Origin of the sequence: Kitasatospora sp. NPDC049258 (genome assembly GCF_040678895.1) — a bacterium.
In the GTDB taxonomy this organism is placed as follows: domain Bacteria; phylum Actinomycetota; class Actinomycetes; order Streptomycetales; family Streptomycetaceae; genus Kitasatospora.
In genome coordinates this window covers 130,561-184,936 of record NZ_JBFAQT010000003.1, presented here as the reverse complement: position 1 = coordinate 184,936, position 54,376 = coordinate 130,561, and the positions used below count along the sequence as shown (strand labels likewise).

The 54,376-nt window shown below is 69.9% G+C and carries 62 protein-coding genes (2 of these 62 running past the window's edge); 9 read left to right on the top strand and 53 right to left on the bottom strand.

The features are described from left to right. From coaA to AB0K43_RS04190, 3 genes are all read left to right on the top strand, one after another. Positions 1–963, top strand: the 3' portion of a protein-coding gene (coaA, locus tag AB0K43_RS04200) for a type I pantothenate kinase (RefSeq protein ID WP_363635542.1). The gene continues 30 nt to the left of window position 1, outside the view; 963 of the gene's 993 nt are visible here — the last part of the coding sequence; its start codon lies beyond the left edge, outside the window; it ends in the stop codon at positions 961–963. A 221-nt stretch (positions 964–1,184) separates the two neighbouring features. Beyond that, positions 1,185–2,504 carry a glycosyltransferase family 2 protein gene (locus AB0K43_RS04195; RefSeq protein ID WP_363635540.1) on the top strand — a complete coding sequence of 440 codons (1,320 nt, stop codon included), beginning with the start codon at positions 1,185–1,187 and terminating at the stop codon, positions 2,502–2,504. Then, positions 2,497–3,672: a glycosyl hydrolase gene (locus AB0K43_RS04190; RefSeq protein WP_363635538.1), complete on the top strand. Its 1,176-nt coding sequence runs from the start codon at positions 2,497–2,499 to the stop codon at positions 3,670–3,672. Before AB0K43_RS04195 ends, AB0K43_RS04190 begins: the two co-directional genes overlap by 8 nt. A 64-nt stretch (positions 3,673–3,736) precedes the next feature. On the opposite strand, the gene AB0K43_RS04185 is transcribed toward AB0K43_RS04190, so the two are convergent. From AB0K43_RS04185 to AB0K43_RS03990, 40 genes are all read right to left on the bottom strand, one after another. Next, positions 3,737–5,335, bottom strand: a complete 1,599-nt coding sequence (locus AB0K43_RS04185; RefSeq protein WP_363635536.1) for a hypothetical protein — start codon at positions 5,333–5,335, stop codon at positions 3,737–3,739. 137 nt (positions 5,336–5,472) lie between these two features. Then, complete coding sequence (locus AB0K43_RS04180; protein ID WP_363635534.1) at positions 5,473–6,585, bottom strand: glycosyl hydrolase; 1,113 nt, start codon at positions 6,583–6,585, stop codon at positions 5,473–5,475. A gap of 7 nt (positions 6,586–6,592) precedes the next feature. Then, on the bottom strand, positions 6,593–7,687 hold the full coding sequence (locus AB0K43_RS04175; RefSeq protein WP_363635532.1) for a hypothetical protein: 1,095 nt from the start codon (positions 7,685–7,687) through the stop codon (positions 6,593–6,595). A 147-nt stretch (positions 7,688–7,834) separates the two neighbouring features. After that, complete coding sequence (gene glmM / locus AB0K43_RS04170) at positions 7,835–9,202, bottom strand: phosphoglucosamine mutase (protein ID WP_363635530.1); 1,368 nt, start codon at positions 9,200–9,202, stop codon at positions 7,835–7,837. 166 nt (positions 9,203–9,368) lie between these two features. After that, complete coding sequence (gene rpsI / locus AB0K43_RS04165) at positions 9,369–9,872, bottom strand: 30S ribosomal protein S9 (protein WP_363635528.1); 504 nt, start codon at positions 9,870–9,872, stop codon at positions 9,369–9,371. Between the two features lie 48 nt (positions 9,873–9,920). After that, a complete protein-coding gene (rplM, locus tag AB0K43_RS04160; protein ID WP_033824211.1) occupies positions 9,921–10,364 on the bottom strand; it encodes a 50S ribosomal protein L13 in 444 nt (147 codons plus the stop codon). A gap of 225 nt (positions 10,365–10,589) precedes the next feature. Beyond that, complete coding sequence (locus AB0K43_RS04155) at positions 10,590–12,254, bottom strand: ATP-binding cassette domain-containing protein (RefSeq protein WP_363635526.1); 1,665 nt, start codon at positions 12,252–12,254, stop codon at positions 10,590–10,592. A gap of 63 nt (positions 12,255–12,317) precedes the next feature. Next, positions 12,318–13,220 (bottom strand): tRNA pseudouridine(38-40) synthase TruA, encoded by a 903-nt coding sequence (gene truA, locus AB0K43_RS04150; protein WP_363635524.1) that lies wholly within the window; start codon positions 13,218–13,220, stop codon positions 12,318–12,320. Positions 13,221–13,334: 114 nt separating this feature from the next. Continuing rightward, a complete protein-coding gene (gene rplQ, locus AB0K43_RS04145) occupies positions 13,335–13,808 on the bottom strand; it encodes a 50S ribosomal protein L17 (protein ID WP_363635522.1) in 474 nt (157 codons plus the stop codon). A gap of 130 nt (positions 13,809–13,938) precedes the next feature. Beyond that, entirely contained in the window at positions 13,939–14,961 is a 1,023-nt protein-coding gene (locus AB0K43_RS04140) for a DNA-directed RNA polymerase subunit alpha (RefSeq protein WP_363635520.1), read from the bottom strand. A gap of 138 nt (positions 14,962–15,099) precedes the next feature. Further along, on the bottom strand, positions 15,100–15,507 hold the full coding sequence (rpsK, locus tag AB0K43_RS04135) for a 30S ribosomal protein S11 (protein WP_073924289.1): 408 nt from the start codon (positions 15,505–15,507) through the stop codon (positions 15,100–15,102). A gap of 72 nt (positions 15,508–15,579) precedes the next feature. Beyond that, on the bottom strand, positions 15,580–15,960 hold the full coding sequence (gene rpsM, locus AB0K43_RS04130; protein ID WP_033824216.1) for a 30S ribosomal protein S13: 381 nt from the start codon (positions 15,958–15,960) through the stop codon (positions 15,580–15,582). A 177-nt stretch (positions 15,961–16,137) separates the two neighbouring features. Further along, the gene (rpmJ, locus tag AB0K43_RS04125) at positions 16,138–16,251 is read right to left on the bottom strand and encodes a 50S ribosomal protein L36 (RefSeq protein WP_003956441.1); all 114 of its coding nucleotides are present in this window, start codon (positions 16,249–16,251) and stop codon (positions 16,138–16,140) included. Between the two features lie 35 nt (positions 16,252–16,286). Continuing rightward, complete coding sequence (gene infA, locus AB0K43_RS04120; RefSeq protein ID WP_003956442.1) at positions 16,287–16,508, bottom strand: translation initiation factor IF-1; 222 nt, start codon at positions 16,506–16,508, stop codon at positions 16,287–16,289. A gap of 190 nt (positions 16,509–16,698) precedes the next feature. Continuing rightward, the gene (mscL, locus tag AB0K43_RS04115) at positions 16,699–17,124 is read right to left on the bottom strand and encodes a large conductance mechanosensitive channel protein MscL (protein ID WP_363635517.1); all 426 of its coding nucleotides are present in this window, start codon (positions 17,122–17,124) and stop codon (positions 16,699–16,701) included. Positions 17,125–17,260: 136 nt separating this feature from the next. Then, a complete protein-coding gene (gene map, locus AB0K43_RS04110; RefSeq protein WP_363635515.1) occupies positions 17,261–18,097 on the bottom strand; it encodes a type I methionyl aminopeptidase in 837 nt (278 codons plus the stop codon). A gap of 135 nt (positions 18,098–18,232) precedes the next feature. Further along, entirely contained in the window at positions 18,233–18,892 is a 660-nt protein-coding gene (locus AB0K43_RS04105) for an adenylate kinase (protein ID WP_363635513.1), read from the bottom strand. After that, the gene (gene secY / locus AB0K43_RS04100) at positions 18,892–20,199 is read right to left on the bottom strand and encodes a preprotein translocase subunit SecY (protein WP_363635511.1); all 1,308 of its coding nucleotides are present in this window, start codon (positions 20,197–20,199) and stop codon (positions 18,892–18,894) included. Before secY ends, AB0K43_RS04105 begins: the two co-directional genes overlap by 1 nt. 280 nt (positions 20,200–20,479) lie before the next feature. Continuing rightward, positions 20,480–20,932: a 50S ribosomal protein L15 gene (gene rplO, locus AB0K43_RS04095; protein ID WP_363635509.1), complete on the bottom strand. Its 453-nt coding sequence runs from the start codon at positions 20,930–20,932 to the stop codon at positions 20,480–20,482. A gap of 1 nt (position 20,933) precedes the next feature. Beyond that, the gene (gene rpmD, locus AB0K43_RS04090; protein ID WP_073924296.1) at positions 20,934–21,116 is read right to left on the bottom strand and encodes a 50S ribosomal protein L30; all 183 of its coding nucleotides are present in this window, start codon (positions 21,114–21,116) and stop codon (positions 20,934–20,936) included. Then, entirely contained in the window at positions 21,116–21,739 is a 624-nt protein-coding gene (rpsE, locus tag AB0K43_RS04085) for a 30S ribosomal protein S5 (protein WP_033824222.1), read from the bottom strand. The genes rpmD and rpsE overlap by 1 nt, the downstream gene beginning before the upstream one ends. A gap of 49 nt (positions 21,740–21,788) precedes the next feature. Continuing rightward, positions 21,789–22,172, bottom strand: a complete 384-nt coding sequence (gene rplR / locus AB0K43_RS04080; RefSeq protein WP_363635506.1) for a 50S ribosomal protein L18 — start codon at positions 22,170–22,172, stop codon at positions 21,789–21,791. Between the two features lie 3 nt (positions 22,173–22,175). Beyond that, positions 22,176–22,715 (bottom strand): 50S ribosomal protein L6, encoded by a 540-nt coding sequence (gene rplF / locus AB0K43_RS04075; RefSeq protein ID WP_363635504.1) that lies wholly within the window; start codon positions 22,713–22,715, stop codon positions 22,176–22,178. 22 nt (positions 22,716–22,737) lie between these two features. Next, a complete protein-coding gene (rpsH, locus tag AB0K43_RS04070; RefSeq protein WP_030055831.1) occupies positions 22,738–23,145 on the bottom strand; it encodes a 30S ribosomal protein S8 in 408 nt (135 codons plus the stop codon). Positions 23,146–23,410: 265 nt separating this feature from the next. Further along, positions 23,411–23,596, bottom strand: coding sequence for a type Z 30S ribosomal protein S14 (locus tag AB0K43_RS04065; RefSeq protein WP_030263476.1), 186 nt, complete (start codon positions 23,594–23,596; stop codon positions 23,411–23,413). 2 nt (positions 23,597–23,598) lie between these two features. Continuing rightward, entirely contained in the window at positions 23,599–24,168 is a 570-nt protein-coding gene (rplE, locus tag AB0K43_RS04060) for a 50S ribosomal protein L5 (protein WP_033824225.1), read from the bottom strand. Beyond that, positions 24,168–24,479, bottom strand: a complete 312-nt coding sequence (gene rplX, locus AB0K43_RS04055; RefSeq protein WP_030055828.1) for a 50S ribosomal protein L24 — start codon at positions 24,477–24,479, stop codon at positions 24,168–24,170. Before rplX ends, rplE begins: the two co-directional genes overlap by 1 nt. Before the next feature lie 15 nt (positions 24,480–24,494). Continuing rightward, a complete protein-coding gene (rplN, locus tag AB0K43_RS04050; protein WP_030263487.1) occupies positions 24,495–24,866 on the bottom strand; it encodes a 50S ribosomal protein L14 in 372 nt (123 codons plus the stop codon). A 99-nt stretch (positions 24,867–24,965) separates the two neighbouring features. Next, entirely contained in the window at positions 24,966–25,238 is a 273-nt protein-coding gene (gene rpsQ / locus AB0K43_RS04045) for a 30S ribosomal protein S17 (RefSeq protein WP_033824226.1), read from the bottom strand. After that, the gene (gene rpmC, locus AB0K43_RS04040) at positions 25,238–25,462 is read right to left on the bottom strand and encodes a 50S ribosomal protein L29 (protein WP_030055825.1); all 225 of its coding nucleotides are present in this window, start codon (positions 25,460–25,462) and stop codon (positions 25,238–25,240) included. Before rpmC ends, rpsQ begins: the two co-directional genes overlap by 1 nt. Further along, positions 25,462–25,881: a 50S ribosomal protein L16 gene (gene rplP / locus AB0K43_RS04035; protein WP_033824227.1), complete on the bottom strand. Its 420-nt coding sequence runs from the start codon at positions 25,879–25,881 to the stop codon at positions 25,462–25,464. The genes rpmC and rplP overlap by 1 nt, the downstream gene beginning before the upstream one ends. A gap of 3 nt (positions 25,882–25,884) precedes the next feature. After that, positions 25,885–26,709: a 30S ribosomal protein S3 gene (gene rpsC, locus AB0K43_RS04030; RefSeq protein ID WP_033824228.1), complete on the bottom strand. Its 825-nt coding sequence runs from the start codon at positions 26,707–26,709 to the stop codon at positions 25,885–25,887. Further along, complete coding sequence (rplV, locus tag AB0K43_RS04025; protein WP_033824229.1) at positions 26,709–27,056, bottom strand: 50S ribosomal protein L22; 348 nt, start codon at positions 27,054–27,056, stop codon at positions 26,709–26,711. The genes rpsC and rplV overlap by 1 nt, the downstream gene beginning before the upstream one ends. A gap of 85 nt (positions 27,057–27,141) precedes the next feature. After that, positions 27,142–27,423, bottom strand: coding sequence for a 30S ribosomal protein S19 (rpsS, locus tag AB0K43_RS04020; RefSeq protein ID WP_363635500.1), 282 nt, complete (start codon positions 27,421–27,423; stop codon positions 27,142–27,144). Positions 27,424–27,434: 11 nt separating this feature from the next. Beyond that, positions 27,435–28,271 (bottom strand): 50S ribosomal protein L2, encoded by an 837-nt coding sequence (gene rplB, locus AB0K43_RS04015; protein WP_350638220.1) that lies wholly within the window; start codon positions 28,269–28,271, stop codon positions 27,435–27,437. A 35-nt stretch (positions 28,272–28,306) separates the two neighbouring features. Continuing rightward, complete coding sequence (gene rplW / locus AB0K43_RS04010; protein WP_149038535.1) at positions 28,307–28,633, bottom strand: 50S ribosomal protein L23; 327 nt, start codon at positions 28,631–28,633, stop codon at positions 28,307–28,309. Then, complete coding sequence (rplD, locus tag AB0K43_RS04005) at positions 28,630–29,307, bottom strand: 50S ribosomal protein L4 (protein ID WP_363635497.1); 678 nt, start codon at positions 29,305–29,307, stop codon at positions 28,630–28,632. The genes rplW and rplD overlap by 4 nt, the downstream gene beginning before the upstream one ends. Positions 29,308–29,311: 4 nt before the next feature. Further along, entirely contained in the window at positions 29,312–29,959 is a 648-nt protein-coding gene (gene rplC / locus AB0K43_RS04000) for a 50S ribosomal protein L3 (protein WP_033824234.1), read from the bottom strand. 14 nt (positions 29,960–29,973) lie between these two features. Continuing rightward, complete coding sequence (rpsJ, locus tag AB0K43_RS03995; protein ID WP_012785157.1) at positions 29,974–30,282, bottom strand: 30S ribosomal protein S10; 309 nt, start codon at positions 30,280–30,282, stop codon at positions 29,974–29,976. A gap of 484 nt (positions 30,283–30,766) precedes the next feature. Further along, positions 30,767–32,599, bottom strand: coding sequence for a hypothetical protein (locus AB0K43_RS03990; RefSeq protein WP_363635495.1), 1,833 nt, complete (start codon positions 32,597–32,599; stop codon positions 30,767–30,769). 249 nt (positions 32,600–32,848) lie between these two features. Between AB0K43_RS03990 and AB0K43_RS03985 the strand changes: the two genes are divergently transcribed. Then, the gene (locus tag AB0K43_RS03985; protein WP_363635493.1) at positions 32,849–34,525 is read left to right on the top strand and encodes a hypothetical protein; all 1,677 of its coding nucleotides are present in this window, start codon (positions 32,849–32,851) and stop codon (positions 34,523–34,525) included. Positions 34,526–34,595: 70 nt separating this feature from the next. Here the strand turns inward: AB0K43_RS03985 and AB0K43_RS03980 are convergent, their stop codons facing one another. The 6 genes from AB0K43_RS03980 to rfbB all read right to left on the bottom strand — a co-directional run bounded on the left by AB0K43_RS03980 (position 34,596) and on the right by rfbB (position 39,898). Then, on the bottom strand, positions 34,596–35,498 hold the full coding sequence (locus AB0K43_RS03980; RefSeq protein WP_363635491.1) for a glycosyltransferase family A protein: 903 nt from the start codon (positions 35,496–35,498) through the stop codon (positions 34,596–34,598). Between the two features lie 3 nt (positions 35,499–35,501). Continuing rightward, positions 35,502–35,900: a DUF2304 domain-containing protein gene (locus AB0K43_RS03975; protein ID WP_363635489.1), complete on the bottom strand. Its 399-nt coding sequence runs from the start codon at positions 35,898–35,900 to the stop codon at positions 35,502–35,504. Then, the gene (locus AB0K43_RS03970; RefSeq protein WP_363635487.1) at positions 35,897–36,586 is read right to left on the bottom strand and encodes a glycosyltransferase family 2 protein; all 690 of its coding nucleotides are present in this window, start codon (positions 36,584–36,586) and stop codon (positions 35,897–35,899) included. The genes AB0K43_RS03975 and AB0K43_RS03970 overlap by 4 nt, the downstream gene beginning before the upstream one ends. Before the next feature lie 71 nt (positions 36,587–36,657). Next, positions 36,658–37,989, bottom strand: a complete 1,332-nt coding sequence (locus AB0K43_RS03965; RefSeq protein ID WP_363635485.1) for a hypothetical protein — start codon at positions 37,987–37,989, stop codon at positions 36,658–36,660. Then, complete coding sequence (gene rfbD, locus AB0K43_RS03960) at positions 37,989–38,924, bottom strand: dTDP-4-dehydrorhamnose reductase (RefSeq protein ID WP_363635483.1); 936 nt, start codon at positions 38,922–38,924, stop codon at positions 37,989–37,991. Before rfbD ends, AB0K43_RS03965 begins: the two co-directional genes overlap by 1 nt. Further along, positions 38,921–39,898, bottom strand: coding sequence for a dTDP-glucose 4,6-dehydratase (gene rfbB / locus AB0K43_RS03955; protein ID WP_363635481.1), 978 nt, complete (start codon positions 39,896–39,898; stop codon positions 38,921–38,923). Before rfbB ends, rfbD begins: the two co-directional genes overlap by 4 nt. An 82-nt stretch (positions 39,899–39,980) precedes the next feature. On the opposite strand from rfbB, the gene rfbA reads away from it, so the two are divergent. Together rfbA and rfbC are read left to right on the top strand one after the other, a co-directional pair. Then, a complete protein-coding gene (gene rfbA / locus AB0K43_RS03950; RefSeq protein WP_363635479.1) occupies positions 39,981–40,856 on the top strand; it encodes a glucose-1-phosphate thymidylyltransferase RfbA in 876 nt (291 codons plus the stop codon). A gap of 2 nt (positions 40,857–40,858) precedes the next feature. After that, positions 40,859–41,455, top strand: a complete 597-nt coding sequence (rfbC, locus tag AB0K43_RS03945; protein ID WP_363635788.1) for a dTDP-4-dehydrorhamnose 3,5-epimerase — start codon at positions 40,859–40,861, stop codon at positions 41,453–41,455. 216 nt (positions 41,456–41,671) lie between these two features. On the opposite strand, the gene tuf is transcribed toward rfbC, so the two are convergent. The 7 genes from tuf to AB0K43_RS03910 form a co-directional block, all read right to left on the bottom strand. Beyond that, positions 41,672–42,865 carry an elongation factor Tu gene (tuf, locus tag AB0K43_RS03940; RefSeq protein WP_363635477.1) on the bottom strand — a complete coding sequence of 398 codons (1,194 nt, stop codon included), beginning with the start codon at positions 42,863–42,865 and terminating at the stop codon, positions 41,672–41,674. A 231-nt stretch (positions 42,866–43,096) separates the two neighbouring features. Continuing rightward, a complete protein-coding gene (fusA, locus tag AB0K43_RS03935; RefSeq protein WP_363635475.1) occupies positions 43,097–45,202 on the bottom strand; it encodes an elongation factor G in 2,106 nt (701 codons plus the stop codon). A gap of 39 nt (positions 45,203–45,241) precedes the next feature. Continuing rightward, a complete protein-coding gene (gene rpsG / locus AB0K43_RS03930; protein WP_033822197.1) occupies positions 45,242–45,712 on the bottom strand; it encodes a 30S ribosomal protein S7 in 471 nt (156 codons plus the stop codon). A gap of 2 nt (positions 45,713–45,714) precedes the next feature. Beyond that, positions 45,715–46,086 carry a 30S ribosomal protein S12 gene (gene rpsL, locus AB0K43_RS03925; protein WP_014144289.1) on the bottom strand — a complete coding sequence of 124 codons (372 nt, stop codon included), beginning with the start codon at positions 46,084–46,086 and terminating at the stop codon, positions 45,715–45,717. Between the two features lie 373 nt (positions 46,087–46,459). Then, entirely contained in the window at positions 46,460–48,043 is a 1,584-nt protein-coding gene (locus AB0K43_RS03920) for a DUF2142 domain-containing protein (protein WP_363635472.1), read from the bottom strand. A 13-nt stretch (positions 48,044–48,056) separates the two neighbouring features. Then, the gene (locus AB0K43_RS03915) at positions 48,057–49,742 is read right to left on the bottom strand and encodes a hypothetical protein (RefSeq protein WP_363635470.1); all 1,686 of its coding nucleotides are present in this window, start codon (positions 49,740–49,742) and stop codon (positions 48,057–48,059) included. A gap of 262 nt (positions 49,743–50,004) precedes the next feature. Further along, on the bottom strand, positions 50,005–50,652 hold the full coding sequence (locus AB0K43_RS03910; RefSeq protein WP_363635468.1) for a DUF1707 and DUF4190 domain-containing protein: 648 nt from the start codon (positions 50,650–50,652) through the stop codon (positions 50,005–50,007). 223 nt (positions 50,653–50,875) lie between these two features. Here AB0K43_RS03910 and AB0K43_RS03905 point away from each other — a divergent pair, with 223 nt between their 5' ends. From AB0K43_RS03905 to AB0K43_RS03895, 3 genes are all read left to right on the top strand, one after another. After that, positions 50,876–51,655 (top strand): ABC transporter ATP-binding protein, encoded by a 780-nt coding sequence (locus AB0K43_RS03905; protein WP_363635466.1) that lies wholly within the window; start codon positions 50,876–50,878, stop codon positions 51,653–51,655. Beyond that, entirely contained in the window at positions 51,652–53,307 is a 1,656-nt protein-coding gene (locus AB0K43_RS03900; RefSeq protein ID WP_363635464.1) for a transporter, read from the top strand. Before AB0K43_RS03905 ends, AB0K43_RS03900 begins: the two co-directional genes overlap by 4 nt. 113 nt (positions 53,308–53,420) lie before the next feature. Beyond that, on the top strand, positions 53,421–54,376 hold the start of the coding sequence (locus AB0K43_RS03895) for a serine/threonine-protein kinase (RefSeq protein WP_363635463.1). 1,045 nt of this gene lie beyond the right edge of the window; the window shows 956 of its 2,001 coding nt (coding positions 1–956); its start codon is at positions 53,421–53,423; its stop codon lies off the right edge, out of view.

Here is a 54,376-nt window from a genome sequence, read left to right as displayed (position 1 = left end):
CGGGGCGCTCCCGCCACGCCCACGCCGTCGCCGTACGTCGACCTGGACCGGGCGGAGTGGAGCGCCCTGCGCGAGCGGACGCCGCTGCCGCTGACCGCCGAGGAGGTCGAGCGGCTCCGCGGTCTGGGCACCGCGCTCGACCTGGACGAGGTCAGGGACGTCTACCTGCCGCTGTCCCGGCTGCTCAACCTCTACATCCACGCCACCCACGAACTGCGCGGCGCGGTCGGCACCTTCCTGGACGTCGCCGACACCGAGCGGGTCAGGACCCCGTTCGTGATCGGCGTGGCCGGCTCGGTGGCGGTCGGCAAGTCCACCACCGCCCGACTGCTGAAGGCCCTGCTGGCCCGCTGGCCCGAGCACCCGCGGGTCGAACTGGTCACCACCGACGGCTTCCTGCTGCCCAACGCGGAGCTGCGCCGGCGCGGCCTGATGGCCCGTAAGGGCTTCCCCGAGTCGTACGACCGGCGCGCGCTGATGCGCTTCGTGGCGGACGTGAAGGCCGGCAAGGAGCGCGTCTCCGCACCGGTCTACTCGCACCTGGTCTACGACATCGTGCCCGACGAGCGCCTCACCGTGGAGCGCCCGGACATCCTGATCGTCGAGGGCCTGAACGTCCTCCAGCCGGCACTGCCCGGCACCGACGGCCGCACCCGCCTGGCGGTCGCCGACTACTTCGACTTCTCGATCTACGTCGACGCCCGCACCGACGACATCGAGAGCTGGTACCTGTCGCGCTTCAAGAAGCTGCGCGACACCGCCTTCCAGGACCCCAACTCCTACTTCCGCCGGTTCACCGAGGTGCCGGAGGAGGAGGCGATGGACTACGGCCGCCAGGTCTGGCGCACCATCAACCGGCCCAACCTGGTGGAGAACGTGCTGCCCACCCGCGGCCGGGCCACCCTGGTGCTCCAGAAGGGCGCCGACCACAAGGTCCGCCGCGCCCTGCTGCGCAAGCTCTGACGACTTCCGGAAACCCGACTTTCGTCCAAGGGGGGGTAAAGGAATGAAAAAGGGGAGTGATTGCCGGATCGGCATCACGACTCGGTTCCGATAGTCGGCGGGGACGGTCGGCATATCCGCTATGCCGGAAATGCCGGACTCGCCACCATCTCAGCAGGCCATATCATCGTCGGGCTTGCGCGCCGCACGCCAGAGATGAAACGGACTACGGACTACCCCAGATGCTCGCCTTCTTGCTGGAAATCAGGCAATGGTGGACGGTCGGTGCCATCTACCCCTTCGCCGCGTTCATGGCCGCCATCTGGGCGCTCTGGTTCGTCCGGCTGGCGCTCGCCCGGCGTTACAAGCCGTGGGTACGCCCGCACGCCGCCACGACCTCCGTCATCATTCCGGTCGTGGACGAGCCGGTCGACCTCTTCCACACCGTGCTTGACCGGATCATCGACCAACAGCCCACCGAAATGGTGGTGGTGATCAACGGCAAGCGCAACGAGGTGCTGGAGTCGGTCTGCGACCAACTCGGCGTCTTCTGGGTGTGGACCGAGACCCCGGGCAAGCGCAACGCCCTGCGGGTCGGCCTCGAGGTCTGCACCGGCGACATCGCCGTGCTGGTCGACTCGGACACCATGTGGACCCCGACCACGCTGTCGGAACTGGTCAAGCCCTTCCGTGACGCCGAGGTCGGCGGGGTGACCACCCGTCAGCGCATCCTCGACCCGGGGCGGTCGATCCTCACCCGGTGGGCCGACTGGCTGGAGAGTGTCCGCTGCCAGTACTCACTGCCCGCGATGAGCGTGCTCGGTACGGTCGGCTGCCTGCCGGGCCGCACCATCGCCTTCCGCCGGCAGATCCTGCTGGACTGCATGGAGGACTTCCTCGGCGAGAAGTTCCTCGGTGTCTTCCTGGAGGTGAGCGACGACCGGACGCTCACCAACTACACCCTCAAGCAGGGCTACAAGACCGTCTACCAGGCCACCTCGCTGGTCTACACCGACGCCCCGCTGGAGCTGCGCAAGCTCGCCAAGCAGCAGTACCGCTGGGCCCGCGGCTCGCAGTACAACACCCTGCGGATGCTCCCCTGGATGCTGCGCCGGGCCAAGATGCTGGCGCTCTTCTACAGCGTCGACATAGCCGTCCCGTTCGTGCTGCTGGGCAGCTTCGCCTCCTGGGGCGTGGCGCTCTGGCACCGCACCGGGCCGAGCCTGTACTCCGACCTGCCGCTGCCGGTCACGCAGTGGAAGGCGGTCGCCCTGGTGCTGGTCCTGGCAGCGGTGATGTCACTGCTGTCGGTCGCGGTCCGGTTCGGGCGTCACTTCGCCTACCGGGCACAGGACTTGATCTATCTGCCGGTCTTCATGGTGATCAACACCTGCATCCTCCTGCCGGTGCGCCTGCTCGGCTTCTTCCGGATGGGCCACAACGCCTCCTGGGGCACCCGTAAGGACAGCTTCGCGGGCGAGCGAGCACGCAGCCCGAAGGTTGTCATCCCCTATCTACTGGGCAGCGCGATGCTGATCGGCGCGGTGATGATGAGTGTCTGACACGATCCAGAAGCAACTGAACGAGGAACGGGCGCAGGACCAGCAGACGGTCGCCCGCCGGCACCGCAAGAAGCTGCACTGGTGGTCGCGCGGCAGCGGCATCCGGCTGCGGATCTGGATGGCGGTCAACATCCTGCTGCTGGGCGCGCTGTCCTACGGGGTGCTCGCCGCGCTCGGCACCGAGGCCCGCGGCCCGCGGTACCTGGGCCTCGGCCGCCCGGCCGGCGTGCCCGGCATCCGTGAACTGCTGGCACCGGCGCCCCCGCAGGTGCCGGACAAGTCGGTCTTCAGTGCTCCCGACGGCAAGTACTTCGGGGTCAGCACGGTGGAGGCGCCCTGGTCCGCCTCGGAGCTGGGCGCGGTCGCCGACCACGCCGGTGTCCGGCCGACCATGGCGGAGTACTTCGTCCGCTGGAACGCCGACTTCGACCCCAAGGCCGTCAGCAAGGCCTACGACCACGGCACGCTGCCGGTGCTCGCCTGGGAGCCCTGGGAGGGCGAGGAGGCCGGTCACACCGACCAGCCCGGGTACAGCCTGGCGAGCATCATCAACGGTTCGCACGACGAGTACCTGGAGCGCTTCGCCAAGGCGGTGGCCGACCAGAAGTGGCCGGTCGCGATCCGGTTCGCGCACGAGATGAACGGCACCTGGTACCCCTGGTCGGAGCAGGAGAACGGCAACAAGAAGGGCGAGTACGTCCAGGCCTGGCGCCACGTGCACGACCTCTTCAGTCAGGCCGGCGCCGACAACGTGATCTGGGTGTGGAGCCCGAACATCCTCCGCCCGGTGCCCAACGTCGACATCGCCCAGCTCTACCCGGGCGACGACTACGTCGACTGGATCGGGATGGTCGGCTACGGCACCAAGACCGAGAGCAAGGCGGAGCAGACCTTCGGGCCGACCATCGCCGTGCTGCGCGGGATCACCAAGAAGCCGATGCTGATCACGGAGACCGGGCGCGAGCCGAGCCCCTCGCTGAAGGCCGACTGGACCACGGACTTCCTGGACTGGCTCGGCCGGCAGCCCGACGTCCTGGGCTTCATCTGGTTCCAGCGCGACACCGACCAGGGCGGCAAGGCCGACTGGCGCTTCGACGAGACCCCCGCGGCCCAGCAGGCCTTCGCCGACGGGATCCGCAAGCTCAAGCTGGCCGACGGCCTGGGCTGAGGGCCGCACCGCACACGACTCGGCCGGGCCCCGCGCCGCGCGAGGGCCCGGCCGAGTCGTCGGGTCAGGGTCGGCTGCCGGCCTGCGCCGCCTCCGGCGACAGGTAGACGTAGTAGGCCCCGTGGGTGGCCGTGTTGTCGGTCGGGATGGTCACCAGCAGCTGGTAGCCCGCGTCCTGGATGGCCGGCTCGACCGCCTTGTCGGTGGCCCGGGTCTGGGCGAAGTCGAGCACGATGATCCGGTACTTGTGGTCCCGGATCGCCGCCTTGAACGCCGGGACACCGTTCAGCTTCTGGCCGGTGCCGGGATCGGTGTACGTGCCCACCACCAGGTCGTGCCACTGCTGCCAGTTGCTCTCGTCCTTGAAGTAGTAGGCCGCGACGTTGTAGTCCTCGATCAGGTAGTCGTCGTCGCCCTTGTGCACGTACGGCCGGATCGCCTCGATCAGCGGCGTCGAGTTGGGCCAGGCACCCATCATGAAGCTCGCCTGGCCGGCGCCGACGAAGCCGATCGGTGCCAGCGCCAGCACGCCGACCAGCGCGGTCACGGCGGCCTTGGGCATCAGCTCGGCCCGGACGACGGTCGCCACCGTCCGGGCCAGCAGGGCACCCGCGACGATGCAGGCGAACCAGGCCCCGAAGTCGACGTGCTTCTGCAGCGACAGCCAGGTGTGGATGCGGATCTGGTTGACCGGCGCCGCGATCCCGCCGAGCAGCAGCACCAGCGCGAGCCACGCCTGGACCCGCGCCGCCGGCCCCCGCCCGCGGGACGCGAGGAACGCCACCACCACGCCGGCCAGAGCCAGCAGGACGAGCGCGCCGACCCACTCCGCCGCCTCCTCGGCCACGTACGCGTACGAGTCCTGGGCGGGCTTGCGCAGCAGCGTGGTCTTCTCGAAGCCGCGGTAGTACAGCTCACCGGCCAGCAGCGCGGGGCCGGCCGCGAGCAGGGCCCAGGCCCCGGTGAACAGGAGCCCGTTCCTCCACCGCGCGCGCCGCCAGGCCGCGTACCCCGGGCCGGCCAGTACCGCCAGAGCGACGACCACCGGATTCCACAGCAGCGAGGCGTACTTGGTGAGGTTGGCCAGCACCAGCAGCCCGGCCCCCAGGACCAGGAAGCGCCGCCCGTCGCCGAACGCGAACCGGACCGCGAACCAGCCCGCCCAGGCCATCAGGGCGAGCGCCATCGCGTCGTAGGTGGCGAAGCCGCCGAGGAACTGGGTCGGGCCCAGCGCGACGAACAGCGCGGACGCGAAGAACGCGGCCAGGCCGTCGTGGATCCGACGGGTCACCAGGTGCACCGCCACCGTGGCCGACAGCATGAAGGCCAGGCTGAGCAGCCGGGCGCCCTCCAGCGAGGCCACCGTGTCCACCATCGCCACCAGCACCGGGTAGAGCACCGGGACGCCGGAGAAGAAGGTCTCGTAGGTGGCGACGCTCTCGCCGTGCACCAGGTGGTCGAACTCCTGGTGGCCGGCGTAGATGTAGGTGCCCTCGTCGATGAAGGCCGTGGTCGAGCCGATCAGCCGGGCGGAGAGCACCACTTGGACCAGCAGCACCAGGCCGAGCGGCAGCCACCGGAGCAGGCTGCGGGCGATGCCCGCCTCGTGCGCGGGACCGTCGGCCGGTCGACCGGTACCGGTGGTTCTCTCCCCCGTCTGCACACCGACACCAGTCAACGGGTCCCTGCCATTCTTCTCCGGACGGAAACGGCCGTACCCGGCCGGGCACCATGCTAGGGCGCACGTTCGACCGCCCGTCAGCTGCCCCCGAGGTCCGGCGGGTGCGAACCAGCGCCGCGTCAGGAGGCGGCGCGCAGCGGCCAGTCGGCCAGCCGCTGGGTGGCCAGGCCCGCGCTGAAGGCCCGCTGCGAGTCCGCGGAGGTGGTGAACCGCCAGTCGTAGCGGCCGCGCCCCTCCTTGTTGTGCTGGAACCAGCAGAAGCCGATGACCTTGGGGTGCGAGCGGAGCCAGGTGAACAGCTCCGAGGTCCAGTCGGTCCGGTGCTGGCCGGGCTTGACCGAGGTCTCCCCGATGAAGATCGGCTTGTCGGCGATCGCGGCCAGCGCGTCGTAGGTGGCCTGGAGGGTCCGCTCGGCGCTCTCCTCACCGGTGCTGTAGGCGTCGGCGCCGATCCAGTCCACGTAGTCGTGGCCCGGGTAGTAGCCGGCCGGATCGGCCTTGCTGTCCCCCACCGCGTCGGGGCACCAGAACCAGACCACGTTGGTCACGCCCTCGTCGCGGAAGAGGTCGTGGACGTGGCGCCAGGCGGCGACGTAGTCACCGGTCCGGTTGCCGTTGCGGCCCTCCGCCCAGGGGTACCAGTCGGCGTTCATCTCGTGCGCGAAGCGCAGCACCACCGGCTGGCCCTGCGCCTTGACGCTCCGGGCGAACCTGGTCAGGTAGCCGTCGTGCGCGCCGCTGGTGATCCGGCGCAGCGCGTACTGGGGCTGGTCGGTGTCCTGGTCGCCACCGGCCCACGGCTCCCAGGTCAGCAGCGGCACGGCGCCGAGCTCGTAGGAGCGCTCGACCGTGTCCGGGTCGAACTCCTCGTTCCACTTGACGAAGTACTCCTGGACCGTGGGGCGTTGACCGGCTGCCGCGGCCACCTCGTCGGTCTCGGCCTGGTTGGGCCCCTTCGGCGTGCTGATGCCGAACAGCAGGCCGTCCGGGTGGACGACCGCCTTCCGGTCCACCTGGGCGACGGCCGTACCGGTCGGCGCGGGCTTCGGCGACAGCGAGGGGAACAGCCCCGGGAACGGGCCGGAGCCGGTCGTCGCGCCGTCCGCCGGGTTGTCCGACCCGGCGGCGACGAACCCCAACGCGCTGACCAGGGCCAGCGCGAGGACGGCCAGGAGGAGGATCTTCAGGCGGGGGCCACGGCTGGAGGGGCCGAAGGGGAAGCGACGTACCACCGGCGGGTCAGCCGGCGCTCTTCATAGCGGCTCGGCCACGCTCCGTCAGGACACCCAGCACGTACTTCTGCACGTCGGCGGCGGCCCGCGCGGCCGGCTTGTCCGCCCCGGCCGGGCTGAGGTCGCGGTTGCCGGAGGTGGTGAACGAGACGTAGCGCCCGATCGCCTTGTGCCCGGTGTCGCACTTGGCGACATCGGGGCAGACCTTGGGCACGGTGTCCTTCACCAGCACCTTGACGTTGCCGGTGGCGGCGCTCTGGACCTTGTCCGCCTGGCCCTTGCTGTCGAAGACGGCGACGCCCACGGTCACCACGGCACCGTCCGAGACATAGGTCGCCAGGTAGACCGCGCGGCACTTCTGCGCGTCGAGGACGGCGCCGAGACCGTTGTTGGTGGCGTTCCCGCACAGGTCGGCGAGCTCGGTGGCGGCCCGCGAGTAGACCCGGCCGTCCACGGTGACCTGCGCCTCCGGGAAGAGCGTGTCCACGCTCATCGGCGCGGTGTCGGTACCGGCCTTGGCCAGCGCCGCCTCGGGGCTGGTCGGCTGGGCGCTGGGCGTCCCGGTCTTGGCGCCGGAGCCGGACGCGCCGGGCGACACCTTGGGCGCGGCCGGGTTGACCGGCTTCTCGTCCTTGCCCGCCAGGTGGATCACCACGGCGGCGATGCCGCCGAGCGCGACGGTCGCCAGCAGCGCGACCGCCACGGCGACGGTGCGCTTCTTCTTGCGGCCCTCGGCCTCGTGGCGCGCGGCCAGCGCCGACCAGTCGGGCTCCTCGGCACCGTGCTGGAAGGTCGCCGGGCCGTACCGGCCCTCGATCGGCGGCTGGCCGCCGGGGTACTGCCCGAACGCGGCCGACTGGTAAGGGCCCTGAGGCGGCGGGGTCTGCGGGGTGCCCGGCTGGCCGGGGAAGCCGGGCTGCTGCGGCGGGTATCCGTAGCCGGCCTGGCCGGAGGCACCCTGCGGCGGCGGGTATCCGTAGCCGGGCTGGCCGGGGGCCCCCTGCGGCGGCGGGTATCCGTACCCCTGGGGCGGCACACCGTGCCCGGGCTGCTGCTGCGGCGGCTGTCCAGCCACCGGCTGCGGCTGCTGCTCCTCGGACATCAGTACCACCCCCACTCTCTGCTCACGCGGAGCATATTATCGGCATTTGGATCAGTCTCCAGAGCCGGTCCACGGTTGCGCCGCGCAGTTGTCATAACGCAACGCAACCGTGCCCGTTCCAGCATGCCCCCGCGGACCGACGCCCATTCAGCCCAGGTGGGTGCGGACCGCCTCGGCCAGGCGCTCGGCGACCGCCTTGGCCTGGACCTCGTCGGCGGCCTCCACCATCACCCGCACCAGCGGCTCGGTGCCGGAGGGGCGCAGCAACACCCGTCCGGTGGCGCCCAGTTCGGTCTCGGCCTCGGAGACTGCGGCCGCCAGCTCGACCGAGTTGGCGACCCGGGTGCGGTCGACGCCCTTGACGTTGATCAGGACCTGCGGCAGCCGGGTCATCACCTCGGCCAGCTCGGCCAGCGACTGCTTGGTCGCGGCCAGCCGGGCGCCCAGCATCAGGCCGGTGAGGGTGCCGTCGCCGGTGGTGGCGTGGTCCAGCAGGATGACGTGGCCGGACTGCTCGCCGCCGAGGGCGAAGCCGTGCTGCTTCATCTCCTCCAGCACGTAGCGGTCACCGACCGCGGTCTGCACCAGGTTGATGCCCTCGCGCTCCATGGCCAGCTTGAAGCCCAGGTTGGACATCACGGTGGCGACCGCGGTGTTGCCGCGCAGGGTGCCGGCCTCGCGCATGGCGACCGCGAGGATCGCGATGATCTGGTCGCCGTCCACCTCGTTGCCGTCCGCGTCGGCGGCCAGGCAGCGGTCGGCGTCGCCGTCCAGGGCGATGCCCAGGTCGGCCTTGTGCTCGCGCATCGCGACGCAGAGCTTGTCCAGGTGGGTGGAGCCGACGCCCTCGTTGATGTTCAGGCCGTTGGGCTCGGCACCCAGGGTGTAGACCACCTCGGCGCCGGCCCGGGCGAAGGCCTCGGGGGCGACCCGGGCGGCCGCGCCGTGCGCACCGTCGATGACGACCTTGACGCCGTCCAGCCGGTTGGGCAGCACCGCGACCAGGTGGGCGACGTACCGGTCGAAGCCCTCGGTGTACTGGCGGACCCGGCCGACGGCGGCGCCGGTGGGGCGCTTCCAGTCCTCGTCGGTGCCCAGGCCGTAGCGGTGGTAGTGCTCCTCGATCGCGTCCTCGATGGCGTCGTCCAGCTTGTGGCCGCCGCGGGCGAGGAACTTGATGCCGTTGTCCGGCATCGCGTTGTGGCTGGCGGAGAGCATCACGCCGAAGTCGGCGCCGAGCGCGCCGGTGAGGTACGCCACGGCCGGCGTCGGCAGCACGCCGACCCGCAGCACGTCCACGCCGGCGCTGGCCAGGCCGGCGATCACGGCGGCTTCCAGGAACTCCCCGGAGGCCCGCGGGTCGCGCCCGACCACGGCGACCGGCCGGTGGCCGTCGAAGGCCCCCGCGTCACCGAGCACATGGGCCGCCGCCACCGACAGGCCCAGGGCCAGTTCGGCGGTCAAGCCCTCGTTGGCCACACCGCGGACCCCGTCCGTACCGAAGAGTCGTCCCATGCTTCCGTCCTTTGTCGCCCCTGCTGGCAAATCATCCGTCCGCTCCCGGCCTCCGTACCAGGGCCAGGGAGCACGACGCCCCGGAGTACACGAGGTACTCCGGGGCGTACGAGGTGCACCCGAGGGCGCGCACCACCAGGGCGGCACGCACCCCCCGGGGGCGCAATTAGCGCTTGCTGTACTGCGGCGCCTTGCGGGCCTTCTTGAGACCGGCCTTCTTGCGCTCGACGGCACGCGCGTCACGCATCAGGAAGCCGGCCTTCTTGAGGGCGGCGCGGTTGTTGTCCACGTCCGCCTCGTTCAGGGCACGGGCCACGCCGAGGCGCAGCGCGTAGGCCTGACCGGAGACGCCGCCACCCGCGATGCGGGCCACGACGTCGTAGCGGCCGTCGAGCTCAAGGAGCTTGAACGGCTCGTTGACGGTCTGCTGGTGCACCTTGTTGGGGAAGTAGTTCTCCAGGGTGCGGCCGTTGATCTTCCACTTGCCGGTGCCGGGGACGATGCGCACGCGGGCGATCGCCTCCTTGCGGCGGCCGAGGCCGGCGCCCGGGGTGGCCTCGCCGAAGCGGCCGGCCAGCGACTCAGTGCTGTACTCGGTCTCGGAGGTGTACTCGTCGACGCTCTCGTCGAACTCGACCTCGAGGGTGTTCTCGATGGCAGTCTCGGCCACGGTGTTCCTCAGCTCCTGCTTTTCAGTGATGGGGTTGGGTGGCCGGAATTACTGCGCGACCTGGGTGATCTCGAACGGCACCGGCTGCTGCGCAGCGTGCGGGTGCTGGTCGCCCGAGTAGACCTTCAGCTTGGAGAGCATCTGGCGGCCCAGGCTGTTCTTGGGGAGCATGCCCTTGATGGCCTTCTCGACGGCCTTCTCGGGGTTCTTGTCGAGCAGCTCGTCGTAGCGGACCGAGCGGAGACCGCCCGGGAAACCGCTGTGACGGTAAGCCAGCTTCTGGGTCTTCTTGTTACCCGACAGGTGCACCTTGTCAGCGTTGATGATGATGACGAAGTCACCGGTGTCAACGTGCGGCGCGTAGATCGCCTTGTGCTTGCCCCGCAGGATGGAGGCGGCCTGGGAGGCCAGGCGGCCGAGCACGACGTCGTTCGCGTCGATGACGTGCCACTGACGCTGGACGTCGCCGGGCTTGGGGCTGTACGTACGCACGGTCGTAGCCTTCGCTTTTCAGTGAGTGTGTCCTTGACAGGAGCACGCTGGACGAGGAGATCAGCCTTGCCCGCTCTGGACGCAATTCAGAGGAGGGCCGCTGAACATCGGCCTGGTGTCTCCGGCGTACCGACCTCTCACGTGAGATGGAGCGAGCCAATACGCACAACAAGGGCCCAGACTACCGGCCCGCGCGGCACCGGTCAAAAACGCTCGACTCCGGCCTCACCGATCACGCACCACCCGGGTCTCGTCCCAGACCGGCTCGGGCGCCTCGTAGACCCGCCCGTCCGAGCCGAACACCAGGAACCGGTCGAAGGTCCGGGCGAACCAGCGGTCGTGGGTGACGCACAACACGGTGCCGTCGAAGGCCTCCAGCCCCTCCTGGAGCGCCTCGGCGCTCTCCAGGTCCAGGTTGTCGGTCGGCTCGTCCAGCAGCAGCGCGGTGACTCCGGAGAGCTCCAGCTTGAGGATCATCAGCCGGGCCTGCTGACCGCCGGAGAGCGACTCGAAGCGCTGCTCCTCCTGCCGGTCCAGCTCGTACCGGCGCAGCGCGCCCATCGCGGCGCCGCGGCTGAGCGCGTGCTCCTCCTCGACGATCGAGCGCACCGTGCGCCCGAACAGCTCCGGGTGGGCGTGGGTCTGCCGGAAGTGGCCGGGCACCACCCGGGCGCCGAGCCGCCAGGTGCCGTTGTGCGCGACCGACTCGTCGCCGGCGAGCAGCCGCAGGAAGTGCGACTTGCCGGAGCCGTTGGAGCCGAGCACCGCGACCCGCTGGCCGTAGAAGACCTCCAGGTCGAAGGGCTTCATCAGACCGGTCAGTTCCAGGCCCTCCAGGGTGAGCGCCCGTACGCCGGTGCGGCCGCCCTTGAGCCGCATGCTGATGTTCTGCTCGCGCGGCGGCTCCTCCGGGCGGCCGGCCTCCTCGAACTTCTTCAGCCGGGTCTGCGCGGCGGCGTAGCGGGTGGCGAGCGCATGGCTGACCGAGGCCGCCTGGCGCAGGTTGACCACCAGCTTCTTGAGCTTGGCGTGCTCCTCGTCCCAGCGCCGGCCGAGCTCCTCGAAGCGCGCGAAGCGCTCCTTGCGGGCCTCGTGGAAGGAGTCGAAGCCGCCGCCGTGCACCCAGACGCTGCTCCCGCCGCCGCCGAAGCCCGACTCGACGCTGATGATCTTGTCGGCGGTCCGGGACAGCAGCTCGCGGTCGTGCGAGATGTACAGCACGGTCTTGGAGGTGGCCTTGATGGCCTCCTCCAGCCAGCGCTTGCCGGGGACGTCCAGGTAGTTGTCCGGCTCGTCGAGCAGCAGCACCTCGTCCGGTCCGCGCAGCAGGCACTCCAGCACCAGACGCTTCTGCTCGCCGCCGGAGAGGGTGTTCAGCCCGCGGAACTGGGCGCGGTCGAAGGGCATCCCGAGGGCCGCGGTGGTGCACACGTCCCAGTCGGTCTCGTAGTCGTAGCCGCCGACGTCCGCCCAGTCGGAGAGCGCCTGGGCGTACGCCATCTGCGTCTTCTCGTCGTCCTGGGCCATCATCGCCAGCTCGGCGGCGTCCACCGCGCGCGCGGCGACGGCGATCCGCGGCGGGGCCACCGACACCAGCAGGTCGCGGACGGAGGCGTCCGGCGGCAGCGCGCCGGGCGTCTCGCGCAGGTCCTCGCGGCCGGTGGTCCCGACGAACTGGCGCATCACGCCGAGCCCGCCGCTGACCGTGACGCCGCCGCCGTGCGGCTGGACATCGCCGGCGATCATGCGGAGCAGGGTGGTCTTGCCGGCACCGTTGGCGCCGACCAGGGCGACCGCCGCGCCCTCGCCGACCCGGAAGGACGCGTCGTCGAACAGCACCCGTCCGTCCGGCAGGTAGTACTCAAGGTGTGAAATCTCGACGTGTCCCATGGCCGCGATTGTGCCTGGGGCGACGGTGGAGGCCAAACCGCTTTTCGGGCGCCGGCCCGGCGGTCAGCCCTCGGTGCCCGGCAGGGTCCGCATCCGGCGGGCCGCCCGGTTCCGCTCGGCCAGCCGGTCGTCGGCCGGGTAGCCGACCTCCTCCAGCGTCAGCCCGTACGGCCGGATCACGTTGACCGCGGAGTTGCGTACCCCGCCGCGCAGCACCTCGCCGGGGAACTCCACCGGCCGGTGCCCGTCGCCGACCAGCAGCATGGCGCCGACCAGCGCCCGCACCATGTTGTGGCAGAAGGCGTCGGCCCGCACGGTGGCCACCGCCAGGCTGCCCTCCTGGGTGGCGTAGCCGTCCACCGGCACCCGGTCCCAGCGCAGCTCCAGCAGGGTGCGGATGGTGGTCGCGCCCTCGCGCTTCTTGCAGTACGCGGCGAAGTCGTGCTCGCCGACCAGCAGCCGGGCCGCCTCGTTCATCCGGTCGATGTCCACCGGCCGGTCGTGCCAGAGCACGTGCCCGCGCAGCAGCGGGTCCACCCCGCCCGGGTGGTCGGCGACCCGGTAGGCGTACCGGCGCCAGATCGCCGCGAACCGGGCGTCGAAGCCGCTCGGCGCCTCGCCCACCCGGTAGATCCGGATGTCCGCGGGCAGCCGGCCGGCCAGCCGCCGCAGCAGCTTCTCGCCGTGCGCGGCCCACAGCTCGCGCGGGAGGTCGACGTGCGCGACCTGGCCGCGGGCGTGCACCCCGGCGTCGGTGCGGCCGGCCACCGTGAGGTCGTAGGTCCGCTCGCTGCGGGTGACGATCCGCAGCGCGTCCTCGATCTCGCCCTGCACCGTCCGCCGCCCCGGCTGCCGGGCCCAGCCGGAGAACTCGCCGCCGTGGTAGGCCAGGTCGAGCCGGATCCGGACCAGGCCCTCGGCCGGGCCGTCCTGCTGCGGCGGCGTCCGATCGCAATCCTTGCGCACTGCTGAACTCTCCCCGGGGTGCCGGAAACGGGTCCGGACCACCGGTCCGGAGACAACGAACGGGCCCGCCCCCCGCCGAAGCGGTGAGCGGGCCCGGACTCACACCTCGCGGTGTCAGGCGTTCTCGACCTCGGTGGTCTCGTCGGCCTTCGCCTCGGCGGCCTGGTCGGCCTCCTTGACGGCGCGCTTGGTGGCGCCCTCGGCCTCGCCGACGGCGGTCTGCGCGACGGTCAGGCCCTCGACCAGCTCGATCACGGCCATCGGGGCGTTGTCGCCACGACGGGGCATGATCTTGGTGATCCGGGTGTAGCCACCGGGACGGTTCTCGTAGCGCGGCGCGATCTCGGTGAAGAGAGTGTGCAGCACGGAGACGTCGGTGATCGTCTTGCGAACCAGGCGACGGTTGTGGATGTCGCCCTTCTTCGCCTTGGTGATCAGCTTCTCCGCCAGCGGGCGCATCCGACGGGCCTTGGCCTCGGTCGTGGTGATGCGGCCGTACTGGAACAGCTCCCGGCACAGACCGGCGAGCAGCAGCGGCTCGTGGTGCGGGCCGCCGCCGAGGCGGGCACCCTTGGTGGGACGCGGCATGGATGACTCCTTGAATCTCCGACCGCGGCCGTATCAGGTACCGCGGCGGGCGGCCGGGCACTGTTGCCCGGACGGCTTTCTTGCAATGAGACGGGGGCGGCCCACCAGGGGTCGCCCCCGCCACAAACTCTTAGTACTGCTCGGTCTCCGCGTAACCCGCGTCGTCCAGGTCGTCGGCGCCGAAGGCGTCGGCGGCGGCGGTCGGGTCGAATCCGGGCGGGCTGTCCTTGAGGGCCAGGCCCATGCCGGCCAGCTTCGCCTTGACCTCGTCGATCGACTTCGCACCGAAGTTGCGGATGTCGAGCAGGTCGGCCTCGGAGCGGGCGACGAGCTCACCCACGGTGTGGATGCCCTCGCGCTTGAGGCAGTTGTACGACCGAACGGTGAGCTCCAGCTCCTCGATCGGCAGCGCCAGATCGGCGGCCAGGGCGGCGTCCGTCGGGGACGGGCCCATGTCGATGCCCTCGGCGTCGACGTTCAGCTCGCGGGCGAGGCCGAACAGCTCGACGAGGGTCTTACCGGCCGAGGCCATGGCGTCCCGGGGGCGCATGGCGGGCTTGGTCTCGACGTCGACGATCAGCTTGTCGAAGTCGGTCCGCTGCTCGACACGGGTGGCCTCGACCTTGTAGGTGACCTTCAGCACGGGGCTGTAGATCGAGTCGACCGGGATCCGGCCGATCTCCTGGCCGGAGGCCTTGTTCTGGACGGCGGAGACGTAGCCGCGACCGCGCTCGACGGTCAGCTCCATCTCCAGCTTGCCCTTGCCGTTGAGCGTGGCCAGGACCAGCTCGGGGTTGTGCACCTCGACACCGGCCGGGGGCGCGATGTCGGCGGCGGTGACCACACCCGGGCCCTGCTTGCGCAGGTACATCACGACCGGCTCGTCGTGCTCCGAGGAGACGACCAGCTGCTTGATGTTGAGGATGAGGTCGGTGACGTCCTCCTTGACGCCCGGCACGGTGGTGAACTCGTGCAGGACACCGTCGACCCGGATGCTGGTGACAGCAGCGCCGGGGATCGAGGAGAGGAGCGTGCGGCGGAGCGAGTTGCCGAGGGTGTAGCCGAAGCCCGGCTCGAGCGGCTCGATCACGAACCGCGAGCGGAACTCGTCGACGACCTCTTCGGTCAGCGAGGGACGCTGAGCGATCAGCATGTTTTCAGATCCTCCAGTTGTCTTCGGCACCCACTATTTGATGCCGAACAGAACCAAGCGTACGGGGTCCCGCGCGGAACGGGACCCCGTACGAGGTTTAAAGCACCCGCGAGCCCGAAGGCGCTGCGTCCGACAGGGTCAGACGCGGCGGCGCTTCGGCGGCCGGCAGCCGTTGTGCGGGGTGGGGGTGACGTCCTGGATCGAGCCGACCTCCAGGCCGGTGGCCTGGAGCGAGCGGATCGCGGTCTCGCGGCCGGAGCCCGGACCCTTGACGAAGACGTCGACCTTGCGCATGCCGTGCTCCTGCGCGCGGCGGGCGGCGGCCTCGGCGGCCATCTGCGCGGCGAACGGGGTCGACTTGCGCGAGCCCTTGAAGCCGACGTGGCCGGCAGAGGCCCAGGAGATCACGTTGCCCGAGGGGTCGGTGATCGAAACGATGGTGTTGTTGAACGTGCTCTTGATGTGGGCGTGCCCGTGAGCGACGTTCTTCTTCTCCTTGCGGCGCACCTTCTTGGCGCCGGCAGCCTGACGACCCTTGGGGGGCATAAGTCTGTTCTCCTACTGAGGTGGTCGGTCCGCTAACCCGCGGGCCGGAGGGATGTCCGGTTACGGGACGGACTACTTCTTGCCCGGCTTCTTCTTACCGGCAATCGCGCGACGCGGGCCCTTGCGGGTACGCGCGTTGGTGTGGGTGCGCTGGCCGCGGACGGGCAGACCGCGGCGGTGACGCAGGCCCTCGTAGCAGCCGATCTCGACCTTGCGGCGGATGTCGGCGGCCACCTCACGGCGGAGGTCACCCTCGACCTTGTAGTTGGCGTCGATGTACTCACGCAGCTTGACGAGGTCGTCCTCGGAGATGTCGCGGACGCGGACGTCCGGGCTCACTCCGGTCTCGGCCAGCGTCTGCTGGGCGCGGGTACGGCCGATGCCGTAGACGTACGTGAGGGCGATCTCGATCCGCTTTTCGCGGGGGAGATCAACGCCGGCGAGGCGTGCCATTCATGGCTCCTGTGGTTCTTCAGAGGTCTTACGGGGTACCTACTCCAACACCTCTCGGCGAGGGAGCCCCGGCCTCTGACCGGGGGTGGCAGTCCGTCCCGGGGGGACGGATCGGGCAGCCCGCGTTATGACGTTGTGCGCGTCGCGCGAAGTACTACGAGAAATGCTGGGAAGAGATCAGCCCTGGCGCTGCTTGTGGCGCAGGTTGTCGCAGATCACCATGACCCGGCCGTGACGGCGGATCACCTTGCACTTGTCGCAGATCTTCTTGACGCTCGGCTTGACCTTCATGGTTCAGGTTCTCCGGGTCTAGATCTGGCAGGTTCTTACTTGTACCGGTAGACGATCCGGCCGCGAGTCAGGTCGTAAGGGCTGAGCTCCACGACAACCCGGTCGTCCGGGAGGATACGGATGTAGTGCATCCGCATCTTGCCGCTGATGTGCGCGAGGACCTTGTGACCGTTCTGCAGCTCGACCTTGAACATGGCGTTCGGAAGAGACTCGATCACGGTGCCCTCGATCTCAATGGCGCCTTGCTTCTTTGCCATGAACTGCGAGATCCACCTTCCGGGGCCGGCTACCGCATGCGGCACGCTCGTGTGCGAGCCTGGGTCCACCCCAACCCTCACGGGAAGAGGGCGTGCCGAAGCACGCTACGAGTGAGCCGACGCATCAGTCTACGTCAGGCAGCAACCCGACGCCAAAACGATGCCGCCCGGTCACACTCCGTACCCGGTCTCAGTAGGTGGTGCCGACCGCGACCGGCTCGACCACCGCGGTGCAGGCCGCGCAGCGGCGGGCCGCCTGCGGGATCTCGGTCAGGCACTCCGGGCAGGGGCGCTTGGGCGCCTTCGGCTTCTTCGGCAGGTAGCGGGCGGTCGCCTTGGTGACCGGCAGCACCACGCAGAAGTACAGCACCGCCGCCGTCATCAGGAAGGCGATCAGCACGTTCAGGAACTGGCCGCACGGGAAGGTGACCCCCGCCACGGTGAACTTGTAGCTGCTGAAGTCGCCGGCCGCGCCGACCACCACGCCGACCAGCGGGGTGAGGAACGCCGACACGAAGCCGGTCACGACACCGGTGAACGCGGCACCGATGACGACGCCGACCGCCATGTCGATCACGTTGCCGCGCATCATGAAGTCGCGGAAGCCCTTGAGCACTGCTCGCCCCTATGTGTAAGTGGTGGCCCGTGGAGTGGTGGCCGTCAAACGCCGGAGCCTAGCGAAAAGTCTGCCAGTGTCAAAATAGGACAAAGGGCCTGGAGGCGAAAGCCTCCAGGCCCTGATCCCGCTCCGATCAGGCCAGCGGGTCCGGAGCTGCGGTGATGCCCAGCTTGGCGAGCTCCGCACGGCCGCCGTCGAAGGCGGTCAGCACCAGCGGACCCTGCTCGGTGACGGCCACCGAGTGCTCCCAGTGCGAGGCCCAGGTGCCGTCGTTGGTGACCACCGTCCAGTCGTCCTCCAGCACCGTGGTGTGCGGGGTGCCGAGCCCGACCATCGGCTCGATCGCCAGCACGGTGCCCGGGATCAGCTTGGGGCCCTTGCCCCGGCCGGCCACGTAGTTCAGCACGTGCGGCTCCATGTGCATCGCGGTGCCGATGCCGTGGCCGCCATACCCCTCGGTGATGCCCCACTTGCCCTTGGGCGGCAGCGGCTGGCGGCGGATGTAGCCCTCGATCGCCCGGGACACGTCGGCCAGCCGGTTGCCCTTCTTCATCTGGGCGATGCCGGCCCACATCGAGCCCTCGGTGACCCGGCTCAGCAGGGTGTGCTCGGGCGCCACCTCGCCGACCGGGACGGTGATCGCGGCGTCGCCGTGCCAGCCGTCCACGATCGCGCCGCAGTCGATCGAGATCAGATCGCCCTCCTGGAGCACCCGCTCGCCCGGGATGCCGTGCACCACCTCGTTGTTCACCGAGGCGCAGATCACCCCCGGGAACCACAGTCCGCCGTGGTCCGCGCGGAAGTTCGAGGTCGCGCCGTGGTCGGCGATCACCTTCGCCGCGATGTCGTTGAGCTCCTGGGTGGTCACCCCCGGGGCGACCGCCTCCCGGCAGGCCTTGAGCGCTTCGGCGACGACCAGCCCGGCCACCCGCATCTTCGCGATCTGCTCGGGGGTCTTGATCTCCACCATCCGGTCACGCCTTCCACTGTTCGTCGCGCGCCCGGTCCTTGCCGGGCGGCCGTGCTGCTACCACCGTACGACGCCGGAAACGGCCGGGACGCCCCGTGCGGGGGCACCCCGGCCGTTTCATGGCACTGCGGACGCTCAGGCGTCCTTGTTCTTCTCCAGCGCGGCGATCGCCCGCGCGGTGACCTCGTCCACCTTGCCCAGGGCCGGGATGGTCACCAGCAGGTCCTGCTGCGCGTAGTAGTCGATGATCGGCTCGGTCTCCGTGTGGTAGACCTCCAGCCGGGTCCGCACCTTGTCCTCGGTGTCGTCCGGACGCTGGTACAGCTCGCCGCCGCACTCGTCGCAGACGTCCTCCTCCTTCGGCGGGTTGTACACCACGTGGTAGACGTGGCCCCCGTCGTTGCGGCAGAGCCGACGTCCGGCGATCCGGTTGACGACCTCGTCCTCGGGGACCTCGAGGTCCAGCACGCCGTCCAGGGCGATGCCCTGCTCGACCAGGAACTCGTCCAGCGCCTTCGCCTGGACGAGGTTCCGCGGGAAGCCGTCGAGCAGGAAGCCGCCGGCGGCGTCCGCCTGGAGCATCCGGTCCTTGGCCATCCCGATGGTGACCTCATCCGGTACCAGGCGACCCTCGTTCATGTACGCCTTGGCCTCGAGCCCCAGCGGGGTGCCCTGGCTGATGTTGGCGCGGAACAGGTCTCCGGTGGAGATGTGCGGGATGGACAGGGTCTTGGCCAGGACGTGCGCCTGAGTACCCTTCCCTGCCCCGGGAGGCCCGACGAGGACGATTCGCATCAGCGGAGGAACCCTTCGTAGTTACGCTGCTGGAGTTGGCTCTCGATCTGCTTGACAGTTTCGAGGCCCACGCCGACGACGATGAGCACGCTGGTGCCGCCGAACGGGAAGTTGGTCTGCTGTCCGAAGGCGACCAGGGCGATCATCGGGATCAACGCGATCAGACCCAGGTAGAGCGATCCCGGCCACGTGATGCGGGTGAGCACGTAGTTCAGGTACTCGGCCGTCGGTCGGCCGGCCCGGATACCCGGGATGAACCCACCATACTTCTTCATATTGTCGGCAACTTCTTCGGGGTTGAAGGAGATGGCCACATAGAAGAAGGCGAAGAAGACGATCAGTACGAAGTACGTGACCATGTAGACCGGGTGGTCGCCGCGGACGAAGTGGTTCTTGACCCAGACCGCCCAGCCCGCCTGGCTGTTGGTGAGCTGCACCACCAGTGCCGGGATGTAGAGGAGCGACGAGGCGAAGATGACCGGGATCACACCGGCCTGGTTCACCTTGAGCGGGATGTAGGTCGAGGTGCCGCCGAACGCCCGCCGGCCGATCATCCGCTTCGCGTACTGCACCGGGATCCGGCGCTGTGCCTGCTCGACGAAGATGACCAGGCCGACCACGACGATGCCGACCGCGATGACGCTGAAGAACTCGACCCAGCCGCCGCCGATGGTGCCGGACTGCTTGATCTGCCACATCGAGCCGGGGAAGCCGGCCGCGATCGAGGTGAAGATCAGGATGGACATGCCGTTGCCGATACCGCGGTCGGTGATCAGCTCACCCAGCCACATGATCACCGTGGTGCCCGCGGTCATCGTGATGACCATGGTGGCGATCCGGAAGACCGACTGGTCCGGCACGACCTGGTTGGCGTAGGCGCAACCACTGAACAGGGCGCCGCTGGAGGCCGTCGCGACGATGCCGGTGCCCTGGAGCACGGCGAGCGCGATGGTCAGGTAGCGGGTGTACTGGGTGATCTTCGCCGTACCGGCCTGCCCCTCCTTCTTCAGCGCCTCGAGCCGCGGGATGACCACGGTGAGGAGCTGGAGGATGATGCTGGCCGTGATGTACGGCATGATGCCGAGCGCGAAGATCGTCAGCTGCAGCAGCGCATTACCGCTGAAGAGGTTCACCAGGGCGAACAGACCACCCGGGGTGTCCTTCAGACACTGGTTGACGGCAACAAAGTTGACGCCCGGTACGGGAATGTGCGCGCCCGCCCTGAACAGCACCATGATGCCCAGCGTGAACAGCAGCTTCTTGCGCAGGTCGGGCGTCTGGAACGCCCGCGCGAACGCACTGAGCACGGTGCCTCCTGCGCCTCCCGCACATCGTCGGCGGGAGGGTCGGTCCTGAATGGGGAGTGGATTGCGCGCCCCCGTACGGGCTGGCACAGGCAAGCCTTGCGCCAGCGTACAAGGGAACTCCACGGACTCTAACAGTGCACGGCCACCGGGCAGAAGCTTGAGCCACCGCTCCCCCACTGACGGGGTACGGCTTGCCCGGTTTTGGCACACAATTCGTCTGCAAATGCAGCGGGCCCCGCACCTCCCTTTCGGGAGCTGCGGGGCCCGGGGGTCAACAGGCTCAGAGGAGCTCGGTGACGGTGCCGCCGGCGGCGGTGATCTTCTCGGCCGCGGAGCCGGAGACGGCGTCGACCGTCACCTGCAGCGCCACCGCGATGTCGCCCTGGCCGAGGACCTTGACGAGCTCGTTCTTGCGAACGGCGCCCTTCTCGATCAGGTCGGCCACGGTGACCTCGCCACCCTGCGGGTAGAGCTCGGCCAGCTTGTCCAGGTTCACGACCTGGAACTGCTTGTGGGCCGGGTTCTTGAAGCCCTTGAGCTTCGGCAGGCGCATGTGGAGGGGCATCTGGCCACCCTCGAAGCGCTGCGGAACCTGGTAGCGAGCCTTGGTGCCCTTGGTACCACGACCTGCGGTCTTACCCTTGGAGCCTTCACCACGACCCACACGGATCTTGGCGGTCTTGGCACCCGGGGCAGGCTTCAGGTTGTGGACCTTCAGCGGATTGTCCGCCATGTCAGTCAACCTCCTCGACCGTGACGAGGTGACGGACAGTCTGGGCCATCCCGCGGATCTCGGGACGGTCCTCCTTCACGACCACGTCGTTCATCCGCTTGAGACCAAGCGAACGAAGGGTGTCACGGTGGTTCTGCTTGCTACCGATGTAGGACTTGGTCTGCGTGATCTTGAGGCGAGCCATCAGGCGCTCACCCCAGCTGCACGCGCCCGCAGCAGAGCGGCGGGAGCCACGTCCTCCAGCGGCAGGCCACGGCGGGCGGCGATCTCCTCGGGGCGCACGAGGCCCTTCAGAGCGGCCACGGTGGCGTGCACGATGTTGATCGCGTTGTCCGAGCCGAGCGACTTCGACAGGATGTCGTGAACGCCGGCGCACTCCAGGACGGCACGCACCGGGCCACCGGCGATAACGCCGGTACCGGGGGACGCCGGCTTCAGGAGCACGACGCCGGCGGCCTTCTCACCCTGGATCGGGTGCGGGATGGTGCCCTGGATACGGGGGACCTTGAAGAAGTTCTTCTTGGCCTCCTCAACGCCCTTGGCGATGGCGGCCGGAACCTCCTTCGCCTTGCCGTATCCGACACCCACGGTGCCGTCACCGTCGCCCACCACGACCAGCGCGGTGAAGCTGAAACGACGACCACCCTTGACAACCTTGGCGACACGGTTGATCGCTACGACGCGCTCAACGTAAGCAGTCTTCTCGACGGCGGGAGCGTTGCCCCGGTCGTCACGCTTACGGTCACGCCGCTCGCCACCGCCGGTGCCGCCGCCGGCGCCGCTACCGCGGCGCTGGGGTCCAGCCATTGGAATTACCTCTCTCGATTACGTCCGTCGACTAGGCCGACGAGCGGGCTTAGAAGTCGAGCCCGGCCTCACGGGCCGCGTCCGCCAGGGCGGCGATGCGGCCGGCGTACCGGTTGCCCGCGCGGTCGAAGACGACCGACTCGATGCCGGCGGCCTTGGCGCGCTCGGCGACCAGGGCTCCGACCTTCTTGGCCAGCTCGGTCTTGTCGCCCTCGTTCCCACGGATGGAAACATCGAGGGTGGACGCCGACGCCAGGGTGTGACCCTTGGCGTCGTCGATGACCTGGGCGACCATGTGACGGTTCGAGCGGGTCACCACGAGGCGCGGACGCACCTCGCTGCCGGTGACGCGCTTGCGAACGCGGATGGCGCGGCGCTTGCGGGCGGCGTTCTTGTAGGCGTTGCCCTTGCCGATCTTGACAGAGACGCTCATCGCTTACTTACCACTCTTTCCGACCTTGCGGCGGATGACCTCGCCCGCGTACTTGACGCCCTTGGCCTTGTACGGGTCAGGCTTGCGCAGCTTGCGGATCTTGGCCGAAACCTCACCCACGAGCTGCTTGTCGATCCCGTCCACGTGGAACTTGGTGGGCGACTCGACCACGAAGGAGATGCCCTCCGGGGCCTCGATCAGGACCGGGTGGCTGAAGCCGAGCTGGAACTCCATGGCGGAGCCCTTCGCAGCGACTCGGTAACCAACACCGCTGATCTCCAGCGACTTGCGGTAGCCCGCGGTCACGCCGGTGATCATGTTCGCCACCAGCGTCCGCGACAGGCCGTGGAGGGCCTTCGACTGACGCTCGTCGTTCGGGCGGGTGACGAGCAGAGTGCCGTCCTCGCCCTTGCCGATCTCGATCGGCGCGGCGACGACGTGGGTGAGGGAGCCCTTGGGGCCCTTCACCGACACCTCGCGGCCATCGATGGTGACGTCCACGCCGGCGGGAACCGGGATGGGCAGCCGTCCAATGCGAGACATTGCTGTACCTCCGTTTCCCGAATTACCAGACGTAGGCGAGAACTTCTCCGCCTACGCCCTTCTTGGCGGCCTGCTTGTCGGTGAGGAGACCCGAGGACGTGGAGATGATCGCCACGCCCAGGCCGCCGAGCACCTTCGGCAGGTTGGTGGACTTTGCGTAAACGCGCAGACCCGGCTTGCTGATGCGCTTGATGCCGGCAATGGAGCGCTCACGGTTCGGGCCGAACTTGAGCTCGATGGTCAGCTTCTTGCCGACCTCGCCCTCAACCGGCTCCTCAACCTTGTAGGAGGAGATGTACCCCTCCTGCTGCAGGATCTCGGCGACGTGCGCCTTGATCTTGCTGGCCGGCATCGCCACGGAGTCGTGGTACGCCGAGTTCGCGTTACGCAGACGCGTGAGCATGTCTGCGATGGGGTCGGTCATGGTCATGATGGCCTCAGGCCTCTCTCGCCGTGGTTTCTCCGCGCCAGGTCCCCCTCCGCGCACTCGCTAAAGAGTGCGAAAGGGGCACAAGCGCAGGGGACCTGCGGCGTAGTAAGACTGGGTGCGAGCCCTCAGAAGAGAGCCGCGAGCACCTATAGGAGATGCCGCGGCAGGGGGCCCGACCCCACTACCTTACGGGATTCCGTACGGAGACCCAAAAGACGGCGGTCGGGCACCACTGCGTCGCGTTGCTGTGCCTGGCGCTCCGGGGTTACCAGGAGCTCTTGGTCACACCCGGCAGCTCGCCGCGGTGCGCCATCTCACGGAGGCACACACGGCACAGGCCGAACTTGCGGTACACCGAGTGCGGACGGCCGCAGCGCTGGCACCGGGTGTACGCCCGGACGCCAAACTTCGGCTTGCGCTCGGCCTTTGCGATCAGGGCCTTCTTCGCCATGCTCACGCCTCCTTGAACGGGAAGCCCAGGGCGCGCAGCAGCGCCCGGCCTTCATCGTCGGTCTGAGCGGTGGTCACGACGGTGATGTCCATACCGCGCTGACGGTCGACCTTGTCCTGGTCGATCTCGTGGAACATGACCTGCTCGGTCAGACCGAAGGTGTAGTTGCCACGGCCGTCGAACTGCTTGGGCGAGAGGCCGCGGAAGTCACGGATACGCGGCAGAGCCAGCGACACCAGACGGTCCACGAACTCCCACATGCGGTCACCACGGAGGGTGACGTGGGCGCCGATCGGCTGCCCCTCGCGGAGCTTGAACTGCGCGATGGACTTGCGGGCCTTGGTCACGGCCGGCTTCTGGCCGGTGATCGCGGTCAGGTCCTTGATCGCGCCCTCGATCAGCTTGCTGTCACGGGCCGCCTCGCCGACACCCATGTTGACCACGACCTTGACCAGGCCGGGGATCAGCATGACGTTCTCGTACGAGAACTGCTCGTGCAGCTGGCCCTTGATCTCGGAGTTGTAACGCTCCTTGAGGCGGGGGGCCACCTTCTCAACAGTCGTCTCAGACATCAGATGTCCTCACCGGTCCGCTTGGCAACGCGGATCTTGTTGCCCTCGTCGTCGAAGCGGTAACCAACGCGGGTGACGACCTTCTTGCCGTCCTTCTCAACGACCAGCTGGACGTTGGAGACGTGCACCGGGGCCTCGACGGTGACAATGCCACCCTGGGTGCCCGGGCCCGGCTTGGTGTGCTTCTTGACCCGGTTCACACCCTCGACAAGGACCTTGTTCTCGGCGGGCATGGCCTGGATGACCTTGCCCTGCTTGCCGCGGTCCTTGCCGGTGATGACCTGAACCAGGTCACCCTTCTTGATCTTCATGCTGTTCGCCATGGGTTAGAGCACCTCCGGCGCCAGCGAGATGATCTTCATGAACTTCTTGTCACGCAGCTCGCGGCCCACCGGGCCGAAGATGCGGGTGCCACGGGGGTCACCATCGGTGTTCTTCAGAACGACCGCAGCGTTCTCGTCGAAGCGGATGTACGAGCCATCCGGACGACGACGCTCCTTGACGGTGCGAACGATGACGCACTTGACGACGTCACCCTTCTTGACCGAACCGCCGGGGATCGCGTCCTTGACGGTGGCGACGATGACGTCCCCGATACCGGCGTAGCGGCGACCGGAGCCACCGAGAACACGGATGCAAAGGATCTCCTTGGCACCAGTGTTGTCGGCGACACGCAGTCGCGACTCCTGCTGGATCACAGCTTTCTCCTGATCGTCAACGAGAGTCGACGGGCCGGCCGCTGCTCACTCGATCGTCTCGCGACATCGAGCACATACGGCCGTACCACATCGGCTTCGTTACTTGGCCTTCTCGAGGATCTCGACGACGCGCCAGCGCTTCGTCGCGGACAGCGGGCGGGTCTCCATCAGGAGGACCCGGTCGCCGATGCCGCAAGCGTTCTGCTCGTCGTGCGCCTTCAGCTTGTTCGTACGGCGGATGACCTTGCCGTACAGAGCGTGCTTGACGCGGTCCTCGACGGCGACGACGACGGTCTTGTCCATCTTGTCGCTGACGACGAGACCCTCGCGGGTCTTGCGGAAACCGCGCGTCTCGTTGGTGTTCTCAGTCATCAGGCGTTCTCCACCGTCTCGATGCCCAGCTCGCGCTCGCGCATCAGGGTGTAGATCCGCGCGATGTCCTTGCGGACGAGCTTGAGCCGTCCGTGGTTGTCGAGCTGCCCGGTCGCCGCCTGGAAGCGGAGGTTGAACAGCTCCTCCTTGGCCTCGCGGAGCTTGGCAACGAGACCCTCGTTGTCCAGCTCGCGCAGCTCAGCAGCCTTGGTGCCGGCCGACATCAGCTCTCACCTGCCTCGCGCCGGACAATCCGGCACTTCATCGGGAGCTTGTGAGCTGCGCGGGTCAGCGCCTCACGAGCCACCTTCTCGTTGGGGTACGACAGCTCGAACATGACCCGACCCGGGTGCACGTTCGCGATCCACCACTCGGGCGAACCCTTACCGGAACCCATGCGGGTCTCGGCCGGCTTCTTGGTGAGCGGGCGGTCCGGGTAAATGTTGATCCAGACCTTGCCACCACGGCGGATGTGACGGGTGATCGCGATACGAGCGGACTCGATCTGACGGTTCGTCACGTAGGCCGGGGTCACGGCCTGGATGCCGTACTCGCCGAACGCGAGCTCGGTGCCACCCTTGGCAGCGCCGCGGCGCTTGGGGTGGTGCTGCTTGCGGTGCTTGACCCTACGAGGGATCAGCATGGGTCAGGCCTCCGTTCCGGTGTTCTCTGCAGCCGGAGCCTCGGTCACCGGGGCCGAAGCCTCGGTGCCCTGGGGGCGACGGCCACGGCCACCGCGCTCGCCACCACGGGCGCCGCCACGCTCGCCACGCGCGGGGCGGGCGTCGTTGCGGGCCGGGCGGTTGCCCGAGCGGGCAGCAGCGTTCTCAGCGCGGACCTCGGCGATGTTCTTGACGTCGCCCTTGTAGATCCAGACCTTCACGCCGATGCGGCCGAAGGTCGTCTTGGCCTCGAAGAAGCCGTAGTCGACGTTCGCACGAAGGGTGTGCAGCGGCACACGACCCTCGCGGTAGAACTCCGAACGGCTCATCTCGGCGCCGCCGAGACGACCGGAGCACTGGACCTTGATGCCCTTGGCGCCGGCCTTCATGGTGCTCTGCATCGACTTGCGCATCGCACGGCGGAAGGAGACGCGGGAGGACAGCTGCTCCGCGACGCCCTGAGCCACGAGCTGGGCGTCCAGCTCGGGGTTCTTGACCTCGAGGATGTTCAGCTGGACCTGCTTGCCGGTCAGCTTCTCCAGGTTGCCCCGGATCTTGTCGGCCTCCGCGCCGCGGCGACCGATGACGATGCCCGGACGAGCGGTGTGGATGTCGACGCGGACGCGGTCGCGGGTGCGCTCGATCTCAACCTTCGAGATGCCGGCGCGCTCCATGCCCTTCGTCATCATGCGACGAATGGCAACGTCTTCCTTGACGTAGTCCTTGTACAGCTTGTCGGCGTACCAGCGGGACTTGAAGTCCGTGCTGATGCCGAGGCGGAACCCGTGCGGGTTAACCTTCTGGCCCATTACCGGGTCCCTTCCTTGCTGCTGACGACCACGGTGATGTGGCTGGTCCGCTTGCGGATCCGGTAGGCGCGGCCCTGGGCACGCGGACGGAACCGCTTCAGGGTCGGGCCCTCGTCAACGTACGCCTCGGAGATCACGAGGTCGTCCACGTTGTTGTGGTTGTAGTTGTGCACGGCGTTGGCAATGGCGCTGTCGAGCACCTTGCCGACCGGCACGGTCGCGGCCTGCGGAGCGAAACGCAGGACCGCCTGGGCCTCCGTGGCGTTAAGGCCACGGATGAGGTCCACCACGCGGCGGGCCTTCATGGGCGTGACGCGGATGTACCGCGCCTGGGCCCTGGCTTCCATGGTTGTCCCCTTGCTGGTGTAAGTCATGTGAGTCTTGCTGGCGCTCAAGCTCGCGAGCACCCGCTGCGAAGCTTCGAACTGGTGCTTAGCGACGCTTCGACTTGCGGTCGTCCTTCACGTGCCCCTTGAAGGTGCGCGTGGGGGCGAACTCGCCGAGCTTGTGGCCGACCATCGACTCGGTGACGAACACCGGGACGTGCTTGCGGCCATCGTGAACCGCGATCGTGTGGCCGAGCATGGCCGGCGAGATCACGGAACGACGGGACCAGGTCTTGATGACGTTCTGCGTGCCCGCCTCGTTCTGGACATCCACCTTCTTCTGAAGGTGGTCGTCGATGAAGGGGCCCTTCTTGAGACTGCGCGGCATCTGACCTGCTCCTAGCGCTTCTTGTTGGTCTTGCGGCGGCGCACGATGAGCTTGTCCGACGCCTTGTTCGGGCGACGGGTGCGGCCCTCGGGCTTACCCCACGGCGAGACCGGGTGGCGACCACCGGAGGTCTTACCCTCACCACCACCGTGCGGGTGGTCGATCGGGTTCATGGCGACACCACGCACGGTCGGGCGAACGCCCTTCCAGCGCATACGGCCGGCCTTGCCCCAGTTGATGTTCGACTGCTCGGCGTTGCCGACCTCGCCGATGGTGGCGCGGCAGCGGGCGTCGACCAGGCGGATCTCACCGGAGGGCATGCGCAGGTGCGCCATGCGACCCTCACGGGCGAGCAGCTGGATGCCGGCACCGGCGGAGCGGGCCATCTTGGCACCGCCACCGGGACGCAGCTCCACCGCGTGGATGGTGGTACCAACCGGGATGTTGCGCAGCGGCAGGTTGTTGCCCGGCTTGATGTCGGCGCCAGCGCCGTTCTCGATCCGGTCACCCTGGGCAACGCCACGGGGGGCGATGATGTAGCGCTTCTCGCCGTCCGCGTAGTGCAGGAGCGCGATGCGCGCGGTGCGGTTGGGGTCGTACTCGATGTGAGCGACCTTGGCCGGAACGCCGTCCTTGTCGTGACGACGGAAGTCGATCACGCGGTAGGCGCGCTTGTGACCGCCACCCTGGTGGCGAGCGGTGATACGACCGGCGTTGTTACGGCCGCCCTTGCTGTGCAGCGGGCGAACCAGCGACTTCTCCGGCGTGGACCGCGTGATTTCGACGAAGTCGGCCACGCTGGAGCCACGACGGCCCGGCGTAGTCGGCTTGTACTTGCGGATACCCATTTTCGTCCTCGTCCTTATCGACGATCACGACCCCGTCAGGCGGAGGCCGGACCACCGAAGATGTCGATGCGGTTGCCCTCGGCCAGCGTCACGATGGCGCGCTTGGTGTCCTTGCGCTTGCCAAAGCCCGTCTTGGAGCGCTTGCGCTTGCCCTGACGGTTGAGCGTGTTGACGGCCTCGACCTTGACCGAGAAGACCGCCTCGACGGCCTGCTTGATCTGCGTCTTGTTGGCACCCGGCGACACGATGAACGTGTACTTGTTCTCGTCGAGGAGCGAGTAGCTCTTCTCGGAGATGACCGGCTTCACCAGGACGTCACGCGGGTCCGTGTACGTCTTGCTCGTGATCTCTGCAGCCATCAGGCGGCGCTCCCTTCGAGCTCGCCCTCAGCGGCAACAGCCTTGGCGGACGCGGCCGGACCGGCCACGAAACGCTCGAAGGCAGCCTGGGTGAAGACCACATCGTCGGAGACGAGCACGTCGTAGGTGTTCAGCTGGCCGGCGTCCAGGATGTGCACGTTCGGCAGGTTGCGAGCGGACTTGATGCCCAGCTCGTCCGCACGCTCGACGACCAGGAGGACGTTCTTGCGGTCGGTGATCTTGCCGAACAGACCCTTGACGGCCTTGGTCGACGGCGCCTCGGTCGCGGTCACGTCGGTGACGACGTGGATGCGGTTGTGGCGGGCCCGGTCGGTGAGCGCACCGCGCAGGGCGGCAGCGATCATCTTCTTCGGGGTCCGCTGCGAGTAGTCACGCGGCACGGGACCGTGCACGACGCCACCACCGGCGAACTGCGGCGCACGGGTCGAGCCCTGACGGGCGCGGCCGGTGCCCTTCTGGCGGTACGGCTTCTTGCCGCCGCCACGGACCTCGCCGCGGGTCTTGACCTTGTGGGTGCCCTGACGGGCGGCAGCGAGCTGCGCCACAACGACCTGGTGCATCAGCGGGATGCTGACCTTGGCGTCGAAGATCTCGGCGGGCAGCTCGAGGCTGCCGGCCTTGTCGCCAGCCGGCGACAGGATGTCAATGGTGCTCATATCCTCACAGCCCCTTCGCCGCGGTGCGGACGAGGACGAGGCCGCCGTTCGGGCCCGGGATTGCGCCCTTGATCAGGAGCAGGCCCTTCTCCGCGTCAACGGCGTGCACGGTCAGGTTCTGGGTGGTCACTCGCTCGTGGCCCATCCGACCCGCCATACGCATGCCCTTGAACACGCGACCCGGGGTGGCGCAGCCACCGATAGAACCGGGCGAACGGTGCTTGCGCTGGGTGCCGTGACCGGCGCCGAGGCCCTTGAAGTTGTGACGCTTCATGACACCGGCGAAGCCCTTGCCCTTGGAGGTGCCGGTCACGTCGACCTTGACACCCGCCTCGAACAGCTCAGCGGTGATCTCCTGGCCGAGGGTGTACTCGGACGCGTCCGAGGTACGCAGCTCGACCAGGTGGCGGCGCGGGGTGACACCGGCCTTGGCGAAGTGGCCCGCGAGGGGCTTGTTCACCTTGCGGGGGTCGATCTCGCCGAAGCCGATCTGCACGGCGTCGTAGCCGCTCGCGCTGTCGGCGGTGTGGACCTGGGTCACGACATTGGGCCCGGCCTTGACGACGGTCACCGGAACGATCCGGTTGTTCTCGTCCCAGACCTGGGTCATGCCGAGCTTCTCGCCCAGGATGCCCTTAATCTGCTTTGCCATCTTCGTCGCGCCTCTCAGAGCTTGATCTCGATGTCGACGCCGGCCGGAAGGTCGAGGCGCATCAGCGAGTCAACGGTCTTCGGGGTCGGGTCGAGGATGTCGATCAGACGCTTGTGAGTGCGCATCTCGAAGTGCTCGCGCGAGTCCTTGTACTTGTGCGGCGAGCGGATGACGCAGTACACGTTCTTCTCAGTGGGCAGCGGCACCGGGCCCGCGACCTGCGCACCAGTGCGAATGACGGTCTCGACGATCTTCTTCGCCGAGGAGTCAATCACCTCGTGGTCGTAGGCCTTGAGCCGGATGCGGATCTTCTGTCCCGCCATGGCTACTCAGTAGTCCTTTGTCTCGTCTGCTGCTACTGCTGCCGGCTTCGTCCGGGTGGACTCGTCCGGTGGTGCCTCCGGGTGATTGCCTTCCGACCCACGCGGTCGGGCGTGTCGCACTCCCGCTTGCAAAAATCCGACCCCAGGTTTCCCCGGTATCAGATTTCCGCTGGTTCGGCAGGTCTTGCACCCACCAGGCACCGGATCGAGGCCCCGCTCACGCTTCCCGGAAGATTCCCGTACGTCCGCCCCGCAGCTGCCGCGGTGTCGACTACACACCACTGCATTCACACACAGCACGTGAACACATGAACGGCCATCACGGGAACGACGAGTACATGGGACTCGCTTCCGGTCCTCCCGACGGGAGGCGCGCAGCATCGGCACTCAACCGAGCAACTTGGACATCTTGCCACATCCGGCCCCCGATAAGCCAATCGGGCCGGCCCGCAGTCGCGGACCGGCCCGGGCGTGCTGCCGGTTCCTACTTGGGCGCGGCCGAGGGGTCGCCGTCCTTGGGCTTGGTGGAGAGGTCGTCGAACGGGGCCTTGCGGCCGCACAGCGCCTTCCAGTCCGCCGCCACGATGCCGGCGCACCAGATGTAGCCGTCGTCACCGGTGGGCTGCCAGTCCTTGACGATCGGATCGGCGCAGTTCGTCACCGGGGTGAACTTCGGGCACTTGCCGTCCTGCTTCTTGATCGTGTGCGCCCGCCAGGCGTCCATGCCCATGGTGCCCTTGGCCTGGTCCTCCGGCATGTAGCGGTTGACCGACCAGGAGGCGCCCATGGTGGCGAACAGCGCGACCATGCAGACCATGCCGGCGGCGACCTGCTGGACCACCCGCAGCGGGATCACCCGGGCGGTCGAGCCCTTGGCGGCCAGCACCCGGTTGCCCCAGCCGGAGCCGCGGTTGACCAGCGCCATGATGCCGAGCACGGCCATGATCATCAGGCAGTACATGATGATCCAGGTGGTCCGCGGGTACAGCTGGATCTGCTTGTCGTGCGCCATCCGGCCCGCGTAGTAGAAGCGCAGCAGCCAGGCTCCGACCAGCACGGCGGCGGCGGTCCTGGTCGCGATGTGCCGCAGGCCGAGACCAAGGCCGAGGCCCACGCCGAGCAGGAGCAGCAGGGCGAAGCCGGTCTGGCCGGCGAGCTCGCCGGCCACCGGCCAGTTGTCGACCGTCCAGGTGCCCGAGCGGTCCGACATCCAGCCCATCACGTAGGCCGGGTCGGCGTAGACGGTGATGTAGGCGTAGCGGTCCGGGGTGGAGGCCCCCAGCCGGACGATCTGGTAGAGCAGCGGGGAGCCGACCACCACGAAGCCGGCCAGGGCCGCTCCGGCGTACAGCGCGCCGCGGGTCAGCGCAGCCCGGCCCTTGCGCCAGGGGAAGGCGAACAGCGCGAGCACCAGGACGCCGGGCGCCGACCAGAGGTACCAGCCGGAGTACCAGAGGAACAGCAGGCCGAAGACCACGCCGAAGCCGAGACCGCGCAGCAGCGCCGAGCGGCCGGTGCTCTCGCCGATCCGGCCCAGCGCCCGCAGGAAGGCCGCCAGCAGCGGCACCAGGACGATCATCACCACGTGGCTGTACGGGCGGATCGGGTCGAGGAAGACGACCGCGGCCGGGACGGCGATCAGCAGCGCCCAGAACGGGCGCAGCAGCAGCCGCCAGGCGAGGTAGCTCATCGGACCGACCAGCGCGCTGCACAGGATCTGCAGGTCGTGCAGGGCGAAGCCGGCGCCGCCGCGGCCGCCGTAGCGCAGCTCGGAGAGCGCGGCCATCGCCGCCGGGAAGCCGGGCGGGTAGACGCCCGACATGCCCTTGCCGTCCATGAAGGAGGTGGCCATGTCGATCAGGACGCTCGGGTCGCCCTCCTGGCCGCCGAGCGGCCAGGGGGTGCCGCGCAGCGCCACCACGACGCCGCCGGCGACCACGCCGGTGGACAGGCCGGCCAGCGCGGCGCAGACCAGCCGCTTGACCAGCTGGTGGCGCAGCAGGCTGCCGCGGTAGGCGGTGTAGAGCAGCGCGCCCAGCAGCGGCAGGCCGAGCACCGCCACGTACACCTGCATCTTGGCGAGCCCGCTGACCTGGCCGATCCGGTTGAGCGGATTGACGCTGATGTGCCGGCACAGCAGCGTGTAGCCGAGGGCGGCCGCGATGCTGACGACCACCTCGAGGGCCACCTGGACCCACCTGCGGGACAGCCAGTCGCGCCCGCGCTCCACGGCCGAGCGGGCGGAGCCCGTCGCCGCCTTGGCCGGGCGGCCGTTGCCGCCCGGCTCACTGACCACCTCGGGGGCCAGATCCGTCATGTCAGTCCACTTCTGTCGCGCGCGTCGCCGAGGGAGCGGCCGACGCCGCGTCCACCAAACCTTCACCGTTCACATCTGCCGCAGCGGCCACCGTACCAAGGGCATTCGAGCACCCGACCGGCCCTCCTGCCCGGCCCGCCACCGGATCCTCGATCCATACCATCCGGAAACCGGTCGGACACGGCGAATCGGCCCGCCGTCTTCACACCGGTGGAAATCCCATGGTTCTGTGGCGGATAGCCTTGCCCGGTGACCGTGACAGCACCCGTAACCCCGCTTCCCAGGACCGAGCGGCGCTCCCCGCTGCGCCGGCGTGCCGGGTGGCTGGTCCGCGCCCTCGGTCCGGCCGCCGAGATCGCGGCCGCCACCTTCGCCGCCCTGCTGATGGTCTGGCTGGGCCGCCGACTGCACCTCGACCCGATGGAGCGGCTCGACCAGGTGAGCGCGCTGGCCGCGATCCAGCTCCGGCTGCTGGTCCTGCTCGCCGCGGCCGTCACGGTGTACTCGCTGGCCGCCAGGTTCGCCCCGCACCTGGCGCTGCGGGTGAGCGCGGGCTTCGTCGCCGGGCTGGCGACCGGGGTGACCGGGGCCGGCCAGGTGTTCGCGCTGCGCGGCACGACCTGGCCGCTGTACGCGCAGTGGGGCGACGCCGGCCAGCTGCAGATGTGGGCGGACGGCCTGCTGCACAGCGACGGCACGCCACCACCGGCCGAGTACCCGCCGGGCTTCCCGCACCTGCTCGCCTTCACGGCCCAGCACTTCTTCTCCGGTGACGTCCCGCACGCGATGAAGTGGCTGATGATCTTCTTCGTGGCGCTGTCCGGGCCCGCCGGCTACCTGGCCTGGCGGCTGCTGCTGCCGCCGCTGTGGGCGCTCGGCGTCGGTGTGACGGCCACCCTTCCGGTGGTCGACCCGTACAAGTCGTACTCGCAGATCGTGCTGGTGGTCGTGATCCCGGTGGTCGGCAAGCTGGTCCAGGTGATCCAGCGGTCCGGCGATCTGAGCCGGCGGCGGGCCGCGGGCACCGGCGCGGGGCTGGGCGTGCTGCTCGCCGCGCTGTTCCTGCTGTACGCGGGCTGGTTCGTCTGGTCCTCGATCGGCGCCGTGGTGGCGGTCGGCTTCGCGCTGTACCTGGTGACCCGGGAGGCCGGCCGGCGGGGCCTGCTCACCGCGCTGGTGGTGCTCGGGGCCACCGCCGCCGCGTTCCTGCTGGTGGCCGGCCGGTACCTGGTGTCGCTGCTGTCCGCGAGCGGGGCGACCAAGGACACCTACCTCTACTTCGACACCTTCACCGACCCGGCCTACTTCGCGATGTGGGGCGGCACCTACCCCGGCGCCCAGCGCACGGCCGGCCTGCCGCCGCTGGGCGAGCTCGGCGGGGTGGGCCTGTTCACCATCGTGCTGGTGGCCGGCCTGGGCGTGGCGCTGGCCCTCGGGATCCGGCAGGCCGCGGTGCTGTCCACCGCCGCCTGCACGGCCAGCGCCTTCCTGCTGCGCTACTGGTACGCCTCGCAGATGTCCCAGGAGAAGCTGGTGCAGCTCTACCCGCGGACCAGCGTGCAGATCATGTACTGCCTGGTCGCGCTCTGCGGCCTGGCCGCGCTGGTGGCCTCCGAGCGGGTCTCGGCCTGGGCCCGGGGGCTCGGCGAGGCGGCGCCGGTGCGGATCCGGCGCCGGCCGGTGGCCCGGCGCGCGGTCGCGGTGGGCGCGCTGTCCGCGCTCGGCCTGCTGTTCGGCCTGGCCGGCTCGGCCACGGCCAACGCCTACCTCCCCGAGCACCCGGACAAGAACTCGGTCGGCCAGTACTCCTGGGTCTCCCACGTGATCCGGCAGTCGAACGGGAAGTGCCCCAAGTACATGCCCAAGGGCAGCACCTGCGAGCCGTACGTGCCGCCCAAGCGCGCGACGGACCCCCCGAAGCCCTGACCGTACGGCGATGGCCCGTGCCCCCGGTCCGCGGACCGGGGGCACGGGCCATCGCCGTGTACGGGTGGGCTCAGCCGCGCTCGCCGGACGTGAAGGCGTGCCGGGCCAGCACCCGGGCGCCGTCGCGCTGACCGCGCTTGAGCGCGCCGGGCAGCATGGTGAGCGCGTGGAACCGGGAGGCGCTGTGGAATCGGGCGGCCTTGGCCGCCTTCGACCAGCCACGGGCGTCCATCCGGTCGGCCACGGCCGAGAAGTACCGCTCCGCCTCGGTGAAGCGGGTGCCGGAGAACGCCTGCACCGAGGACTCGCTGACCGCGTGCCGCCGGTACCGGAAGACGGTGGTGGAGTTGTCGATCACCATCTGCTCGCCCAGCTCCAGCAGGTCCACCACCAGGGCGAGGTCCTGGATGACCGAATAGTCGTCCCGGAAGTTCACCGAGCGCAGTGCCTCGCCCCGCCAGGTGATGGACGGGAAGTAGAGCCAGTTGCCGCGCAGCACGCTGACGGCCAGCTCCTCACCGGCCATCAGCCGGCGGCCCTTCACCTGCGGCGCGTAGAGCAGCCGCTTGGTGTTGTCCGCCAGGCCGGAGGTGACCTTGCCCTCGCCGTCGATCACCTCGACGCCGGGCTGGACCATGCCGGCTCCCGGGTTCTCCTTGAGGATGGCGCGGACGGTCTCCAGGTAGTGCGGGTGCAGCAGGTCGTCGCAGCCCATGATCACCACGTGGTCGGCCTCGGAGAGCTCGACGCACTTCTGGAAGTTCTTGGTGATGCCCAGGTTCTGCTCGTTGCGCCGGTAGTGCACCCGGTCGTCGCCGAGCTCGGCGAACCAGCCCGGGACCTCCGGCTCCTTGCCGTCGTCGATGACGACCAGCCGGAAGTCCGGGTCGGTCTGCGCCAGCACGCTGCGCACCGCGTCCTGCATCAGCCGGACGTCCCCGTAGTAGGGGAGCATGAAGTCGAACGTGCCCACGGGTCAGGCCTTCAGGGACTCGGAGGACGCCGGGACGGCAGCGTCCGGGCCGAGCCGCTCGTCGTTGCTGCGCACGCCCTCGTTGATGGCGACCGTGCGGGCCAGGTCGGTGAGCTTCTTCTCCAGCGAACGGAAGCGCAGGAAGGTGTTCAGGGTCAGGAAGCCCATCCCGAGCACCATCACGTACAGCACCAGGTCGGTGCCGCGGCCGACGCCGAGCTGCTGGGCGAACCAGGTCACGTCGGTCGGGCGGAGCACCGCGTACACGTTGACGATGACGAACACCGAGAACGCGATCCGCTTCCAGGCCCGGGTGTTGGCCCGGTCCCAGCGGCGGATGAACATCAGCGCCAGCGACAGCGATCCCACGATGAGGACCAGCTGGATCCAGAAGTACTTCATCGGCGGCCACGCTCCCGCAACGAGATGTCGAAGATGATGTTGACGCCGTTGATCAGGGACTGGCCCTTGGCGCGCGAGTATTCGGTGTACAGGATGTCGACCGGCAGTTCCGCGACCCGCAGGTCGGAGCCGGCCAGGAAGCTCACGATCTCCGAGGCGTGGGCCATGCCGTTCATCGTGATGCGCAGCCGGCCGGCCGCCTCACGGTTGAGCACCCGCAGGCCGTTGTGGGCGTCGGTCAGCTTGAGCTTGCGGGCGGTGGGGCTGACCGCGGCGGCGGTGCGCAGCACCACGCGCTTGATCCACGGCACCTGGCCGTTCTGCTCGATGAAGCGGGAGCCCAGCACCACGTCGGCGACACCGGAGCGGAGCAGCTCGACCATCTTCTCCACGTCGGCGGTCTGGTGCTGGCCGTCCGCGTCGAAGGTCGCGAAGTAGGTCGCGCCGGGCTGCGCCAGCGCGTACTTCAGACCGGTCTGCAGCGCCGCGCCCTGGCCGAGGTTGACCGGGTGCCGCACCAGGTGGGCACCGGTGGTCGCGATGTGCTGCGCGGAGTCGTCGGTGCTGCCGTCGTCGACGACGACGATGTTGGGGAACGTCTTGCGGGCCCCCTCCACCACGTCGGCGATCACCTGGCCCTCGTTATAGGCCGGGATCACCAGCCAGACATCGTCATTTTGGGACACAGGGGCTCCAGCGTCGGGATGTGGCGCGTCCGAGCGCGCGGTGATCGTTCGGTCGTCGGGGGTGGGCACGGTCACTCTCCGACCGCGCCCGCGCCCAGGGGGCTCGGGGTGTCCGTGTGGCCGGAACCGGCAGGGGTCTTCGTGGTCGCCCCCGGGAAGCTCAGCCTGAGCGCGGTCAGCATACCGAGGACCGTCACCACGGAGCCTGCCAGGTAGGCCAGGATGACACGGGTGGCGACCTCGCCGGGGGTGAAGGTGACCCCGATCAGCACCGCGGTGCCCACGGCCCAGCAGAGCAACTGGAGGTTGTGCCGCTTGAATACCATCAGTGCCTGGCCGAGCACCATCGCGAACATGTACGCCACGGTACCCGCGGACAACAGGAAGAAGTCGAGGCAGCCGAGCACCGGCTGGGCACCGAACAGCACGCCGATCAGCCACGGGCCGAGGATGGTCGCCGGGATGCCGCCGAGCACGCCGAGCGCGCCGACCACCACCCCGATCCGGCGCAGCATCGCGGTGAAGGCGGCGCGGTCGCCGGCCGCGATGGCCGCCGAGAGCCCGCTGAGCAGCGAGGCCTGCAGCGAGCCGAACACGAACAGCGGCACCCGGGCCAGCACCAGGGCGTTCAGCAGGGCGGCGATCAGCGCGCTGTCGGACGGGGCGAGCAGCTTGGTGCTCACCACCGCGGCGTTGACCACCACCTGGGAGAGCAGGGTGGACAGGATCAGCAGGCCGAGCCCGCCGCACAGCTCGCGCCAGGCGATCTGCGGGCCGGGGCGCAGCCCGCGCAGCAGCGGCGGCAGGGTGGCGAGCATCGCCACCACCGGCGCCACCGCCAGCACCAGGCTGAAGGCGAGGGCGGAGTGCAGCCCGGCCACCGAGCAGCCGAACGCCAGCACGATCCGCAGGCCGCCGTCCAGGCCGAGCTGGGTGCCGTAGGCGCCGAAGCGGCCCAGACCGGCCAGCACACCACGGGTGAGGTAGCAGACGGCCATTCCGGTGAAGGCGCCGCCGAGTGCGGCCACCAGGGCGCGGTCGCCGTGGAACAGCGCGTCGGAGATCGGGCCGGCACCGAGGCCGAGGACGAGCAGGGTGGTGCCCAGCAGGGCCGCGGTCAGCACGGTGGCGCGGCGCAGGACCGGCGCCGCGCCGTGCCCGAGCACCGCGCGGGCGGCGACGATCCGGGTGAGCTCCTGCTCGACCGGGAAGAAGACGCCGATGCCGATCGACATCACGATCGTCCACAGCACCGAGACGTTCGCCATGTCGTCGGCGGACAGGCTGTGCCCGGCCACCCCGAGGTGCACGTACGAGGCGGCCCCGAGTATCACGGTGCCGCCGGCCACCGCGAGGGTGCCCGGCGGCAGTGCCGCGGAGAGCTTGTCCAGCAGCTTTCTCATCAGGAGCTGCCGCCCGCGACCGTGCCGTGGGCGGCGGCGCCGAGTGCCGCGAGGGCCGGGGTCCGCAGGGCCTCGGCGAGCTGCTCCTGCCAGTCGGCCAGCGGGGGCAGGCCTGCCTGCGCCCAGCCCTCGTGGCCCAGCACGCTGAACGCCGGGCGGACGGCGGGGCGGACGAAGGCCGCGGAGGTGGTCGGACGGATCCGCTCCGGGTCCAGCCCGCTCAGCCGGTAGCTCTCCCGGGCCAGGCCGAACCAGGTGGTGCGACCGCTCGCGGTGCCGTGGTAGACCCCGGCCGGCGCCCGGCCGGCCAGGGCGGCCCGGCCGAGCTCGACCAGGCGGACGGCCAGCGCGTACGACCAGGTCGGCTGCCCGTGCTGGTCGTCGACCACGTCCAGGGTGTCCCGCTGGGCGGCGAGCTTGAGCATGGTGGCGACGAAGTTCGGCCCGTGCTGGCCGTACAGCCAGGCGGTGCGGACGGTGTAGCCGTGCTCGGGGAGCAGCTCGGCGACCGCCTGCTCCCCCACCAGCTTGCCGCGGCCGTACGCGTTGACCGGGGAGGTCGCGGCGGTCTCGGCGTAGGGCTCGGTGGCGTCCCCGGGCAGCACGTAGTCGGTCGACACGTGCAGCAGCCGGGCGCCGGTCTTGGCGCAGGCGGCCGCGAGGTGCCGGACCCCGGTGCCGTTGACGGCGGTGGCGGCCTCCTCGGCCGTCTCCGCGCCGTCCACGTCGGTCCAGGCGGCGCAGTTCACGACCAGGTCGTGGCCCTCGACGGCGGCCAGCACGGCCGCGGCGTCGGTGATGTCGAGGTCGGCCCGGCCGAGCGCGGTGACCTCGGCGGTCGGGTCGGCACCGAGCACGGCCAGGACGTCCTGGCCGAGCATCCCGGCCGCACCGGTGACCAGCCAGCGGGTCGTGCCCGAGGAGTTCGCGGTCACTTGGCCAGGGCCGCCTTCGCCTTGAGCGGCTCCCACCAGGCGCGGTTCTCGCGGTACCAGGCGATGGTCGCGGCGAGGCCGTCCTCGAACCGGACCTGCGGCTCGTAGCCGAGCTCGGTGCGGATCTTGCTGATGTCCAGGGAGTAGCGCAGGTCGTGGCCCTTGCGGTCCTCGACCGGCTCGACCATGTCCCAGCTCGCGCCGGCCGCGTCCAGCAGCAGGCCGGTGAGCTCCTTGTTGGTGATCTCGGTGCCGCCGCCGATGTTGTAGACCTCGCCGGCGCGGCCGCCGCGCATCACCAGCTCGATGCCCCGGCAGTGGTCCGAGACGTGCAGCCAGTCGCGGATGTTGCCGCCGTTGCCGTACAGCGGGACCTTGAGGCCGTCGATCAGGTTGGTGGTGAAGAGCGGGATGACCTTCTCGGGGAACTGGTAGTGCCCGTAGTTGTTGGAGCAACGGGTCACCACCACGTCCATGCCGTGGGTGCGGTGGTACGCCAGCGCCAGCAGGTCGGAGCCGGCCTTCGAGGAGGAGTACGGGGAGTTGGGGGCCAGCGGCCACTCCTCCGTCCAGGAACCCTCGCTGATCGAGCCGTAGACCTCGTCGGTGGAGACGTGCACGAAGCGGCCGACGCCGTGCTTGCGGGCCGCGTCCAGGAGCACCTGGGTACCGACCACGTTGGTCATCACGAACGGGCCGGCGCCGGCGATCGAGCGGTCCACGTGGGACTCGGCGGCGAAGTGCACGACCACGTCGTGACCGGCCATCACCTGGTCGACGGCCTCCGGGTCGCAGATGTCGCCCTTGACGAAGGCGTAGCCCGCGTGGCCCGCCACCGGCGCCAGGTTGGCCTCGACCCCGGAGTAGGTCAGCTTGTCGAAGACCGTGATCTGGGCTGCGGAGTCTGCTCCCAACAGCTGGCGGACGAATTCTGAACCGATGAAGCCGGCACCGCCGGTCACGAGGATGCGCATAGTACGGCAAGTCTAGCGGCACTGTCCGGGCCTCTCGGACCCGGGCCTCGGGGCGGGGCCGGCTCTCGCATAAGGTGCTCCCATGCGTGGAATCCTCTTGGCCGGTGGCACCGGATCACGACTGTGGCCGCTGACCCGGGCAGTCTCGAAGCAGCTCCTGCCCGTCTTCGACAAGCCGATGATCTACTACCCGCTCTCCACCCTGGTGATGGCGGGGATCAGCGAGATCCTGATCATCACGACCCCCGCCGACCGGGACCAGTTCGAGCGCCTGCTCGGCGACGGCTCGCAGTTCGGCCTGCGCCTGGAGTACGCCGTCCAGGAGAAGCCCGAGGGCATCGCCCAGGCCTTCGTCCTGGGCGCCGACTTCATCGGCGACCAGCCGGTGGCGCTCATCCTGGGCGACAACATCTTCCACGGCAGCGGCCTCGGCACCCGGCTGGCCGAGCACACCGCGGCCAAGGGCGGCCGGGTCTTCGCCTACCCGGTGGCCGACCCGACCGCGTACGGGGTGGTGGAGTTCGACGAGAGCGGCCAGGCCATCTCGATCGAGGAGAAGCCCACCGAGCCCAAGTCGCGGTACGCCGTGCCGGGGCTCTACTTCTACGACAACCGCGTGGTCGAGATCGCCCGGGACCTCAAGCCGAGCGCCCGCGGCGAGCTGGAGATCACCGCCGTCAACGAGGCGTACCTGCAGGCCGGCGAGCTCCAGGTGACCATCCTGGACCGGGGCACCGCGTGGCTGGACACCGGCACCTTCGTCTCGATGGTGCAGGCCTCGGAGTTCGTCCGGGTGATCGAGGAGCGCCAGGGCTTCAAGATCGGCTGCATCGAGGAGGCGGTCTGGCGGGCCGGCCTGATCTCCGCCGAGCAGCTGCGCGACCTCGCGGAGCCGCTGCTCAAGAGCGGCTACGGCGAGTACCTGATCCGTCTGCTCGAAGAGGAGAACGCCCGGTGAAGATCCAGGAGCTCGGCATCGAGGGCGCCTTCGAGATCACCCCGCAGCTGCACGGCGACCCGCGCGGTCTGTTCACCGAGTGGTACCGGTTCGACCGGCTCGCCGAGGTGGTCGGGCACCCGCTCCGGCTCGCCCAGGCCAACCTCTCGGTCTCCGCGCGCGGCGTGGTCCGCGGCATCCACTTCGCCGACGTGCCGCCCGGCCAGGCCAAGTACGTGACCTGCGTGCGCGGCGCCGTGCTGGACGTGATCGTGGACCTGCGGGTGGGCTCCCCCACCTTCGGCCGCTGGGAGGGCGTGCGCCTCGACGACGTGGACCGCCGCGCGGTCTACATCCCGGAGGGCCTCGGCCACGGCTTCTGCGCCCTGAGCGACGACGCCACGCTGTCCTACCTCTGCTCGGAGCCGTACAACCCGACCGGCGAGCACTCGGTGCACCCGCTCGACCCGGACCTGGGCATCGAGTGGCCGGCCGAGCTGCCCCAGCTCTCCGACCGCGACGCGGCGGCCCCCTCGCTGGCCGACGCGATCAGCACCGGCCTGCTGCCGCAGTACGACGCCTGCAAGGCGTTCACCGAGTCCCTGCGCACCCAGGGCTGAGCACCGGCCGCCGGACCACCACGAAGGACCCGCCCGTACGGGCGGGTCCTTCCTCGTTCCCGGCTGCGTAGGCTCCGCCCCCGGCCGTTCGGTGCTCCACCGGCGGGCGCCCGGGCGACCCCGCGGGCGGGGCGCCGGGAGCACGGGTAAGGGCCCGGTGAACACCCTCGCGGGTGTTCACCGGGCCCTTGGAAGCCCTGGTCAGGCGATCGTCAATTACTTGATGATCTTGGTGACCTGGCCGGCGCCGACGGTCCGGCCACCCTCACGGATGGCGAACTTGAGGCCCTCCTCCATGGCGATCGGCTGGATCAGCGCGACCGTCATACCGGTGTTGTCGCCCGGCATGACCATCTCGGTGCCCTCGGGGAGGGTCACGACGCCGGTCACGTCCGTGGTACGGAAGTAGAACTGCGGGCGGTAGTTGTTGAAGAACGGGGTGTGACGGCCACCCTCGTCCTTCGACAGGATGTAGGCCTGGGCCTCGAAGTCGGTGTGCGGCGTGACCGAACCCGGCTTGATGATGACCTGGCCGCGCTCGACGTCCTCGCGCTTGATGCCACGGAGGAGCAGACCGACGTTCTCGCCTGCCTGGCCCTCGTCGAGCAGCTTGCGGAACATCTCGATGCCGGTGACCGTGGTGGTGGTCTTGGTCTCCTTGATGCCGATGATGTCGACAGTCTCGTTGACCTTGAGGACACCACGCTCGATGCGGCCGGTGACGACGGTGCCACGACCGGTGATCGTGAAGACGTCCTCGATCGGCATCAGGAACGGGAGGTCGACCTCGCGCGCCGGGGTCGGGATGGCCTCGTCCACGGCCGCCATCAGGCCGAGGAGCTTCTGGCCCCACTCGGCGTCGCCCTCGAGCGCCTTCAGCGCCGAGACGCGCACGACCGGCAGGTCGTCGCCCGGGAACTCGTACTCCGAGAGGAGCTCACGGACCTCGAGCTCGACGAGCTCCAGGATCTCCTCGTCGTCCACCATGTCGGACTTGTTCAGCGCGACGACGATGTAGGGAACACCGACCTGGCGGGCCAGGAGGACGTGCTCCTTGGTCTGCGGCATCGGGCCGTCGGTGGCGGCGACCACCAGGATGGCGCCGTCCATCTGGGCGGCACCGGTGATCATGTTCTTGATGTAGTCAGCGTGACCCGGGCAGTCGACGTGGGCGTAGTGACGCGCCTCAGTCTGGTACTCGACGTGCGCGATCGAGATGGTGATACCGCGCTGACGCTCCTCCGGGGCCTTGTCGATCTGGTCGAACGGCGTGAAGGGGTTGATCTCCGGGTACGCGTCGTGCAGCACCTTGGTGATGGCCGCGGTAAGGGTCGTCTTACCGTGGTCGATGTGACCGATGGTGCCGATGTTGACGTGGGGCTTCGTCCGCTCGAACTTCGCCTTCGCCACTGCAGTCCTCCTGAGGACAGTTCTGTACGCCGTACGACGTCAGTTGGTCTTTGATCGGGTTGGGTACGGGGCGCTGGGTTGCGCCCCATGCCGTCCCGCGGGTGGGGGCGGAGGGCCCCGGGGGGATCTGGGTAGATCCCCCCGGTTCACCTCCTAATAGCCTAAGGGGTCCCGAAACGTCCCGATTGCGGGAGGCTCCGGCCCGGGCAGGGAACCGGTGTGGACCGGTCCTTACTCGCCCTTGGCCTTGGCGATGATGTCGTCCGCCACGTTCCGCGGAACCTCGGCGTACGAGTCGAACTGCATCGAGTAGCTTGCGCGACCAGAGGTCTTGCTGCGCAGGTCACCGACGTAGCCGAACATCTCGGAGAGCGGCACAAGCGCCTTGACGACGCGAGCACCGTGACGCTCCTCCATGGCCCGGATCTGGCCACGGCGGGAGTTGATGTCGCCGATCACATCGCCCATGTAGTCCTCGGGCGTGGTGACCTCGACGGCCATCATCGGCTCGAGCAGGGCGGGGGACGCCTTGCGGGCGCCCTCCTTGAAGGCCATCGAGCCGGCGATCTTGAACGCGAGCTCGGAGGAGTCGACGTCGTGCGAGGCACCGTCGAGCAGCGTCACGCGGACACCCTGCAGGGCGTAACCCGCGAGCACACCGAACTCCATGGCCTCCTGGCAGCCGGCGTCGACCGAAGGGATGTACTCCTTCGGCACGCGGCCACCGGTGACCTTGTTCACGAACTCGTAGCCCTCGCCGGACTCGAGCGGCTCGATCGCGATCTGGATCTTCGCGAACTGGCCGGAACCACCGGTCTGCTTCTTGTGCGTGTAGTCGATGCGCTCGACGGCCTTGCGGATCGTCTCGCGGTACGCGACCTGCGGCTTGCCGACGTTGGCCTCGACCTTGAACTCACGCTTCATACGGTCGACCAGCACCTCGAGGTGCAGCTCGCCCATACCCGCGATGATGGTCTGGCCGGTCTCCTCGTCGGTGTTGACCTGGAAGGACGGGTCCTCCTCGGCCAGCCGCTGGATCGCGGTGCCCAGACGCTCCTGGTCACCCTTCGACTTCGGCTCGATCGCGACGCGGATGACCGGGGCCGGGAAGTCCATGGACTCCAGGATGACCGGCTGCTTCTCGTCGGACAGGGTCTCGCCGGTGGTGGTCTGCTTGAGACCCATGACGGCGACGATGTCGCCGGCGCCCACCGAGTCGATCTCCTCACGCTTGTTCGCGTGCATCCGGTAGATCTTGCCGATGCGCTCCTTGCGGCCCTTCACCGAGTTGAGGACGGCGGTGCCGGCCTCGAGGCGCCCGGAGTAGACCCGGACGAAGGTGAGCTTGCCCAGGTGCGGGTCGGACATGATCTTGAACGCGAGCGCGGCGAGCGGCTCGTCGTCCGAAGCCTGGCGGACGATCTTCTCTTCGTCGTTGCCCGGCTTGGTGCCCTCGATGCCCTCGATGTCGAGCGGCGACGGCAGGTACTTCACGACCGCGTCGAGCAGGGGCTGAACGCCCTTGTTCTTGAACGCGGAGCCGCAGAAGATCGGCGTGAAGGAGGAGTCCAGGGTGCCCTTGCGGATCGCGGCGATCAGCAGCTCCTCGGGGATGTCCTCGCCCTCGAGGGCGAGCTCCATCACCTCGTCGCTGACGTTCGACACGGTGTCCAGCAGCGCCTCGCGGTACTCGGCGGCCTTCTCGGCGAGGTCGGCCGGGATGTCGACGGTGTCGTACATCTCGCCCTTGGTGGCCTCGGGGGACCAGACCAGCGCCTTCATCTTGACCAGGTCGACGACGCCGACGAAGTCGGCCTCGGCACCGATCGGGAGCTGCATGACCAGCGGGGTCGCGCCGAGGCGGTCCACGATGGTCTGGACGCAGAAGTAGAAGTCCGCGCCCGTGCGGTCCAGCTTGTTGATGAAGCAGATGCGCGGGACGCCGTAGCGGTCAGCCTGCCGCCACACGGTCTCGGACTGGGGCTCGACACCGGCGACGCCGTCGAACACCGTCACGCCACCGTCGAGCACGCGCAGCGAACGCTCCACCTCGACGGTGAAGTCGACGTGGCCCGGGGTGTCGATGATGTTGATGGTGTTGTCAACGCCGTCGAGCGCCCAGTGACAGGTCGTCGCGGCCGACGTGATCGTGATGCCGCGCTCCTGCTCCTGCTCCATCCAGTCCATGGTGGCAGCGCCATCGTGGACCTCACCGATCTTGTACGAGACACCGGTGTAGAACAGGATCCGCTCGGTGGTGGTGGTCTTGCCCGCGTCGATGTGCGCCATGATCCCGATGTTGCGGACCTTGGCCAGGTCAAGGGAGGTTGCAGCCATGGTGGCTCGTTCTCTCTCTGTCTAGTGACGGGGTTCGGACTACCAGCGGTAGTGCGCGAAGGCCTTGTTGGACTCGGCCATCTTGTGCGTGTCCTCGCGACGCTTCACCGAAGCGCCCAGACCGTTGCTGGCGTCGAGGATCTCGTTGAGCAGACGCTCGGTCATGGTCTTCTCGCGACGGGCGCGGGAGTAACCGACCAGCCAGCGCAGCGCCAGGGTGTTGGCGCGGCCCGGACGGACCTCGACCGGCACCTGGTAGGTGGCGCCACCGACACGGCGGGACTTGACCTCGAGGGTCGGCTTGACGTTCTCCAGCGCGCGCTTGAGCGCGATCACCGGGTCGGCGCCGGTCTTCTCACGGACACCCTCGAGGGCGCCGTAGACGATCCGCTCGGCGGTGGAGCGCTTGCCGTGCAGCAGGATCTTGTTGACCAGCGAGGTCACCAGCGGGGAGCCGTAAACCGGGTCGATGATGACCGGGCGCTTCGGGGCGGGGCCCTTACGAGGCATTCTTACTTCTCCTTCTTGGCGCCGTAGCGGCTGCGGGCCTGCTTGCGGTTCTTGACACCCTGGGTGTCGAGGGAACCGCGGATGATCTTGTAGCGGACACCAGGAAGGTCCTTCACACGACCACCGCGCACCAGCACGATGGAGTGCTCCTGCAGGTTGTGGCCCTCGCCCGGGATGTAAGCGGTGACCTCGATCCCGCTGGTGAGGCGCACACGGGCGACCTTACGAAGCGCCGAGTTCGGCTTCTTCGGGGTGGTCGTGTACACACGCGTGCAGACCCCACGGCGCTGCGGGGAGCCCTTCAGCGCGGGAGTCTTGTTCTTCTCGACCTTGTCCTGCCGGCCCTTTCGGACCAGCTGCTGGATCGTAGGCACCGTTTCTCCGTTTTCTGTGTGCCAAGGCTGGGTGTAACTAACCTGCGGTGTTCCCTCCACTCACCGACCCACGCGGTCGGGTGTGTTGGGCCTCTTCGGGGGAAGAATCGCGGAATCCCATGAGCTGATGTGCAGCGACCACGCGGGCGGAGCGGGTGAACCACTCCGGAACGGCGACCGGTCTGCTGGCACGCACAAGGACCCGGGCACACCCCAGGCACAAGGTCAGAGCGTACCTAGCGCATCGGCGGCGGTCAAAACAAATGCATCGCCGCAGGTCGCGCCCGTTATGGGATTCACGCCGTCAGGAGTGCCCCGGCGGCGGCCGCCACTACCACAGATCGGTGGCGGCCGCATGCCGGGACACGGCGGGTCAGCCGATCGACGCCATCCGGCGGGCCCGGCGGGAGGGACGGCCCCCGCGCAGCGGTCCGTCCGCCTCGGTCGACGGACGGTCGCTCACCAGCACCGGGAGGACCACGGCGAAGGCCGCCAGGGTGTACACGACGGTCCACAGCACCCAGCCGCCGGGCGGGGCCCAGTGCGCGTGCAGCGGCAGCCAGGGGCCCCAGAGGCCGACCGCGAACCGGCGCAGCGTCCAGAAGAACGCCGCCGCGTCGGCGACCGCCAGCCCGGTGGCCGCGGCGGCCACCAGCCGGCGCCAGGGCAGCCCCTGGCCGGGGGCGCGGCTGGCGCAGATCATGGCGCACATCAGCGGCAGGCCCACCGCGAAGGGCAGCAGGTAGCGGCCCTGCCAGATCATGCCGACCTTCTCGGCCTGGCTGCCCTGGGCGATGGCCGGCACCAGCACGATGGCGATCAGCATGCCGACCACCGCCAGCGCGGCGCGCTTGCGGCCGAAGGACAGCCCGAGCACCACCAGGGTGGCCAGGACACCCGTCCAGATGGTCAGGCTGAGGGTCGGCGCCGCCGGGTCCAGCCAGCCGAAGAAGCCCAGCATCTGGGTGATGTAGGTCGGGGTGTTGCTGATCGTCTCCCGGGCGGCGGAGCTCTTGGTGAGCCCCTCCCAGACGTGGATCACCGAGTGGTCCGGGTGGGCCGCCGTCCACAGCAGCGAACCGGCCGCGGACAGCACCAGCAGGGCCGTCCAGACCCAGAGGATCTTGCGGCGGAGCACCATCCGCACCACACCGCGCTGCCGGATCAGCAGGCCGAAGGCGAGCGCCCCGGCGAACCAGATCAGGCCGAGCGGCCTTATGTTGATCAGCACCAGACCGCCGATGCCCAACCGGGCGAGCCGGCGGTTGAGCAGCAGCGGGTCGGGCGACATCAGCACCGACAGCAGCGCCGTCCAGACCAGGATCCCGGCGGCGATCTCGCCACCGCTCGGGTTCTCCATGCCGGCCATGAACAGGGCCATCGGGGTGGCGGCGGCGAACACGCCGAGCAGGGCGGGCGAGCGCCGGCGCCACTCGGCGGCCGTGACCACGGCGCTGGCCAGCAGCGCCGCGCAGAGCACCGCGGACATCAGCCGCATCAGGTAGAGCCCGTCGGGCCCGTCGACCAGCAGGCTGGGCCAGCCGGTCGCCAGGTAGTACGCGGGGTGGTAGCGGCCGGCGGCGGTGGTGACCTGGGTGAGCTTCTCGGAGCCGTCCAGCGGCGGTGCGCAGGAGGCGTCCGGGCGGTCCTCGCCGGTGTAGCACTCGTGCACGGTCTTCAGCTGCTGGTACCACTCCGGCAGCTGGACCCCGGTCTCGGCGAACAGGCCGTCGGTGCCGGCGACCCGGTGCGGCACCATCACCTCGGGGCCGCCGATCTGGCCCCGGGCGACCGCCGCCGCCCGGATGAAGTGGGCGTACTCGTCCGGGCCATCGCCTATCGGCGTGGCCATGGCCCAGGATCCGGCGAGCGTGAAGAAGAGGGCGAAGGCGACCGCCCAGAGACGCTTCGGCGTCCCGGCCGACCAGTCGGCCAGCCGCCGCAGTGCCGTGTTCATCCTCTGGACTCCCTCATCGGATGTAGCCGAGCCAGCTCTGGTCGCCGTCCTTGGAGCACTTGCCCTCGGGGGCGAACTTCGGGCAGCTGCCGTCCAGCTTGCGCACCGTGTGCGACACCCACGGCAGGATCCGGTAGGTGCCGTCCTGGCCCGGCATGTAGCGGTCGGCCATCGAGGAGGAGACCGTGCCGAGCAGCAGCAGCAGCCCGCACAGAGTACCGATCACGGCGGCCGGACGGCCCGGGACCCCGATGCTCCCGCCGAGCAGGGCCGGCCCGCCGCCGCCCGCGGCCGGGACGGCCCCGGACCGGCGTTCGGCCAGCCGCAGCGAGATCAGGTGGGCCACCAGGCCGCAGAGGATCATCCCGCAGTACAGCAGCTGGTTGTTGGTACGGGTGTAGAGCTGCACGGTCATCGTCTCGTACATGTGCGAGGCGATGTACATCCGCATCACCCAGGCGCTGAGGAACATCGCCACGATGGTGATCACCATCGGCTTGCGGAAGCCCATCCAGACCGCGGCGCCCAGGCAGACGAAGGTCAGCACGGCGAACAGCCCGACCCCGCCGAACTCGCCCGGCGGGGGCCAGTCGCCCACCTTGCCCGGCATGTCGGTGCGCCACATCAGGTAGTACGCCGGGTCGGTGAAGTTGTCGAAGCGGAAGACGTAGTCCTTGGTGGCCTGGCCCTCGGTCAGCATCACCAGCAGGTAGCGGCCCGCGACCACCAGGAAGGCCGCCAGGGTCGCGGCCATGAACGACAGGCCCTTGAGCCGGCCGGCCCGCCAGGGGAAGTAGACCAGGACCGCGAACAGCACCCCCGCCGCGCTCCACAGGAACCAGCCGGAGTAGGTGAGGAACAACACCCCGAGCAGCGCGCCGAGGCCGGCGCCCTTGAGCAGGAGGGAGCGCCAACTCGCCGTCCCGCTGGCCCGCAGCGCCACCACCAGCGCCACCAGCGTCGGCACCAGCAGCACCAGCACGGTCTGGCTGTACGGCTTGTAGGCGTCGATCAGGGTGAAGGCCGGGACCACGCCGAAGGCGAGCGCCCGGATCGGGCTGAGCAGCATCCGCCAGGCCAGGTAGACCAGCGGTCCGAAGGCGGCGGCGCCGAGGATCTGGAGGTCCTTGAACGCGTAGGCGGTGTTGCCGCCGTGGAACCACTCGGCGTAGTAGCCGAGGGTGTAGAGCGGCAGTGGCGGGTAGACCGGCGACGGCGAGGGCAGCCCGTGCGCCACCGCCTGCGCCCACTCGACGATCCGGCCGCTGTCACCGTTCAGGCCGAACATCGGCCAGGGGGTGCCCAGCAGCGCGACCACCGCGCCGGCCGCGACGAAGCCGCTGGCCAGGCCCGCCACCCCGGCGCTGGCGATCCGGGTCGCGAGGTCGAAGTGCCGGCCGCGGCGCAGGCGCATCGCCAGCGCCACCACACCGACCAGCAGCAGGCCGAGCACCGCGAACCGCAGCTGGATCGCGGCCAGGCCGCTGACCTGGGCGATCCGGTTGAGCGGGTCGAGCTTGAAGCTGCGGGCGAGCAGCGGGAGCAGCAGCGCGCCGGCGAAGGCCACCGCCGCCTCCAGCGCCAGCAGGGCGGCCTTGCGCGGGACGACGGTGGGCGTCCGCCTCTGGTGTCGGTGCACGGTGGCCCCGCTCGGGGAGCCCGGGCGGCTGTCCGCCGAGCCCTCGGTCGCGACTGTCACTGCGGGATTCCCTCACTGCCGGTGGGTTCGTTGCCGGTGGATTCACAGCAAGCCACCGGGCGACTCCGGGCCCGTCTCCCGCACGGCTCCGGACCAGGGCGGTAAGGGTGTGGGGGGACAGCCTTGGCACTTGCTCGCTGGCATCCTAACCGGCCGACCCGCCGGGACCGGCCGCGCCCCGGCCTTGGCGCGCAAGGCCCCAGGCGCGGTCGGGCGCCGGCAGAGAACGCCGCGGGGCGCCGGGAAACGGCGCCGCGTGGCGCTAGGAAACGGCGCTGCCGAGCACCCCGAGCACCAGGAGCAGCCCCCACCCCGCGGTGCACAGCCAGCCGATCACCAGACCGGCCCCGGCCATGCCGTCGCCCTCCTCGCCCGACCTGCGGATCTGGGACTTGGCCAGGTGCCCGGTGATCACCGCGGGCACCGCGGTGCTGCCGAAGGACACCAGGCAGAACAGCCCGAGGACCAGCGAGGCGATCGCGAGCCGGTTGGTCGCCGCCGGTGGCGGTGGGGGCGGTGCCAGGAAGGTCTGCGGCACCGGCTGCGCCAGCGCGGTGACGAACGGCACCGGCATCGGCCCGGCCGGCAGGTCCGCCACCAGCTGGCTGAGCTGCCCGTACGTCTGTGCCTGGTGGACCGCGTCGAAGCGCTGGGAGTACTCCTCGGCGGACAGCCGGCCCTCGGCGTAGGCGGCCTTGAGCACGTCGACGGTGCGCTCGCGGTCCGCGTGCGAGGCGCGCATCGCGGCCTGCAGCGCGGCCTGCGAGGAGACCGGCTGGGCGGCGCCCTGGTAGGCGGCCGGCGGGGCCGGCGGCCGGTAGGGCGCCGGGTACTGCGGCGGCGGCCCGAACTGCCCGTACGACGGGGCCTGGGCCTGCTTCGGCTGCTGCCACCACGGCTGTCCGGCCATCTCGGCCCACCTCCCGAAGCCCGGCGCGTCTGGGCGCCCACCCGTCGCGCGGCGATCGCGCTCCCTCAGCATGCAGGACGATCGGGAGGCCCAACTAGTTCGCCGTCCGTGCCCTGTTCGCCCCGGCGGCCCGCCGGAAGGGGGCTGCCGCCGGCTGACGGTCGGTGAGAGGCTGGGGGCCCGCCCGCCCCGGGCGGTCCACCGCAGGAGGAGAGAGACCGCCATGCAGGCGTCCGCACCGCCACCCGTCGCCGTCAGCCTCCAGGGCCTGTGGAAGAGGTTCGGCCAGCAGACCGCGGTGGGTGGGCTCACCCTCGACCTGCCGGCCGGCTCGTTCGTCGGACTGGTCGGGCCGAACGGGGCCGGCAAGACCACCACGCTGTCGATGGCGACCGGGCTGCTGCGGCCCGACCAGGGCACCGTGCTGATCCACGGCGCGGACGTCTGGCGCGATCCGGTGGCGACCAAGGCCAGGATCGGCATCCTGCCCGAGGGGCTGCGGATGTTCGAGCGCCTGAGCGGCCGGGAGCTGCTGCAGTACAACGGACGGCTGCGCGGCCTGCCCGGGGCCGAGGTGGACCGCCGGGCCGAGGACCTGCTCGGTGTGCTCGACCTGCTGGCGGCCGGCGACAAGCTGGTCGCCGACTACTCCACCGGTATGCGCAAGAAGATCGGCCTGGCCGCCGCGCTGCTGCACAACCCGGACGTGCTCTTCCTGGATGAGCCCTTCGAGGGGGTCGACCCGGTCTCCGCGCAGACCATCCGGGGGGTGCTCGGCCGGTACGCCGCCTCCGGCTCCACGGTGGTCTTCTCCAGCCATGTGATGGAGCTGGTGGAGCAGCTGTGCGACTGGGTGGCGGTGATCAGCGCCGGGCAGGTGATCGCCCAGGGCCCGCTGGACACCGTGCGCGGCGGCCGGACGCTGCACGCCGCCTTCCTGGAGCTGATCGGCGTCCGCGAGGACGAGGGGCAGCACCTCGACTGGCTCGGCGGTGCCCGGTGAGCGCGGTGCCGGCCGGCGCCGCCCCGGTGACGGGTGCCGCCCCGGCGTCCGGTGCCGTGCCGGAGGGCCGGACGGTGGTCCGCGCGCTGGTCTCGCTCAAGCTCCGGCTGCTCGCCAACGGCCTGCGGCGCAGCCCCGGGCGGCGCGCGGTCTACGTGATCGGCTCGCTGTTCGGGCTGCTGTTCACCGCGCTGGTCGCGGCGGGGTTGGCGGCCCTGCACGGGCACGCCGGCGCGGCCGACGCCGTGGTGCTGGTGGCCACCTCGCTGACCATCGGCTGGGCCGCGGTGCCGCTGTTCCTGTTCACCGGGGACGAGAGCGCCGACCCGACCCGGCTGACCATGCTGCCGCTGCGGCCCGGCCCGCTGCTGCGCGGCTCGGTGCTGGCCGCGCTGATCGGCCCCGGCCCGGTGCTGTCGCTGCTGCTGCTGGCGGGCGGCGCGGTGGCCGCGGCGGACGGCGCCGGCTCCGCGGTGGTCGCGGTGCTGGGCGTGCCGCTGGCGGTGGTGACCCTGGTGGTGCTGTCCCGCGCGGTCGCGGCCGGCAACGCCCGGCTGCTGTCGAGCCGGCGGGGCAAGGACTTCGCGATCTTCGGCGGCCTGCTGTTCGCGGTGCTGATCCAGGGCGGCAACCTGTTCTTCCAGAGCTCCTTCGGCCGGCCCGGCAGCTCGCCGGACCTCGCGCCGCTGGAGCCGTACGCCGCAGTGCTGCGCTGGATCCCGCCGATCGGCGCGGTGGACGCGGTGCGCAGCGCCGGCCAGGGCTCGTACCCGGTGGCGCTGGCGCAGCTGGCGCTGACGGCCGGGCTGCTGGCACTGCTGCTGCGCTGGTGGCACGCCAGCCTGCGGCAGCTGATGGTGACCACGGACGCCTCCACCCTGGTGACCACCCGCGGGGCGGGCAGCTCGCGGGCCTGGGGGCTGCTGCCGCCGGGGCGGGTCGGCGCGGTGATGCAGCGCCACCTGCGGTACGCCTGGCGCGAGCCGCGGGCCAAGGCCGCGATCTTCACCAGCGTCGGGATGGCGGTGGTGTTCTGCCTGCTGTCGGTGGTCCAGGGCTGGTCCTCGGTGTACGTGGTGGCGCTCGGCGGTCTGATGCTGGGGCTGCAGATGCTGAACCTGTTCGGGATGGACGGCTCGGCGTTCTGGATGGTCGCGGCCACCCTGGGCACCCGGGCGCAGGCCCGGGACGAGCTGCGCGGGCGGGCGTACGCGGTGCTGTCGTACGCGGTGCCGCTGGTGCTGGTGCTCGGGGTCGCGCTGGCCGGCGCCACCGGGCAGTGGGGGTCGCTGGCGCCGGCGCTGGGGCTGACCCTGGCGGGGCTGGGCTGCGGGATCGGGCTGGGCTCGCTGCTGAGCGTGCTGGCGCCGTACGCGATGCCGGCCGACGGCAACCCGATGCGCAGTGCGGCGCCCGGGCAGACCGGGGTGGTGCTGCTGAACGGCTTCGGCTCGATCCTCGGGGTGTCGGTGCTGACGCTGCCGGTCGGCGCGCTGCTGCTGTGGCTGGTGGACTCCGGCGGCCCGGCCTGGACGGTGCTGCTGATCGGTCCGCTGTACGGGGCGCTGGTGGCGGTGCTGGGGCTGCGCTTCGCGGCCGGGCGGCTGCTGGAGCGGGTGCCGGAGATCCTGGCCGTCGCGACCGAGCGCTGAACCGGGCGAACCCCGGGCCGGGCGGCTGCCGCGCCGCTATCATCCTGCTCGCTGGGGGGCGGCAGCCGGGCAACCGGCCCGGCGGGACCACCTCTCGGGGGAGGCCGCGGCCGATGAGGCTGACCGAGTACGGCTGGCTGGACAGTCCCGCCTGGGGCCAGGTGCTGCTGCCGCTGCTGGTGGCGGGGGTGGTGGCCCGGGTGCTGGGCCTCGGCCTGCTGCGGGGCAGCCAGCGCGGCCACCGGTTCCGGCTGGTGAGCCGGGAGCGCCGCCGGGAGATCCGCACCCGGTACGCCGAGGACGCCTCGCAGCGGCAGAGCGCGCTGCGGCAGCTGAACGCCGACTGGCCGCCGCACCGGATCGCGTCGGTGGCCGAGCCGGTGCTGACCGCGCTGGTGCTCGGCGGGGCGCTCGTGGTGGTGGTCGCCGGCTCCTGGGTCCGGCAGCGGACCGGCCTGCTGGGCCCCTCGGACTGGACGGCCTACTACGAGAGCCCGCCGTGGCCGGCCTCCTCGGCGCTGGCGGCGCTGACCGGCGGTGCCCCGGGCGGCCCGGGGGCGGCGCTGCTCGCGCTGGCGCTGGCCGCGCTGTGCCTGGCCCTGTGGGCGCGGACCCGGTTCCTGGTGCTGTGCTCGCGGATGCCGTCCGGGACTTGGGAGCACTCGGCGGTGCGGCGCTACCTGGTGCCGCTGCTGGCGGGCGCGCTGGTGCTGGCCCTCGCGCTGGTGCCGGTGGCCGCGCTCGCCGCGACGGCCCTGTGGCAGCTCTGCTCGCTGCTCCAGGCCCGGGCGCTGCACCACTCCCCGCCGGTCCGCACGCCCCCGCCGCTGAGCGGTGGGCCGGCCGGTGCCAAGGCGCCGCCGGGCGCCACCCGGCGCACGGTGGACGGGATCGGCGAGCGGTTCGAGAAGGCCAGGGCGTCCCGTGCGGCGCGCCGGGTGCGGGAGGAGCGCGTGCAGCGGGCCAGGACGGCGGCGGCCGAGGCCCAGGCGCTGGTGGACGCCCGGGACGCGGAGATCGCCGCGATGGTGCTGGCGCAGTCGCAGGCGCTGCGGGAGGAGGCGCGGGC

Excerpts from the sequence above, each read along its gene's own strand:
- AB0K43_RS04195 (WP_363635540.1), top strand. The coding sequence starts at position 1,185 with ATGCTCGCCTTCTTGCTGGAAATCAGGCAATGGTGGACGGTCGGTGCC.
- AB0K43_RS04175 (WP_363635532.1), bottom strand. The coding sequence starts at position 7,687 with ATGTCCGAGGAGCAGCAGCCGCAGCCGGTGGCTGGACAGCCGCCGCAG.
- glmM (WP_363635530.1), bottom strand. The coding sequence starts at position 9,202 with ATGGGACGACTCTTCGGTACGGACGGGGTCCGCGGTGTGGCCAACGAG.
- AB0K43_RS04155 (WP_363635526.1), bottom strand. The coding sequence starts at position 12,254 with ATGGGACACGTCGAGATTTCACACCTTGAGTACTACCTGCCGGACGGA.
- rplQ (WP_363635522.1), bottom strand. The coding sequence starts at position 13,808 with ATGCCGCGTCCCACCAAGGGTGCCCGCCTCGGCGGCGGCCCGCACCAC.
- AB0K43_RS04140 (WP_363635520.1), bottom strand. The coding sequence starts at position 14,961 with ATGCTGATCGCTCAGCGTCCCTCGCTGACCGAAGAGGTCGTCGACGAG.
- rpsK (WP_073924289.1), bottom strand. The coding sequence starts at position 15,507 with ATGCCCCCCAAGGGTCGTCAGGCTGCCGGCGCCAAGAAGGTGCGCCGC.
- rpsM (WP_033824216.1), bottom strand. The coding sequence starts at position 15,960 with ATGGCACGCCTCGCCGGCGTTGATCTCCCCCGCGAAAAGCGGATCGAG.
- rpmJ (WP_003956441.1), bottom strand. The coding sequence starts at position 16,251 with ATGAAGGTCAAGCCGAGCGTCAAGAAGATCTGCGACAAGTGCAAGGTG.
- infA (WP_003956442.1), bottom strand. The coding sequence starts at position 16,508 with ATGGCAAAGAAGCAAGGCGCCATTGAGATCGAGGGCACCGTGATCGAG.
- map (WP_363635515.1), bottom strand. The coding sequence starts at position 18,097 with ATGGTGGAGATCAAGACCCCCGAGCAGATCGCGAAGATGCGGGTGGCC.
- AB0K43_RS04105 (WP_363635513.1), bottom strand. The coding sequence starts at position 18,892 with ATGCGAATCGTCCTCGTCGGGCCTCCCGGGGCAGGGAAGGGTACTCAG.
- rplO (WP_363635509.1), bottom strand. The coding sequence starts at position 20,932 with ATGGCGGACAATCCGCTGAAGGTCCACAACCTGAAGCCTGCCCCGGGT.
- rpmD (WP_073924296.1), bottom strand. The coding sequence starts at position 21,116 with ATGGCTCGCCTCAAGATCACGCAGACCAAGTCCTACATCGGTAGCAAG.
- rpsE (WP_033824222.1), bottom strand. The coding sequence starts at position 21,739 with ATGGCTGGACCCCAGCGCCGCGGTAGCGGCGCCGGCGGCGGCACCGGC.
- rplR (WP_363635506.1), bottom strand. The coding sequence starts at position 22,172 with ATGAGCGTCTCTGTCAAGATCGGCAAGGGCAACGCCTACAAGAACGCC.
- rplF (WP_363635504.1), bottom strand. The coding sequence starts at position 22,715 with ATGTCTCGCATTGGACGGCTGCCCATCCCGGTTCCCGCCGGCGTGGAC.
- rpsH (WP_030055831.1), bottom strand. The coding sequence starts at position 23,145 with ATGACCATGACCGACCCCATCGCAGACATGCTCACGCGTCTGCGTAAC.
- AB0K43_RS04065 (WP_030263476.1), bottom strand. The coding sequence starts at position 23,596 with ATGGCGAAGAAGGCCCTGATCGCAAAGGCCGAGCGCAAGCCGAAGTTT.
- rplE (WP_033824225.1), bottom strand. The coding sequence starts at position 24,168 with ATGTCTGAGACGACTGTTGAGAAGGTGGCCCCCCGCCTCAAGGAGCGT.
- rplX (WP_030055828.1), bottom strand. The coding sequence starts at position 24,479 with ATGAAGATCAAGAAGGGTGACCTGGTTCAGGTCATCACCGGCAAGGAC.
- rpsQ (WP_033824226.1), bottom strand. The coding sequence starts at position 25,238 with ATGACTGAGAACACCAACGAGACGCGCGGTTTCCGCAAGACCCGCGAG.
- rpmC (WP_030055825.1), bottom strand. The coding sequence starts at position 25,462 with ATGTCGGCCGGCACCAAGGCTGCTGAGCTGCGCGAGCTGGACAACGAG.
- rplP (WP_033824227.1), bottom strand. The coding sequence starts at position 25,881 with ATGCTGATCCCTCGTAGGGTCAAGCACCGCAAGCAGCACCACCCCAAG.
- rpsC (WP_033824228.1), bottom strand. The coding sequence starts at position 26,709 with ATGGGCCAGAAGGTTAACCCGCACGGGTTCCGCCTCGGCATCAGCACG.
- rplV (WP_033824229.1), bottom strand. The coding sequence starts at position 27,056 with ATGGAAGCCAGGGCCCAGGCGCGGTACATCCGCGTCACGCCCATGAAG.
- rpsS (WP_363635500.1), bottom strand. The coding sequence starts at position 27,423 with ATGCCGCGCAGTCTCAAGAAGGGCCCCTTCATCGACGACCACCTTCAG.
- rplB (WP_350638220.1), bottom strand. The coding sequence starts at position 28,271 with ATGGGTATCCGCAAGTACAAGCCGACTACGCCGGGCCGTCGTGGCTCC.
- rplD (WP_363635497.1), bottom strand. The coding sequence starts at position 29,307 with ATGAGCACCATTGACATCCTGTCGCCGGCTGGCGACAAGGCCGGCAGC.
- rplC (WP_033824234.1), bottom strand. The coding sequence starts at position 29,959 with ATGGCAAAGCAGATTAAGGGCATCCTGGGCGAGAAGCTCGGCATGACC.
- rpsJ (WP_012785157.1), bottom strand. The coding sequence starts at position 30,282 with ATGGCGGGACAGAAGATCCGCATCCGGCTCAAGGCCTACGACCACGAG.
- AB0K43_RS03990 (WP_363635495.1), bottom strand. The coding sequence starts at position 32,599 with ATGACGGATCTGGCCCCCGAGGTGGTCAGTGAGCCGGGCGGCAACGGC.
- AB0K43_RS03975 (WP_363635489.1), bottom strand. The coding sequence starts at position 35,900 with ATGAAGTACTTCTGGATCCAGCTGGTCCTCATCGTGGGATCGCTGTCG.
- AB0K43_RS03965 (WP_363635485.1), bottom strand. The coding sequence starts at position 37,989 with ATGAGAAAGCTGCTGGACAAGCTCTCCGCGGCACTGCCGCCGGGCACC.
- rfbB (WP_363635481.1), bottom strand. The coding sequence starts at position 39,898 with ATGCGCATCCTCGTGACCGGCGGTGCCGGCTTCATCGGTTCAGAATTC.
- rfbA (WP_363635479.1), top strand. The coding sequence starts at position 39,981 with ATGCGTGGAATCCTCTTGGCCGGTGGCACCGGATCACGACTGTGGCCG.
- fusA (WP_363635475.1), bottom strand. The coding sequence starts at position 45,202 with ATGGCTGCAACCTCCCTTGACCTGGCCAAGGTCCGCAACATCGGGATC.
- rpsG (WP_033822197.1), bottom strand. The coding sequence starts at position 45,712 with ATGCCTCGTAAGGGCCCCGCCCCGAAGCGCCCGGTCATCATCGACCCG.
- AB0K43_RS03920 (WP_363635472.1), bottom strand. The coding sequence starts at position 48,043 with ATGAACACGGCACTGCGGCGGCTGGCCGACTGGTCGGCCGGGACGCCG.
- AB0K43_RS03910 (WP_363635468.1), bottom strand. The coding sequence starts at position 50,652 with ATGGCCGGACAGCCGTGGTGGCAGCAGCCGAAGCAGGCCCAGGCCCCG.
- AB0K43_RS03905 (WP_363635466.1), top strand. The coding sequence starts at position 50,876 with ATGCAGGCGTCCGCACCGCCACCCGTCGCCGTCAGCCTCCAGGGCCTG.